The following is a 56341-nucleotide window of genomic DNA, read 5'->3' on the forward strand; positions in this document are numbered from 1 at the left end:
CGGACGGAACACCGGGTCGTAGCGGTCGCCCGAGACGAACGCCTTCTCCATGCCGACGCGGAACTCCTCCCGCGTGATGCGGGAGTAGCCGTCGCGGCCGAGAGTCTCCATCAGGGCCGACCAGATCGCGTCGAACCCGCCGACGAGGCTGCTGCCGATGACCGAGGTGGGCGACTCGCCGAACCCCACCAGGATGCGGGCGGCCAGCCCCAGTAGGTCCTCCCGCTCGATGACGCCCTTACCACCCGCGTCGATGTGGTCGAAGGCCCGATCGAGCTTGTGATTGAGCAGGTCCGTAGTCACCTTTGCCTCCCCCGAGACTGACTGCTTGATCACAGTAGGTCGGGCCGGACGGTTTGTCAGCGAGGCTCGCACCGGCACCCCCCGTAACCTGTGCGAAACACGGACACGGCATCCTGATAGAAGACCAGCACTGTATTCACAAGGGGATGCCTTGGATCGCCAGCAGGAGTTCGTGCTCCGCACGCTCGAGGAACGCGACATCCGGTTCATCCGGCTCTGGTTCACCGACGTGCTCGGCTTCCTCAAGTCGGTGGCGATCGCGCCGGCCGAGCTTGAGGGTGCCTTCGCCGAGGGCATCGGCTTCGACGGCTCGGCGATCGAGGGATTCGCCCGGGTCTACGAGGCCGACATGCTGGCCAAGCCCGATCCGGCGACCTTCCAGATCCTGCCGTGGCGCAGCGAGACGCCCGGCGCCGGGCGCATCTTCTGCGACATCCTGATGCCCGACGGCTCCCCGTCGCACGCCGACCCGCGCTGGGTGCTCAAGCGAGCCCTCGCCAAGTGCGCCGACATGGGCTTCACCTTCTACACCCACCCCGAGATCGAGTTCTTCCTGCTGAAGAACCGTCCCGAGCCGGGCCAGCGGCCGGAGCCCATCGACTCCGGCGGCTACTTCGACCACACCCCGCACAGCTCCGGTCACGACTTCCGGCGCCAGGCGATCATGATGCTGGAGTCGATGGGCATCTCGGTCGAGTACAGCCACCATGAGGGCGCGCCCGGCCAGCAGGAGATCGACCTGCGCTACGCCGACGCGCTGACCACGGCCGACAACATCATGACCTTCCGCCTGGTCATGAAGGAGGTCGCGCTGGAGCAGGGCATCTGGGCGTCGTTCATGCCCAAGCCGTTCACCGAGCATCCCGGCTCCGGCATGCACACGCACATGTCGCTCTTCGAGGGCGACCGCAACGCCTTCTACGAGGCCGGAGCCGACTACCAGCTGTCCAAGACCGGGCGCTCGTTCATCGCGGGGCTGCTCAGGCACGCCGCCGAGATCACGGCCATCACCAACCAGTGGGTCAACTCCTACAAGCGGCTGTGGGGCGGGGCCGAGGCCATCGCCGGCCAGGGTGGCGAGGCGCCGTCCTACGTGTGCTGGGGCCACAACAACCGCTCCGCGCTCGTACGCGTCCCCATGTACAAGCCACACAAGGGCGGCTCGACCCGGATCGAGTTCCGGTCGCTCGACTCGGCCTGTAACCCCTACCTGTCCTTCGCGCTGATCCTGGCGGCCGGGCTCAAGGGCATCGAGCAGGGCTACGAGCTCCCGCCGGCCGCCGAGGACAATGTGTGGACGCTGACCAGCGCCGAGCGGCGAGCCCTCGGCATTCAGCCGCTGCCGGGCTCACTGGACGAGGCCATCGCGGTGATGGAGCGCAGCGAGCTGGTGGCCGAGACGCTGGGCGAGCACGTCTTCGACTTCTTCCTGCGCAACAAGCGGGCGGAGTGGCGCGAATACCAGCGCCACGTCACCGAATACGAGCTGGGCCGCTACCTCCCGGTGCTGTAGACCCCCTCGGGCGCGGGGACGGTCACGCATCAGGTGGGCTGTTCATGAGAGACGTCTGGAGTCGCCTGCCTGATCGGTCGCGGCGGGTTTCCGCGACGCGGCACCACCTGCTGTGGCCCTGTCGCGCCGACGGCCGCCCGAGCCTCTGAGGATATTGACCCGCTTTGCGTGCTTATGTGTTTTTTGTCCGATTCGCTGGGAACGGCGAGATGGGACAGGGGGCATGAGCTTCCGCCGACGATCGGGTGGCTCTCGCGGGTCACCCTCCAAGGACGGTAACCATGAAATGCGGGGCAAAGGTGGCGCTGGCCGTCGCCGCCGGATACTTCTTCGGGCGCCGCCGCAAGCTGCGTGCGGCGGCCACTCTGGCCGTGGCCGGCGTGGCCGGCGGGCTGAAGGCACAAAAGGGCGAATTGCTGCAGAAGGGACTACAGGCACTCGGGTCGCCTGAGCTGAGCCAGGCCGCCGACCGCATTCGCGGTGACCTGACGGAGGCGGGTAAGGCCGCGGCCGTGGCTGTGACGAGCAAGCAGATCAACGCGCTCAGCGACATGATCCACCAACGGGCCGAGGGGCTGCGCCAGACCGCCGAGCCTGCCGGGAAGGCTGCCGAGACGGCGACTGAAACGGTTTCGAAGGCACCTGGGGCCGGCTCGGCGGTGTCCGAGTCCGGTGAGTCCGGTGAGTCCGGTGAGTCCGGTGAGTCCGGTGAGTCCGGTGAGTCCGGTGAGTCCGGCCAGAGCGGCGAGACTGGCGAGCCCAAGGCGGCCGAGGCCGCCGATCAGGGTGAACGTCAGGAAGGGGGCCAGGAGGGCGAAGCTCAGTCGAAGGAAGAGTCCGTACCCTCTCAGCGCGGCGCTCCGGTATCGAGGTGATCCCTGATGACACAGGAATCGAAGGAGCCGCAGGGCGTCGTCGGGGCGCTCCCTCTGGACCGCTTGTCGAAGGAGTGCCGCGCCCTCGCCGGGGCCATCGGAACCCGGATGCTGGGCAAGGTGACCGACAAGGTCACGGGGGCGACCGGCAGGCTGACCAACTACGCCCAACGCGGTGACGCCCCAGACGCGAGCACCGCCGCGAAGGGCGAGGAGGAGTCCGAGGAGAACTCAGAAACGCCGGAGAACGACTCCGAGGGACCGGGAAAGAACGCTGACGAGTCGAACTCACAAGGACCCGGGGAGAACTCGCCGGAAGGGGAGGAGAAGGAAGGGGAGGAGAAGGAATCCTCCTCCAAGCCCGGTGTGCTGGGCCGGGTCGGGAAGGCGGTCAAGAAGGTCGTCGGCCGCGACGGCAAATCGGCAGGCCGGGCGGAAGGCGACAAGACCAGGGTGACCAACGTGGTCGAGTTCCTCGACGTCGGCGCCCCGATCAGCGTGGTCTACAACCAGTGGACGAATTTCGCGGACTTCCCGAGCTTCATGAAGAAGGTCGAGAACGTGAAGCAGGAGTCCGACGAAGAGCTGACGTGGAAGGCGCAGATCTTCTGGTCACACCGGACCTGGAAGTCGAAGATCATCGAACAGGTGCCCGACCAGCGGATCATCTGGCGCTCAGAGGGCGCGAAGGGATACGTCGACGGCGCGGTGACCTTCCACGAACTCACGCCCACCCTCACCCGGATCGTCCTCGTCCTGGAGTACAACGCGCAGGGGTTCTTCGAGAAAGTCGGAAACCTGTGGCGCGCACAGGGCCGGCGCGCGCGCCTGGAGTTCAAGCACTTCGGACGCCATGTCATGACGCAGGACCTGCTGCATCCCGAGGAGATCAAGGGCTGGCGCGGCGAGATCCACGACGGTCAGCTCGTCGAGGATCAGGACACCGAAGCCGCGGAGACCGAGCAGCCCGAGTCTGAGCAGCCCGAGTCTGAGCAGCCCGAGGGCGAGTCCAAGGGCGAGGAGGCCGGGGGAGAGCGGCCCGAGGAGGAGACGTCCCAGGAGGATCGGCCGGAAGACGAGCGCTCCGGTGAGTCGCGGCAAGAGGCGGAGTCCGCGGAATCCCAGTCCCGTTAGAGGCCTCCCGAGCCCATCCGCGTTCGGGGAGAGGAGCACGCCATGTCTGACGATCTGCCAGAGGCCGCCACGGATCTCTCGGGCCCTCCGGAGCAGGTGCCCGCGCGGCCTGGCCGGCCGCAACCGAATGGGCTCGCGGACCCGGACGTCCTGCTGCGCGTGCCCACGGTCAAGGTCGAGAAGATCAACCTGGAGGTCGAGGACCTCCGCGCGCGCGTCTCGCTCGAAGCGGACGTCCTCGATCTGCTGAGGTTGCACGTGGGTGTGGACGTGACGTTGGGACGGGTCAATCTCGAGATCTCCGGCGTGGAGGCCAAGGCGCTGCTGAAGGTACGGCTCGACAATGTCGCCCTGATCATCCGGGATGTGCTGAAGACGATCGACAACAACCCGCAGATGCTGAACAACCTCACCTCGGCGGTGGGGGCGGCCACCCGTGACGTCGGCGCCGGAGCCGGCCGGGCCGTCGGCGAGGTGGGGACGAGCGCGGGTTCGGCGCTCCAGGGGACCGTCGAGTCCGTCGGTGACGCCGCCCGCGACGTCGTGGGGCAGGTGCCGGAGACCGCCCGCTCCGTCACACAGACCGCCGGCACCGCCGTCCACGACGCGTCGTCCACCCTCACGCCACCTCCGGCATCCGCGCCCCCGCAGCCGGGTACGGCCCAAGCGCCCGCCACGCCGCCGTCCACACCGGACGTTCAGGACGATGCTGGTCGAGACGATGTCGAGCCCAGGCCGTCCGGCCCTGAGGAGCGCGAAACCGAGGCTCCATCAGAGGAGGCGGAGGTCCGCACCGGGGATGGGGCGAAACCGCAGACGGACGTCGAGAGCGGTGCGGAGGAGAAGGGAGAGTCCGGTGAGAGGGAGCCCGCGGCCGAGGCGCCTCCCGCGGCCGAGGATCATCCCGAGGACCAGGCCGAACCTGACGAGGGTCGCGCCCCGGACGGGGTTGCGGGCGCCGCCGAGGAGAAGGCTGAGGACCGACCCGAAGGCCAGGCGGAGCGTGAAGAGGGGCGCGCTGAGGGTGAGGCCCAGGTTGAGGGCGGTGAAGAGGGTCGCGCTGAGGGTGAGGCCGGGGCAGAGGGCGGTGAAGAGGGTCGCGCCGAGGGTGAGGCTGAGGGGCGTGACGAGGATCGTGTCCAGGACGGTGGCGAGGGGCCTGAGGCCGGGGAGCGGCAGGCGCTGGGGCCGGCGTTGAAGGGGCTGGGGAAGGCGGCCTGCAAGGCGGGCGTGCGCCGGTTGCGGGACGTGACCAGCAGGAAGCGGTCGTGAGGACGGCGCGCGGATGAGCGACAGGCGTCCCGACGCGTGGTTGACGGCGACCGCCGACATCGTGTTCGCCGCCACGGTACGAGCCGACCGGCTGTGGTTCGAGGAGGCGCCCGAGACGGCGGTCACGTACCAGGGCGAGCAGGAGTCGGGTGACGGCAGCCGCCGCGACGGACTGCCGGATCGCGTGGCGGAAGGAGAGGTCTACCGTGCGATCCGGGTCGACTACGTCATCGCGTCCAGGGCCCGGCCGCGGCGGGGTCCGGGCGGCTAGAAATACTTCGAGGTCAGGTCGGTCGTCGGCCAGGTGGTCACCTTGACCTGGTTCATCTGGTCGTCGATCAGGTCGAAGTCGGCCGAGCGTCCAGTACGGCGGAGATCGTGTGGTCGAGCCGGCTCAGGCTGGGCGGCGCGTGAGCATCGTCACTTCTGCCCCCCAAGTCACATGCGTGTCATCAAGGTTCCGTATCTTACGGAGCACGGCGCGCGCTCAGGCGCGGGAAGCTGTGGGCGGGTTTGGGACGTTGTGCCCCTGCGTTGGCCGGTGTGAGGACACCCTGACGGACCTGGTCAAGAGGGGATCGGGTAAAATCGGTCTGTTTTATTCGAAAATTGTGGGTCTTCGCCACCCTGGGTGGCGAACAGAGGAGGGTGTGGCATGACGACGGCTGCCCTGCAGACCGTGTTGACCGTTCCCGAGCGTTTCCGGGGACCGGATGGAGCCGCCAACGGCGGCTGGATAGCCGGGTCCATGGCCGACGCGCTCAACGGCAGCCGATCAGCCGTCGAGGTCACGTTGCACGCCCCCACTCCGCTGGAGACCGAGCTGCGCCTGGAGCAGGTCGCCAACAGCGTCTCCCTGGCCGACGGCGACCGGCTGCTGGTCGAGGCCATCCCGGTGGCCGAGGACCTGAACGCCCCCGAGTTCGTCCCGTTCAATGACGCCGCCCGGGCCGAGGCGGGGTTCGCCGGCTGGCACGGGCACGCGTTCCCGGGCTGCTTCGCCTGCGGGCTGCGTGAGCCGGGCGACGGCCTGCGCGTCTTTCCCGGCCCGGTCGAGGGCACCGACCTGGTGGCCGCCGGCTGGCGGGTGCCGTTCACGGTGGCCGACGCGGACGGTGTGCCCGCCTCGATCCTGGGTGCCGCGCTCGACTGCGTCACCGGGTGGGCCCACTTCCGGCCCGGCGAGTCCGCGCTGCTCGGGCGGCTGGCCGTACAGATGCACCGGCGGGTGCACCCCGGCGGCGCCTACTCGATCGTGGCGCGCGCCACCGGCCGCGAGGGGCGCAAGCTGTTCGGCGAGAGCGCCGTCTACGAGGTCGACGGCACGCTCGTGGCCGCCGCGCGCGCGACCTGGATCGCGCCCCGCTGACCGCGACCGCCGTCCTCGCCGCGGGCGTCTTTGCCGCGAGCTGACAAACTCGCGGCCGCGAATCGTGCGCCGAGCCCACAGCGCCGCGCCGCGGAGCTGACTAGCGTCAGCGCACATGACCGTTTCCCGAGACCTCGCCGCCACGCCGGTGCCGTGGTTCGAGCGGGTCATGGTGGCGCTGTTCGTCGTCGTGCCGTTCCTGGCCGTGCTGGTGGCGGTGCCGTTCGCCTGGGGGTGGGGGGTGGGCTGGCGCGACCTGGTGATCGCGCTGGTCTTCTACCTGGTCACCGGGTTCGGCATCACGGTCGGCTACCACCGGCACTTCACCCACCGGTCGTTCGCCGCTCCTGCCTGGCTGCGGGTGGTGTTCGCGCTGGCCGGCGGGATGTCGCTGCAGGGGCCGGTGATCAGGTGGGTGGCCGACCACCGCAGGCACCACAAGTACGCCGACCGCGAGGGAGACCCGCACTCGCCGTGGCGCTACGGCACCGGCGTGGTCGCGCTGGCCAAGGGCCTGCTCCACGCGCACGTCGGCTGGCTGTTCCGGGCCGAGCGCACGTCGAGGCGGCGGTTCTGCCCCGACCTGCTGGAGGACCGGCCGATCAGGCTGCTCTCGCACGACCTCGCCTACGCGCCCGTCGTGCTGGCGAGCATGGCGCTGCCCGCCCTGGCCGGCTGGGCCACGGGCGGCTCGTGGCTGACCGCGCTGTTCTGGGGCGGACTGGTACGCGTCTTCGTGCAGCACCACGTGACCTGGTCGATCAACTCGATCTGCCACACGTTCGGCACGGCCGAGTTCGCGGTCAGGGACCGTTCGCGCAACGTCTCGTGGCTGGCCGTCCTGTCGCTCGGCGAGTCGTGGCACAACCTGCACCACGCCGACCCGACCTGCGCCCGGCACGGCGTGCTGCCCGGTCAGATCGACCCCAGCGCCAGGCTGATCCGGCTGCTGGAGCGGTGCGGCTGGGCGACCGAGGTCCGCTGGCCGCAGCCGGCCAGGCTGGACCGGCTCAGAGCGCTGACGTGAGCCGGTCGGCCACGGCCGAGACGCGGCGCGCCCCCCGGCCCCGGTACTCCTCCGGCGCCCCGGCACTCCTCCGGCGTCCTGGATGACGCATGCTCCGGAGCATGAGGTTGCGTATAAATTGTCCGTTATGCGGATCACGGTCATCGAGCACGAGGCGGATGCCGGGCTGGGCTTCCTGGCCGGCTGGCTGGGAACGGCCTGCGACGTCGTCCGGCCGTACCTCGGCGAGGAGCTGCCCGAGCGGGCGGCCGACGGGCTGATCGTGCTCGGCGGCGAGGCCGCCGCCTGGGAGGACGAGGACTTCCCCTGGCTGCCCGTCACCCGTGACCTGCTGCGACGCTCCGTCGCCGACAGCACTCCCACGCTGGCCGTCTGCCTGGGGGCGCAGCTGATGACGATGGCCTGCGGCGGGACCGTTGAGCGGGGCGGCGCCGGGCTGGAGGTCGGCCTGTGCGAGGTCTCCACGCTGCCGGCCGCCGCCACCGACCCGCTGCTGTCCGGGATCGGCGCCGCCGTGGCGATCCAGTACCACCGCGACGCGATGACGCGGCTGCCCGAGGGCGCCGTGCCGCTGATGACCGGGACCCGCTACCCCAACCAGGCCTACCGGCTCGGCGAGAGGGCCTGGGCGGTGCAGTTCCATCCCGAGGCCACGCCCGCGATCTTCGCCTCGTGGACCACGGCCTCGGGGCTCGACTCGGCCGAGCGGCTCAACGCCGAGGTCGAGGCGGCCGAGGACAAGCTGATCGCCACCTGGCGGCCGATGGCCGAGGCGTTCGCCGGCGTCGTCAAAACCGCCGCCCACGGCTGAGCCCGCCATCCACGGCTGCCCTACGGTTGAGCCCGCCACGCACGGCTGCCCCACGGCTGAGGCCGTCACCCATGGCTGCCCCACGGTTGAGCCTCGCGTTTCCACGGCTGAACCCGCCGGTCACGTGTACTCGGCCCGCCATGACACCCTCGACCTGAGCTCGCTCTTGACGGAGAACACGCCGCCGCTGACCACGCCCACGGCGCGGCCCGCACGGCCCGGGCCCTTGGCCGGGGTCCAGTGTCCGCTCGGCTTCCGGTACTCGATCCGTACGCTGCCGGAGCCGACCTTGGCGCCGGTGGACCTGTGGACCGTGCCGGTGTGCAGGAGGCACGCCGTGTTCCTGCCCCCCACCTGCGCGGTCGACCTGCTGGTGGAGGTGATGTCGGCGTCGATCCGGGGCCGGGAGAACGCGGCGACGGTGAACGGCACGCTCTGGCCGACCACGGTCTCGCCGTCGCGGCCCCCGATCAGCTCGGCGCGCACCTGCCCGGTGGTCGGCGGGCTGATCTCCGCGCTGAAGAGGCCGGACCGCCATTCGGTGACCGCTTCGCCGATCTCCTCCCAGACGATCGGCACGGCGGTGACCGTTTCGCCCGTCTCCAGCCCTTCGCCCGGGTCGAAGGCGCGGAAGGTGATCGAGACGAGCTGCCCGCCGTACGGGAGGGAGGCGGAGCCGTCGCGGATGAGCAGGCGGCCGGAGGCGACCGCGATCTCGCCCGCCGCGATGTGGCGCGGGTCGACGTCGAACTCGGAGAAGTACGCCTCTCCCAGGGGCGCGCCGCCGGAGACGAGGAAGGGCAGTTCCGTGAACACGCGGCCGGTCTCGACCGTGGCCCGCCAGGCGCCGGACCGGTCGTGCGGACCGAACTGGTGCGTGGCTCGCCAGACGCCCTCTCGCGAACCGGGGGCGAAGCGCAGCCGGGTGAGGGAACCGCCGGGCGCGGCGAGTGTCCCGGCCGGCTTGTCGCCTCCCGTGACGACCGCCTCGACGGTGGCCGTCGCCCCGTCCGGTCCGAGCCGGATCGGGTCCGGTGTGATGGTGATGTCCTCGGCGAACGTCTCATGGCGTGGCATCGGTGATCCTTAGCGAGCGGGGTCAGCAGACCTTGCGGGCGGGGACGTCACGGATGTGGCGGCTCCAGTCCTGAGCGGACAGGGTGGTCCCGGCGCGGGCGCAGACGGCCGCGGCCACGGCCGAAGGGGTGACCGGCAGGTTTCGCAGGGCTCCGTCGGCACCGAGGCTGTGGAGGGCGCCGCCGTCGGGCGCGAAGGCCAGGGCCAGGATCCCGCCCGCGTGGACGGGGACCGGCCGGCCGGCGGGGCCGCCGTCGGCGACGTTCCACAACCAGATCCGGCCGGTGGGCCCACCGGCGGCCAGGAGCCGCCCGTCCGGACTGAAGGCGACCACCTGGAACTGGTCGAACCCCTCCCCGGCGCTGGACAGCCGCCGCGCCCGGGTCAGCGTGGCCGCGTTCCACAGGTCCACCCCGACGTCGGACCAGCCGGTGGCCACGAGGGCGCCGTCGGGGCTGAAGGCCAGGCCCAGCACGCCGTCGGCGTCCGGGCCGAACGGCCGGTGCCGGACGCTCCTGGGCGACAAGGTGACGACCCCGCTGTTGCCGGCCCCGTTGACCGCGAGCCGCCGGCCGTCCGGGCTGAACGCCATCACCTCGCCACCCGGCTGGGCGAGCGTCTCCAGATGGACGCCGCGCCGCGCGTCCCAGAGCTGCACGTCGCCCCAGGTCCCGGTCACGGGCGCGACCGCGAGGACGTCGTTCGCCGGGCCGAAGGCCAGCCCCCTCACCTGGTCGGCGTCGATCGGCAGGGTCCGCTCACGGCTGCCGTCGCGGACGTTCCAGACGGCCACCCGGGCCTGGTCGGGCGTGCTGACGGCGAGCAGCCGGCCGTCGGCGCTGAACGACATGACGGTGCCGGGCAGCGCCGTGCCGCCCAGCCGCCGCGGTGGCGCGCCCACCTGCGGCCGCAGCAGCTCGGTGCCCTCCGGCCCCTGCAACGCGGCGTATCCGGCACGCGGCCCGAACGCCCCGGACACCGGGCGCGGGACCACCGCCGGCGGGTCGGTCAGCCCGGCCAGGTCCAGCACCACCACGGTGCCGTCGGACAGCAGGCAGGCCAGGGTACGGTCACCGGCCCCGAAACGCGGGTCGCCGCTCACGGCCTGGATGGGATGGTTCATGAGCCGGACGCCGTCGCGCGACCACACGCTCACGGCGCTCCCGTCATACGTGGCCAGGTAGCGGCCGTCCGCGTTGTAGCTCATCGCCACCGGATCGGCGCCGCGCAGGCGGGCGCCCGTCCATCGCGCCCCCGCGAGGTCCCAGAGGCGCACGTCGGGCCCGTCGGCCAGGGCCAGCGTCCCGCCGTCGGGGGTGACGGCCGCCGCCACCCCCTTCGCCGGGCCCGACCCGCCGGGCGTGGACACCGCCCCCCGCACGTCCCTGACCCGGTAGCCACGGTCCCGCAGCAGCTCGATCCGCGTACCGCCGCTCACCTTCAGGTCGGCGAGGTCGGTGGCGGTGCCCGCCAGGCGTGGCGGGCCGCCGCCCGCGAGCCCCCAGATCCGCCACTCGCCCGCCGGCGACAGCGTGACGAGCCCGCCGCCGGTCGCGTCGAAGGCCAGATACGACGCACCCATGCCGAAGGGCGGGCCGCTCCGCCGCCCGGTCGTCAGGTCCCAGAGCCGGACGGAACGGTGTCCGCCGATCGCGAGCGTCCGTCCGTCCGGGCTGAGCGCGATCACCCGGGCGTCCTCGCCGATGCCCGTCACCTCCCCGGCCAGGCGGTGCGTGGCCACGTCATAGAGGGTCGCCCGGCCGCCGCCCGCCGCGACGAGCGTGCTCCCGTCCGAGCTGAGGTCGTAGACGGCGGCGCCCTGCCGAGCCGGCGGCCGGAACACGTTGAGCTCCCGCTGGGCCAGCGACCCGCGCAGCTGCGCGAGCACCCGCGGGTCGCCGGGGGCCAGCCGCCAGGCGGCGACGCTCAGCAGCATCGCGGTGACCGGGTCGGTGGCCCGCAGCCGGTCCGCCGACTCGGCGGTCCGCCTGGCGGCGCTCTCCACCCGCTGGGCGGCGTCCGCCGTACCGCGCGCCACCAGGATCGAAACCGTGCCGATCACGACGGCGAGGAGCGCGGCGACGCCCGCCCTGACCTGCCGGCGGGACCGGCCCTGGGCCCGCTCCCGCGCCTTCGACGCGTCCAGGAACGCCCGTTCCAGGCGGTTGGCGGTGAGGTGACCGCCGCGCTGGGCCGCCCAGTCGAGCGCGGTCCGCAGGGCCGAGCCGTGGTAGAGGTCGGCGGGGTCGCGGCCGTTGGCCCGCCAGCGCGTGGCCGCCTCGTTCAGGCGGGCGTGCACCCGCAACCGCTCGCGCTCCTCCTCGACCCAGCCGCGCATCCGATCCCAGGCCCGGATCAGGGCGGGAGCGGCCAGCGTCATGCTGCCGCCGGCCTGCTGAAGCAGGTCCTCGCGGACGAACGCGCCCAGCACCCGCCGCACCCGGTCCGGCGGGACCGTGCCGTCCAGGAGATCGCCGACGCCCGCCCAGCGGAGCGTGTCGTCCGGGCCGTCGCCGGCCGTCGCCAGCCGGAGCAGCAGGCCGGGCACGAGAGCCTGCTCCTGCGGGCCGAGCCGGGTGTAGACGCCTTCGGCCACCTCGCCCAGCGGCCGCTCGGCCGGTCCGGCGCGCACCTCGGGCGGCCGGCGTACCGCCCGCGCCGCCTCGCTGCCCGCCGCCAGCAGCGAACCGGTTCCGTCGCCGCGGCCGAGCAACGCGGCCAGCAACTCCCTCGCCTCCGGGCGCCGCTTCGGATCGTCGGACATCGCCGCGTCCACCAGCCGCCGCAGCGTCCCGTCCAGGGCGGACAGGTCCGGTCGTCTGGTCACGATCTGGTGGTACGTCGCCGCCGGCGTGTCGGCGACGAACGGCGGCCGTCCCGTGGCCGCGAACAGCACCACCGCGCCCCACGCCCACACGTCGGCCGCGCGGCCGGCCCGCTCGCCGCGCACCCGCTCCGGCGACAGGTAGGCCGGCGTGCCGATGGGCACCACGCCGTCGTCCGTGACGGTCGCGCCGTCCAGCCGGGCGATGCCGAAGTCGATCACCTTCGGCCCGTCCGGTCCGAGGACCACGTTCTCCGGCTTGAGGTCCCGGTGGACGACCCCCGACCGATGGATCGCCGTCAGCGCCGTCGCCACGCCCGTGGCGAGCCGGTGCAGCTCCACCGAGCCGTACGGGCCGCGTTCCCGCACCGCCCGCGACAGGCTGGGACCGTCGACGTACTCGCTCACGATGTACGGCTGCGCCGCCTCCAGGTCGGCCGCGATCACCTGGGCGGTGCAGAACGGCGCCACCTGGCGGGCGGCGGCGACCTCCCTGACGAACCGGACCCGTGCCTCCTCGGTGCCGCCCCGGTCGAGCCGGAGCAGCTTGACCGCCACCCGCTCCCCGGCGGGCCCGTACGCCTCGTGCACGACGCCCTGCCCGCCCGCGCCGAGTCGCCTGCCCAGCCAGTAGCCCCCGAACTGCCGTGCCTCCTGCTGGACGAACGGTGCCTGAGCCATCGCCTCCTCCGCCGGCCGGCCGGTGCGCCGCGTCTCCCCGCGCGCGCCGGACTCCGCCGCGCGCGATGCCGGTCCACCCGCAGGTTACGGAGCACCCCGGCGCCGGCGCCCCAGGGAACGACCTAGGGATAACCCTGGATCATGCTCGGCTCGTCCTCGGCCGGGTCAGGACGTGCGCCAGCGCGTGGACGCCGCCCCGCCCACGCCGCCAGCAGCCCCCACGTCAGCCGTCGCCGGAACCATTGCGCCCTCGCTCAAAACACAACGCAACGTTGCGTTCTACTTTAGGTCTTCACCAAGGAGGGCTGTCAAGATGGAGGGGTGCCAAGGATCGAGTCCACAGCCGCGCGCCTGGCCAAGCTCGGGTTCGCCGACGGAGCCGCCGCCGCCCGGCTGGCCCACCAGGCCGGAGCCGAGTTCGACGAGCTGCTGGAAGAGCTGGTCGACGTGGCCGATCCCGACCTCGCTCTGGCCACGCTGACCCGGCTGGCCGAGCGTGCGCCCGAGCTCGCCGGCGCCCTGCGCGCCGACGAGCGGCTCAGGACCCGCCTGCTGGCCGTCCTCGGCGTGAGCGCCGCCCTGGGCGACCACCTGGTGCGCCACCCCGGGCAGGTGGCGCTGCTGGGCGTGCCCCGGCTCGACGACGCCCGCGCCGAGCTGCTGCGCGCGGTCGGCGCCGAGCCCGGCGACGACGAGCCGCGCGCGACCGGCGCCGACGCCCTCGTGGCGCTGCGCGTCGCCTACCGAGGCCGGCTCCTGCACCTGGCCGCGCGCGACCTCACCGGCCAGGCCACGCTGCCGGAGGTGACCGCCGAGCTGTCCGACCTCGCGGGCGCCGCCCTGGAGGCCGCCCTGGCCATCGCACGGGCCGAGGTCGACGCCGACGACGTACGGCTCGCGGTGATCGGCATGGGCAAGGCCGGAGCCAGGGAGCTCAACTACATCAGCGACGTCGACGTGATCTTCGTGGCCGAGCCGCGCGACGGCGCCGACGAGACCAAGGCGCTGCGGGCCGCCACCCGGCTGGCCCAGGCCATGATGCGGGCCTGCACCGTCGCCACGCCCGAGGGTTCGCTGTGGGAGGTCGACGCCGGGCTGCGGCCCGAGGGGCGGTCCGGGCCGCTGGTGCGCACGCTGGCCAGCCACCTGGCCTACTACCGGCGCTGGGCCAAGACCTGGGAGTTCCAGGCGCTGCTCAAGGCCCGGCCGGTGGCGGGCGACCTGGAGCTGGGCGGCGCCTACGTCGAGGCGGTCAACGACCTGGTCTGGTCGGCCGCCACCCGCGACAACTTCGTCGAGGACGTCCAGGCCATGCGCCGCCGCGTCGAGGCCCACGTGAAGGCCGAGGGGGAGCGGCAGATCAAGCTGGGCCCCGGCGGGCTGCGCGACATCGAGTTCGCGGTCCAGCTGCTCCAGCTCGTCCACGGGCGGCTCGACCCGTTGCTGCGCCGCAAGGCCACACTGTCCGCGCTGGCCGCCCTCTCCCGGGGCGGTTACGTGGGGCGCGACGACTCACGCGGCCTGGCCGAGGCCTACACCTTCCTGCGCCGGGTCGAGCACCTGCTCCAGCTGCACCGGCTGCGCCGCACCCAGGTCCTGCCAGCCGACCCCGCCGACCTGCGCCGGCTCGGCAGGGCGCTCGGCATGCAGGCCGACCCGGTCGGAGAGTTCACCGAACGCTGGCGGCGGCACGCCAGGGAGGCCCGGCGGCTGCACGAGAAGCTGTTCTACCGCCCGCTGCTCCAGGCGGTCGCCCGGCTGCCCGAGACCGAGACGCGGCTGTCCACGACGGCGGCGGCCGCCCGGCTGCGCGCCCTCGGCTACGTCGACCCCGAGGGTGCGCTGCGCCACCTCGCCGCGCTCACCTCCGGCGTCTCGCGGCGGGCCGCGATCCAGCGCACGCTGCTGCCGGTCATGCTCGGCTGGTTCGCCGACACGCCCGATCCAGACGCCGGGCTGCTCGGCTTCCGGCAGGTCAGCGACAAGCTCGGGGCCACCCCCTGGTACCTCCGGCTGCTGCGCGACGAGACCGCGGTGGCCGCGCGGACGGCGCGCGTGCTCGGCACCAGCCGCTACGCGACCACGCTGCTCATGCACGCCCCCGACGCCGTGGCGCTGCTGGGCTCCGAGGACGAGCTGGCGGTGCGCCCTCCTGACGCGCTGCTGGCCGAGGCGTCGGCGGCGGTGTCCCGCCACGCCGGCGCCCCCGAGACGGCCGTCGCCGCCGTGCGGGCGCTGCGGCGCAGGGAGCTGTTCCGCACCGCCGTCGCCGACCTGTTCGGGCTCATCGACATCGAGCAGGTCGGGGTCGCCCTGTCCACGCTGAACGACGTGACGATCCAGGCCGCCCTCGACGCGGCGATCAGCGGCCACGGCCCCGGCGGGGTGCCCACCCGGTTCGCGGTGATCGCCATGGGACGGCTCGGCGGCATGGAGTCCTCCTACGCCAGCGACGCCGATGTCATGTTCGTCCACTCGCCCGAGCCCGGCGCCCCGGAACGGGAGGCCACCGACGCCGCCCACGCCATCGCCAACGAGCTGCGCCGCCTGCTCAGCCTCCCCGCTCCCGACCCGCCCCTGCTCATCGACCCCGACCTGCGCCCCGAGGGCCGCCAGGGCCCGCTGGTGCGCACCCTGGCCTCCTACGAGGCCTACTACGCCCGCTGGTCGTCGTCGTGGGAGTCGCAGGCGCTGCTGCGCGCCCGCTTCTCGGCCGGCGACGCCGAACTGGGCGCCGCGTTCGTCTCGCTCGCCGACGGGCTGCGCTACCCGGCCGGTGGCCTGCCCGAGGAGTCCGTACGCGAGATCAGGCGCCTGAAGGCCAGGATGGAGGCCGAGCGGTTGCCGCGAGGCGCCGACCCCGCCCTGCACACCAAGCTGGGCCCCGGCGGGCTGTCCGACGTGGAGTGGGTGGCCCAGCTTCTGCAGCTCCGCCACGCCGGCACGGTCCCGTCGCTGCGCACCCCCCGCACCCTGCCCGCCCTGCGCGCGGCCGTGACCGAAGGTCTGCTGGACGCGTCCGACGAGGCGGTGCTGGCGGAGGCCTGGCGCTTCGCCTCCCGCGTCAGGGACGCCATCATGCTGGTCAAGGGGCGGCCCGGCGACAGCGTCCCGGGCGACGCCCGCGAACGCGCCCGCATCGCCCAGACCCTCGGCTACCCGCCCGACGGCTCGGAGGACCTCCTCGACGACTACCGCCGCGTCACCCGCCGCGCTCGTCGCGTCGTCGACCGCGTCTTCTACGGCTCCTGACGGCCGTGACCCATCAGGTGCGGTCCGTTGCGGCCGGTGCCCTCGCGGGTGTATCAAGGCGCGGGGTGATCGGTTTTGTTATCTGTTTACGTTGATCTCGGCCTCGGCCTCGTGCTGTCGTTCCTGCTCCTGTCGCTGCTGGTGAGCGGGCTCAACGAGGCGTTCGTGCGGCTCCTGGCCATCCGCAGCAAGTTCCTGTGGGCCTACCTGCGCGACACCATGGACGGCAGCGACGCCGAAGGCAGGTCGTGGCTGCCGGCCAAGGCGCGCGACGTGTTCGGCGCGCTGCCGTTCGCCCGAGATCCCCGGCCGGTCCACAGCGACCAGCCGGCGCCTGTCGAGACCTCCGAGTTGCCCGTGAGTGAGACCAAGGCCGAGGACGTCATGACGAAGCTGCTCTACGAGCGGGTTCGCGAGATCGACCATCCGAAGATCGGCCGCACCAGCATCGCCGACATCCCGCCGGGCCGGTTCGCCGGCGCCATGATGGAGATGGCCGCCGCCGACCCGGGCAGCGTCGACGGGTTGCTGGAGAAGCTCAGAACGATGGGCAGCCCGCTCCACGGTCACCTCAAGGGCGTGTGGGAGTCCGCCCAGCGGGACATGGACCGCTTCCGGCAGGGCGTGGAGACCTGGTTCGACGCCGAGATGCAGCGGCTGTCCATGCTCTACCGCCGCTACGTCAAGTGGGTCGTGGCCGTGCTGGGCCTTCTCGTGACGCTGCTGTTCACCATGGACGGTCTCGAGTACGCCAAGACGCTGCTGCGTGACAACGCCTTCCGGGCCTCCGTCACCGCCGTGGCCGAGGCCGGGCCCGACGCCTACACCGAGCTCAAGACACAGTGCGAGCAGTCCAACCCGGTGCCGTGCATCACCGACACGCTCAGCCAGCCGGCCCTGGTCAAGGTGTTCGACCACGCGATCGTCAGCCTGTCGATCCCCGAGGAGGGAGATCCGGCCATCCACTGGAACGGCGGCGCCTGGTGGGACCGGCTGACCACGCTCAGCCACTGGCCCGGCTACCTGCTGACGTACGTCGCGCTGCTGTTCGGCGCGCCCTTCTGGTGGGACCTGTTCCGGCGCATCACGGGCATCAGGTCGCGCCACTGAGTCGCATCCCTCGCCAGGGTGGGTCCTATTCTTGATCAAATGGAGACAGAGCGGCTCATCATGCGCAGATGGCGCGACGACGACCGGGCGCCGTTCGCGGCCATGAACGCCGACCCCGAGGTGATGGAGCACTTCCCCGCGACGATGACCCGGGCGCAGAGTGACGCCTTCGTCGACCGCATCGAGCAGCGCTTCGACGAGCTGGGGTACGGCCTGTGGGCGCTGGAGGTGCGCGCCACCGGGGAGTTCATCGGGTTCACCGGCCTGGCCCTGCAGACGTTCGAGGCGCCCTTCAACCCGTCGGTGGAGGTCGGCTGGCGGCTGACCCGGCACGCCTGGGGCCACGGCTACGCCATCGAGGCGGCCCGCCGGGCGGTGCGTCACGGGTTCGACGCCGGCCTCGACGAGATCGTCTCCATGACCGCCGTCGGCAACCTCCGCTCCCGCGCCGTGATGGAACGGCTCGGCATGACCCGCGACCCGGCCGACGACTTCGAGCACCCGCACGTCCCCCCGGACGGCCCCCTGCAGCCCCACGTCCTCTACCGCCTCACCCCTGATCAGGTGACGCGCGCCTGACACCGGCGGGCCCCTGCCCCGCCGCTGCCGGGGGATTGCAGGTCCGAAGTCCGCCGGAATGACCGGTCCGAACGCTGCCAGCCCGCGCCGGGGCCAACGCCTAGCGTGTTCAGCGATGGAATCCCCTCCGGGTCGCCCGGAGGGCCCTATGGCGAAGGAACACGTATGGATCTGCAGCTTTCCGGTCGCGTCGCGATCGTCACCGGCGCGTCCAAGGGCATCGGCCTGGCCGTGACCCGCACCCTGCTCGGCGAGGGGGCCCTTGTCGTGGCCGTCTCCCGGAAGACCAGCCCCGAGTTGGCGGAACTGGGCGGTGACCTGCTCCACGTACCGGTCGATCTGATGGACCCCGAAGCGCCCGGCCAGGTCGTGGAGCGGGCCGTGGCGGAGTTCGGGGGGCTCGACATCCTGGTCAACAACGCCGGCGGCAGGCCGCCCGGGGTGGCTCTGCCGCGCTTCTCCTTCCTGGCCCCGGCCGACGAGGACTGGCGGGTCATGTTCGAGTTCAATCTGTTCTCGGTCGTGCGCTTCGTCCGGGCCGCCATCCCGCCGATGCTGGCGCGCGGCGGCGGCTCGATCGTCAACGTCTCGTCGGGTTCCGCCCGGCTTCCGGCCCCAATGAACGTCGACTACAACGCGGCCAAGGCGGCCCTGAACAACGTGACCAAGGCGCTGTCGGAGGAGTTCGCCCCGCAAGGCATCCGGGTCAACACGGTCTCCCCGGGGCCGGTGCGCACCGCCTGGTGGACCGAGGAGGGCGGCGCGGCCGACATCATCGCCGGGCAGGCGGGCGCCGACCGCGACACCGTGATGGACCGGGTGGCGCCGGAGATGATGAATCTGTCGATCGGGCGGCTGGTCGACCCTCAGGAGGTCGCCGACGCGATCGCCCTGCTGGCCTCGCCGCGCTCGGCGGCCACGACCGGTGCGGACCTCGCCGTCGACGCGGGCTTCCTCAAGCAGGTCTGACACCGGTCCGGCCGCCGTGGCCGGGCGGCCGTCGCACTCAGGAGAACTTCATCTGTGACACAGGAGGCATCCATGCGCCCGACGTACGGTTAAGTCCGAAATATCCGGACACCGAAAAGGAATGCCGTGGGACACGATCACGAGGGTCAGCGGGTCAGCCGGCGGCGGCTGATCGCCGGGATCAGCTCGCTCGGGCTCGGCGGCCTGCTGGCCGCCTGTAGTGACTCGGGAACGGCGACGGTCACCACCTCCACGGGGGCGAGCGTGACACCGGAGGCGACCACGGCCAAGGACCTCACCTCCCTCTTCGCCGACGCCAACACCTGCACCCTGACCGCCACCACGACGCAGGGTCCTTACTACTTCGACGCGGAGAAGATCCGTAGCGACATCCGCGAGGACAAGCAGGGTGTGCGGCTCAGGGTCGCGATCAAGGTCCAGGACAGCGAGACGTGCGAGCCGCTGAGCAACGCGGTGGTGGAGATCTGGCACTGCGACGCGGCGGGGCTCTACTCGGGAGCGGAGGCGCAGTCGACCGGCGGAGGCGGTGGCACCCCACCGACCGGCGCTCCGCCGGGCGGTCCCCCCACCGGCGGCCCACCCGGCGGCGGCCCGGGTGGCCGTCCCGGTGACGGCGGCCGGGGCGACATGGGTGACCTGACGCCCACCGACGACGAGCGCTACCTGCGGGGCGCCCAGGTCACCAACGCCGACGGCATCGTGGAGTTCACCACCATCTGGCCGGGCTGGTACCGGGGACGCACGATCCACATCCACGCCATGGTCCACTTCAGCAACGAGCGCGTGCTGACCACCCAGGTCATGTTCGACGAGGCGGTCAACAAGGCCGTGCTGGCGAAGTCGCCGTACTCGGAGCGCGCCGGGCGCGACACGTTCAACGATGACGACAACATCTACCAGGACAACATGCTGATGAAGGTCACCGAGGAGGACGACGGCTACCTGGGCGTCATCGTCTTCTCCGCCGACTCCGACAAGGACGGCAGCTAGCCGTCCGGCCCGCCGCGGCCGGAGGCGGCCTTCCAACGGTGGCCAGCGCACGCGCGAGGCCATCGAGCGCGCCCCGTGCGGGCGAGCCGACGGCCTTCCAGAACGGTGGAGAGGACGATGATGCGTGCCCTACTCGAGCAAGGGGACTGGTGTCGACCTTCGCCTTGTCGCCCACAGCCCGTGCGGTGATCGACTCGGCGTCCTCCCTTCCCTCTTGCCGGTGGAGGCTGGTGGCATCAGCCCAAACGGCCTTGAGGGGCGCTTGGGCGGGCGCCCATCATGACCGTCGCAGACGGCCCGGCACCGATTACGGTGCCGGGCCGTGCTGTTCCGGCCGCCGTTGCTCAGCAACGACGAACAACGTCAACCAACGACAAGCTCCTCCAGCTCAGCGCCCGGTGCGGGGAAGATCGCCGAGGCTGGGAAACCGTGCGGTCACACGTCGTAGTAGAGCTCGAACTCGTGCGGGTGCGGGCGCAGGCGGATCGGGTCGACCTCGTTCTCGCGCTTGTAGGCGATCCACGTCTCGATCAGGTCGGGCGTGAACACGCCGCCTTCGAGCAGGTAGTCGTGGTCGGCCTCCAGGGCGTCGAGGACCTCGGAGAGCGAGCCCGGGACCTGCGGGACCTGACGGGCCTCCTCGGGCGGCAGCTCGTAGAGGTCCTTGTCGACCGGCTCCGGCGGCTCGATCTTGTTGCGGATGCCGTCGAGACCCGCCATCAGCATGGCCGCGAACGCGAAGTAGGGGTTGCACGACGGGTCGGGCACCCGGAACTCGATGCGCTTGGCCTTCGGGTTGGAACCCGTGATCGGGATGCGGACGCAGGCCGAGCGGTTGCGCTGGCTGTAGACCAGGTTGACCGGCGCCTCGTAGCCCGGGACCAGCCGGTGGTAGGAGTTGACCGTCGGGTTGGTGAACGCCAGCAGCGACGCCGCGTGCTTGAGCAGGCCGCCGATGTAGTAGCGGGCGGTGTCGGACAGGCCCGCGTAGCCCACCTCGTCGTAGAAGAGGGGCGCCCCGTCCTTCCACAGCGACTGGTGGCAGTGCATGCCGGAGCCGTTGTCGCCGAAGATCGGCTTGGGCATGAAGGTGACCGTGTGGCCGTACTCCATGGCGGTGCTCTTGATGATGTACTTGTAGAGCATCAGGTTGTCGGCCGTCTTGAGCAGCGTCCCGAACCTGAAGTCGATCTCGGCCTGGCCTGCGGTGCCCACCTCGTGGTGCTGCATCTCGACGTCGATGCCGCACTCGATGAGGTTGCGGACCATCTCGGAGCGCAGGTCGGTGAAGTGGTCCATCGGCGGCACCGGGAAGTAGCCGCCCTTGTAGCGCGGCTTGTAGCCGAGGTTGCCGCCCTCGGTGGCCTTGCCGGTGTTCCAGGCACCCTCGATGGAGTCGATGTAGTAGTAGCCGGCGTTCTGCCTCGTCTCGAAGCGGACGTCGTCGAAGATGTAGAACTCAGCCTCGGGGCCGAAGTAGACCGTGTCGGCGATGCCGGTGCCCTTGAGGTATTCCTCGGCCTTGCGCGCTACGTTGCGCGGGTCGCGGCTGTAGGCCTCGCCCGTCAGCGGGTCGTGCACGAAGAAGTTGATGTTGAGCGTCTTGTGATCGCGGAACGGGTCGAGCACGGCGCTCGTCGGGTCGGGCAGCAGCAGCATGTCCGACTCGTGGATCGCCTGAAAACCGCGGATCGACGACCCGTCGAACATGAGGCCGTCGGTGAAGACGCTGGCGCCGAAGTTCTCGACCGGGAAGGTGAAGTGGTGCGTCGTCCCCGGCAGGTCGGTGAACCTGACATCGACGAACTGCACTCCTTCGTCCCTGATGAACTTCAGGACGTCGTCGGCGGAGTTGAACACTCTCGAACCTCCCAGTGCGAACCGGCTATCAGGCCGACGCTAAGTCGTGGCCGTTTCCGAACGGTGTCCCGTTTGTTTCGCATGTGTTAAGCGGGTCACGTCGCCTCCGAGGTGGAGCAGCCCTCGTGTTCCGGCTGATCCAGCTCGTACGGGTCGGACGGCGGGCCGCTGGGCGCCACCGAGCCGTCCGCCGAGTCGGCGTAGACGGGATGGATGAAGGCGTCCTGCACGTCGCAGCGCGCGGGAGTGCTGGTGTGGCCGAGATGCTCCACCCACACGACGAGCTTGCCGTGCTCGCGATAGGCGAACAGCTCGCCTTTCAGGTGAACGACGACCCGGATCATCGTGGCGGGCTGCCCGGGGCGGTGGACGGCGTAGACGAGCAGGTAGTTGATCTTCATTCGGACGCCCGTGTGGCCGCCTTCCTTCGCCGCGGCCAGCATGGTCCTGCCCTCGACCTTGATGACGCCGGTCGCCAACTCTGCGGTCTTCGGGGCGAAACTGGCCACCCAGTTGCGGCTGTCGAAGTCGTCCTTCGTCCCGTGGTCCAGGTTCTCGCGGAACACGGTGCGCTGCACGGGGTCGAGCGCCTTGATGAAGGCCGCCGGTCTGCCTCCCATGAGCGTCGCACGGTCGAGATAGGCGGCCGCCAGCAACTCGCGCGTCCGCTTCAGCGCCTCGGCGACGTCCTTCGTCGACAGGCCGCCGAGCGCCTTCGCCGGCGGCATGACGAAACCGGCGATTCCGTCCGCGTACGTTTCGGCGGGTGATCCGGCGAACGGCCCCGCCGCCCAGGGCGCGGAGCTCACCGGCAGCGTCTCCTCGGGCACGGGGCCCGCCGCCTGCCGGATGGCCGAGAGCACGTCGGGGCGGAAGGCGACGACGAGGCCGCCGGCCAAGATCACCGCGAGCATCACGGCGACGGCGAGCAGGACGCGCGGCGTCCGCCGCGGAGGTCCGGCGGGTGTGGCACGCCTGGCGGCTCTGGGGGCGCGCGACGCGCGTGCCGCCTTGCCGGCCGCCGCGCGCATCCGGCGCCGCTCATCGTCGCCGATCTGCGAGACGAGCTCGTCGAAGCGCGCGTCAAGGTCATCCCCGTATGGCATGACGAACATGATGACCACCCCGTGACGCGAATGGGTCACAATCCGGACCGGCCCGGCGGCCGGATACCGTGGAGGGCATGAGCAGCAACGAACCCCGGTGGACGCAGACCTGGCTGGGGGGTCTCCGGTCGGCCGGAGTCGACCTCGGGTACCCGGGCCAGCGCCTGGGGCTGCCCGAGGAGGGCAGCGGCGCGATCGCCGGATGGGGGCGCCGGATCCTGGCGCTGATCATCGACTGGATGATCTGCACCTGGCTCGTCACCCAGCTCCTGCTGGGAGTCGATGCGGCCCGGTCGCCGTGGGTGCCGGCCCTGGTCTTCGCGGCGCAGTATCTCGTGCTGGTCGCGTGGATGGGCCAGACGTTCGGCCACCGCCTGGCCGGCATCAGGGTGGCCGCGATGGACGGCGGTGACCCGCGGCTGGTGCCGGTGCTGGCCCGCACCGTGCTGCTCATCCTGGCCGTGCCCGCGCTGATCTTCGACCGCGACCACCGCGGCGTGCACGACCGCGCCTCCAACACGATGGTCGTCCGCATGTGACCCTTCGCTAGCCGCTGGAAAAAGCGTACCGGGTTTGAAATTGAACCCGGTACGCTTTATGCTTGCCGCATGATGGCAGGGCTCAGGGAGCGCAAGAAGGAGCAGACGCGGCGGCGGATCGCCGAGGCGGCGCTGCGGCTGTTCGCCGAGCGGGGCTACGACGAGGTGACCGTCAACGAGGTCGCCGAGGCGGCCGGGGTGGCGAAGGTGACGCTGTTCGCCTACTTCGCGACCAAGGAGTGCCTGGTCCTCGACGAGGTCAAGGAGGACATGGCGCGGATCGTGACCGAGCGCCCTCCGGGTCTGTCGCCGCTCGGCGCGCTGCGCGCGCACTATCGCGCGTTCGCCCGGGAGGCGCCGGGAGTCGACGCCGAGAGCCTGCTGACGCGGGTCCGGGTGATCTCCGGCAGTCCGGCGCTGCTCGCCGGGGTCCACCAGGCGCACATCGGTCAGCGCTACGAGCTGGCCGCCGCGCTGGAACGCGAACCGGGCGACCTGATCGCCCGTCTTCTCGCGGCGCAGATCACCGCCGTGATCACCACGCTGCAGGAGCAGTTCTTCCATCGGCTCACCTGTGGGGCGCCGCTCGCGGAGGCCGGGCAGCGGCTGGCGGACGAGGTCGATATCGCCTTCGATCTGCTCGAACGAGGATTCGCCGCAAGTTATGGAGATAAATCGTGAAAAAGGGGATCAACTATGACACCGGGTTCCTGCCGGAACCCGGCCGGTCACGCCACGTGTTCGACGCCGAGACCGTCAGGCACGAGATGCGGGTCATCGCCGGCGACTTACACTGCCAGGTCGTCCGCGTCTCCGGAGACGACCCCGAGCGGCTGGGCACCGCCGCCGAGCTGGCCGCCGAGGCGGGCCTCGAGGTCTGGTTCGCGCCCTTCCCGGTGGACGTCCCCGCGCCCGGCATGCTCGCCCTGTACGCCGACTGCGCCGCCCGCGCCGAGGCGCTGAGACGCGGCGGCGCCGAGGTGGTGCTGGTCACCGGCTGCGAGACCACCGCCTTCGGCCCCGGCTTCATCCCCGGCGACGGCTACGGCGACCGGCTCGGCGCGATGATGACGGCCAACATGGACTGGTGGCGGTCGCTGGCCGCCATCATGCCCCGGTTCAACGACTTCCTGGCCGAGGCGGCCGAGACCGTGCGGCCGCTGTTCGGCGGCCGGGTGACCTACGCCGCGGCCCCGTGGGAGTTCGTCGACTGGAGCCCGTTCGACCTGGTCGGCGTCGACGCCTACCGCGCCGCCTACAACGCCGGCGGGTTCCGCGAGGAGCTGCGCGGCCACTTCAAGCACGGCAAGCCCGTGGCGGTGACGGAGTTCGGCACCTGCCCCTACCGCGGCGCGGCCGACCAGGGCGGCAGCGCCTGGGTGGTGCCCGACGGCGCGGTGCCCGACGAGCAGGAACAGGTCCGCTACCTCACCGAGCTGCTCGGCGTCTTCGAGGAGGAGGGCGTCGAAACCGCCCTGTGGTTCACCTTCGCCGGCTACACCCGCCTCGGCGCCGCCGACCTCGGCTCCTACGGCGTGGTGCGGATGATCGACGAGACCCGCTGGGAGCCGCGGGAGGTCTTCCACGCCATGGCGGCTATGTACGGGCGCAGCTGAAGATCGCGGTGCCCGGCAGGTGACGGCCGCGCAACGGGCTCCAGCCGCCCCACACCCGCTCGTGGCCCTCCGGCCACTCGGGCTCCAGCAGGCCGGTGAGACTCAGCCCGGAGGCGACGACGAGGTTGACCCAGTCGCCCATCGTGCGGTGGTGCTCGACGTAGGTGAGGGTGCCGTCGTCGTCGCGTTCGACATAGGGGGAGCGGTCGAAGTAGGAGCGGTCGGAGGTCAGCCCGCGCGGCCCCGGATCGTCCGGGAACGCCCAGCGGATCGGGTGGCTGACGGAGAAGACGAACCTGCCGCCGGGCCGCAGCACCCGGCGCACCTCGCGCAGCACGGCCAGCGGATCGGCCACGAACGGCAGCGCCCCGAACGCCGAGCAGGCCAGGTCGAAACAGGCGTCGGCGAACGGCAACGCCTCGGCGTCGGCCTGCACCACCGGCACCCGTACCCCGGTGTCGAGATCGATGCGCAGCGCGTGACGGAGCTGCCGGTGCGACAGGTCGAACGCGGCCACCTGGGCGCCCCGCGTCACCAGCCACCGCGCGCACTGCGCCGCGCCACAGCCGACCTCCAGCACCCGCCGCCCGCGTACGTCGCCCAGCAGGCTCGCCTCGGCCTCGTCGACGCCTTCGGGACACCAGATGAAACCGCTGTCACGCAGGAAGTCGCCATGCTCGACCTGGTAATCGTCGGCATTGCCGTCCCACCAGCCGCGGTTGGCCCGCGAGGAGACCGACGGCACTAGCGCATCTTGGGGCCGCGCGGCATGCGGGCGCCCTTGGGCATCGGACCCTTGGGCATCGGCAGGTTCTTCGGCAGCGACCGCAGGCGGTCCTTCACCTCGTTGACGGCGGGCTTCTTCAGGTTGCGCGGCAGCTTCATGATGTGGCGCTGCAGCTTGGCCAGCGGCACCTGGCCCTCGCCGTCGCCGCACTGGATGTCGTAGATCTCGACGCCCAGCACCACCCGCGCGACCCGCTTCTTCTCCGACGCGAGCATTCGGCCGACCCGGTTGCCCGGCCCCTCGGACACCAGGACCACGCCCGGGTGGCCGATGATCAGGTGGATCAGGTCCTGGTCACGGTTGACCGCGATCGCCGGCGTCACCTGCCAGTTGCCGCGCATGCCCTGCAGCACCGCGGCGGCGGCGCCGGTCTGGCCGTGCAGGATCGAGTATTGGGCCTTCTGCGCCAGCTGCCCGAAGACCACCAGGCCCACGGTGATGGCCGCCAGGATGCCGAGGAACACCGAATACCACAGGAAGTCCGTGACCAGGCCGATCACGATCACCACAGCGAGCGTGCCGACCGCCGAGAGGAAAACGATCGGCAACCCCTTGGGGTTGGCCTGCTTGATGACCTGCGCGATCATGCGGAGCTGCTTGATGCGCCCCGGCTTATCTGGGTCCACGGACTTCGCCATGTCTTGAAGGATACAAACCAACCGGTGATGAAAGGAAAACGTGACCTGTCCGTACGGCGCCCGCCGTCAGATTCGCAGCGTCGCCGACAGGCGACGGTCACCCAGATCGTGGGCCGCCTCCAGGGTGTGCTCGCCCGCGACCACGCGCCAGCCGCCCGGCGTCCAGCTCTGGAAGGCGCGCTCCGGCAGGTCGATGGTGGTGATCACGGTCTGCCCGGGATCGGCCTTCACCACGTCGAACCCGGCCAGCCGGCGGTCGCGGCCCTCGGCGGAGACGTAGATCTGGACGACCTCCCTGCCCGGCCGCTCGCCCGTGTTGGTCAGCGCCACCGTGACCGAGGACCCTTCGGCCGCGATCGAGTCGTAGGACCAGGTGGTGTAGCCCAAACCGTGACCGAACCGGAAGGCGGGAGCCCGGCCGGCCCGCTCCCAGGCCCGGTAGCCGATGTGCACGCCCTCGTCGTAGCTGACCGCGCCGTCGACCGGCGTGACGTCGGAGACCGGTACGTCGGCCAGGCGGGCCGGCCACGTCGTGGGCAGCCGGCCGCCCGGTTCGGCGTCGCCGAACAGCACGTCCGCCAGTGCCCCACCCGCCTCCTGGCCGGGGAACCAGGTGAGCAGCACCGCGGCCACCGAGTCACGCCACGGCATCTCGACCGGCGAACCGGCGTTGACCACGACCACCGTGCGCGGGTTGGCGGCGGCCACCGCGGCGATGAGCTCGTCCTGATGGCCGGGCAGGCGCAGGTCGGCGCGGTCGAAGCCCTCGCTCTCCACCTCCCGCGTGGTGGACGCCACCACCACCGCGACGTCGCAGCCGGCGGCCGTGCGGACCGCCTCGGCGAGCAGCTCCTCCGCGCCGGGCGACGGGGCGCGGTGACCGAGCGTGAACGCCACGAACGCCAGCTCGCCGAACACGTGCGCTCCGTGCGTGACGGTCAGTTCGTACGGCCGGCCCGCGGCCAGCTCGACCGTGAAGCGCTCCTCGGGCGGCGCCAGGAAGGCGGCCCCGGGGTCGCCGCCCGCCGCCTCGACGGCCGCGTCGAACACCGTCTCACCGTCCACCGTCACGGTGAACGCGCCCACCCCGGACACCGACAGCTCGTGCCTGCCCGCCCGGCCCGGCGTGTACGTGGCGCCGATCCGGACCGCCCTGACCCTGGCGGCGTCCACGCCCTGCGGGAGCCGCCCGATCCAGCGGGCCTCCGTGCCGGGCAGCGCGTGCTCGGCCAGCACCGTGCCGTCGCCGTCCAGGAACCAGGCCGTGGCCGGCACGGGCAGCGGTGACAGACGGGCGCGCGGATCGGTGCCGAGCGCGTAGCGGACCTCGGCCTCCGGCCGCTCGCGCAGCCCCTCCAGCGGCGAGACCACCCGGTCGGGGAACACCTGCGCGCTGCCGCCCCCCATCACCCGCGCCTCGTCGGCGGCCGACCCGATCAACGCCACGGTCCGGACGCCCCGCAGGGGGAGGAGGTCGCCCGCGTTCCTGAGCAGGGTGAAGCTCCGCGCGGCCACCTCCCGGGCCAGCGCCACCCCGTCGATCTCCGCACCCTCGTGCTCCGCCGCCCCGGCCGGACCGGGCGGGCGGAGGGCGCCGACGCGGTGCGCTAGCCGCAGGACGCGGCGGACCCGGTCGTCGACGGCCGCCTCGGGAACGCGCCCCGCGCGCACGGCCGCCTCCAGCTTGTCGCCCCACGGCCCGCCCGGACCCGGCATGGCCACGTCGGTGCCGCCCAGCGCCGCCGCCTCGGTGGAGCGCACCGCCGTCCAGTCGGACACCACGCACCCGTCGAACCCCCACTCGTTCTTCAGGACGCCGTTGACCAGCGGCGCGTGCTCGGTCATGGTGATGCCGTTGACCGAGTTGTAGGCGGTCATGACGCCCCAGGCACCCGCCCGCACCAGCCGCTCGAACGGCCGCAGATAGACCTCGCGCAGCGCCTGCTCGCTCACCTTGACGTTCGCGGTGAAGCGGTCGGTCTCGAAGTCGTTGGCCACGAAATGCTTGGGCGTGGTGCCGACCCCGCCCTCCTGCACTCCCTCGACGTAGCCGGCCGCGATCTCGCCGGTCAGGAAGGGGTCCTCGGAGAAGCACTCGAAGTGCCGCCCGCCCAGCGGGGAGCGGTGCAGGTTGACGGTCGGCGCCAGCAGCACGTGCACGCCCTTGCGCCGGGCCTCCTGGGCGAGCAGCCGGCCGACCCGCCTGACCAGCTCGACGTCCCAGGTAGCGGCCAGGGCGGTGGGGCTGGGCAGCGCGATCGAGGGATCGCCGGCGCTCCACTGCTCGCCGCGCACCCCGATCGGGCCGTCGCTCATCACCAGCCGGTCGAGCCCGATCTCGGGAACGGGCGGCAGCGACCACATGTCGGCCCCGGTGAGCATGCGGATCTTGGTGCTGAGGTCCAGCTTGCCGATCAGTTCGTCGAAGTCCACCCCCACAGTGTCGGACCGGACCCGCCCGCCGGGAAGATCCGGCCCGCCGGTTTCGTCCCCGTACACGCGGCAGACCGCCCCCCGGAGCCGGGGAACGGTCTGTGGGCGGCGGCGACGCTCAGGTGGTCTGGCGCGCCGCGATGGCCTGCTGGTAGAGCCGGCCCGCGCGGTAGGACGAGCGGACCAGCGGCCCGGACAGGACCCCGGCGAACCCGATGGCCTCGGCCTCGGCCTGGAGCTCCACGAACTCCTCCGGCTTGACCCAGCGCTCCACCGGGTGGTGCCGGGGCGTGGGCCGCAGGTATTGGGTGATCGTGAGCAGGTCGGTGCCCGCCGCGTGCAGGTCGCGCATGGCCTCGACGATCTCCTCACGGGTCTCGCCCATGCCCAGGATCAGGTTGGACTTGGTGACCAGACCCGCCTCGCGGGCCATCGTGATCACTCCGAGGGAGCGGTCGTAGCGGAAGGCGGGGCGGATCCGCTTGAAGATGCGCGGCACCGTCTCCACGTTGTGCGCGAACACCTCGGGCTCGGCCGAGAAGACCTCCCCGAGCTGGTCGCGGTCGCCGTTGAAGTCGGGCACCAGCAGCTCGACGCCGCAGCCGGGCAGCAGCGCGTGGATCTGCCGCGCGGTCTCCGCGTAGAGCCAGGCGCCGCCGTCGGGCAGGTCGTCACGGGCCACGCCGGTCACCGTGGCGTAGCGCAGGCCCATCTGCTGGACGGACTCGGCCACGCGGCGGGGCTCGTCGCGGTCGTACTCCTTGGGCTTGCCCGTGTCGATCTGGCAGAAGTCGCAGCGGCGCGTGCACTGGTCGCCGCCGATGAGGAAGGTCGCCTCGCGGTCTTCCCAGCATTCGTAGATATTGGGACAGCCCGCCTCTTCACAGACCGTGTGCAGGCCCTCCCGGCGCACGAGCGATTTGAGCTCGGTGTATTCGGGGCCCGTCTTCAGCTTGGTCTTGATCCACGGGGGCTTGCGCTCGATAGGGGTCTCGGCGTTGCGCACCTCCAGGCGGAGGAGCTTTCGGCCTTCAGGAGCAACGGTCACCACCACAGCTTACGTCCCGTGCCGAACCGGATCAGTCGCGGGTGGCGACATGCACGGACCACCCGCGTACCCACCGTGAACCACCCGCGACGTGCCGGCGCCCATCCGGCGAACGGTCAGCTGATCAGGCCGAAACCACGGATCGCCCGGGTGTAGTGGGCGAGCAGTTCGTCGTCGATCCGGTCGGACTCGGCCGAGCCGAGCAACTCCGCGCCGGGCATCGTCAGCACCACGTCGGAGAGCTGGGCGCGCTCCAGGGCGGCCGCCCTGATGGCCGGGACGCGCTCGCCGCGCAGTGCCGCCGCCTGCATCGGCGCCAGGTAGCGCCCGCTGGCCAGCAGCGCGCCGAGCTCGGCCGCCTCCCTCTCCGAGGCCACTCGCAGGACCAGCGCCGCACGCCTGCGCCGGACGCGGCCGGCGTCGGCCCGAGCCAGCCGGGTCAGCGCCTGCTCCACCAGCAGCACCGGCCCGCCGAGCACCCGCCCGAGGAGCCGGCCGAACATCCCCGCCACCTCGTACGTGGTGCCCGGATGGTCCAGCCCGCTCAGCGACGAGGCCGCGACCTTGGTCTGCGCCTCCTCGCGCGCGCGCAGCGGCGCCGCCCCGATCAGCGCCTGCCGCCACTCGCCCAGGGTCGACAGCGCGCCGTCCACGACGAGCTCCTCCACGGTGAGGGTCTCGGCGTAGGCCACTGCCAGCGCCACCACCCGCTGCCGCGGCGACAGGGCCAGCCACAGGGGCAAACCGACGACCAGCACCGGCTCCCTGAACGGCCCGCCGCGCAGGCAGCGCGTGACCGGCTCAAGGTCGCGGACCGCCACCCTGCCGGGCCGCCGCACGCCGATCCGGTCGGCCACCCGTTCCGCGGCGCCGTACAGCTCCTTGGCCGCCGAACGGGCGAGCACCTCGGCGTCGGCGGGCAGCGAGACACCGAGCCGGGGGCGCAGCATCCAGCCGAGCGCGATGAGCAGGGCGCCGACCAGCCACCCGGCGAGCAGCTCGGAGTTGACCACGATCGTCCACGTGCCCAGCACGACGCAGGCGAGCGTCAGCGCGTGCACCACGATGGCGAGAAGCAGAGCAAGGGGACGCTGCACAGGCCCGATCCTAGGTGCGGAGGGCCTGCCCGGACAGGCCCGATCGCAGGCGGAGGGCCTGCCCGGACCGGAGGCCCGGCCGTCAGCGGCGCATCAGATCCTCTTCGTGCAGGTCGAACGGCTCCATGCCGAGCGCCTCGGCCAGTCGCTTCTCGGCGATCGGCAGGACCTCCTCGACCACGATCCGCCTGCCGGTCTCGGCGGACAGGGAGGAGACGCCCACGTCGGGGATGCCGCACGGCACGATCCGGTTGAACCACCGGGGGTCGTTGGCGCAGTTGAGCGCGAAGCCGTGCATGGTGACGCCCCCGGTGACCCGGATGCCGACGGCGCCGAGCTGGCGATCCGGCAGGCCGAGGCTGGGGTCGCCGGCCGCCCACACGCCGGCGCGCCCGGTCGCGCGCCGCGCCGTGACGCCGAAGTCGGCGCAGATCTGGATCATCGCCTCTTCGAGCCGGCAGATGTAGGTGACCACATCGGTGATGGCGATGATCGGGTAGGCGACCAGCTGGCCGGGACCGTGCCAGGTGACGCGGCCGCCCCGGTCGACGTCGATCACCGGCGTGCCGTCGGCGGGCCGCTCGTGGGGCGCGGTGCGCCGGCCCGCGGTGTAGACCGGGGCGTGCTCCAGCAGGAGAACCGTGTCGGTCAGGTCGCCGGCGGCTCGTTTGGCGTGCACCCGGCGCTGCAGAGCCCAGGCCTGCTCGTAGGGGACATCGACACCGAGGCGGACGATGGCTAGTGCGTGGGGATCGACCCCGTGCTTGGGGCGCATGGGACCATTGTGCCGTTCCGTCACCCCTGAAGGGTAATTCAGGAGGTCAGCAGCCGCGGCTCGATCCGGAACTCCTTCACCCCGCCGGCCCCGTCGTGCTCGATCCGGTAGGCGAAGCCCTCGGGGTCGGTGGTGACCGCCTGGATGAAGTCGGTGCCGACGTAGTGCAGCCCCACCCCCTCGTCGGCCGCGTAGCCGCTGGGCAGCTCGCCGCTGGCCACCGACTGCTGCAGCAGCGGGCGGCGCTGCGGCTCGCCGTTGTAGTGCACCCCGCACGAGTAGGGCAGGAACGCCAGCCCGTCGGCCCACACGCGCAACTCGGGGCCGAAGGAGTCGGTGTTGCCGCCGACGTGCCAGCACAGCGCCCCCGCGCTCTGACCGGACAGCACCACGCCCGACCGCCACGCCTCCTCGAAGGCCTCGTCGAGCCCGTGCAGCCGCCAGAGCGCCATCAGGTTGGCCACGCTGCCGCCGCTGACGTAGATCATGTCCTGCTCCAGCATCCACGCCAGCGGGTCGTCGACGTTGGGCATCGGGAAGACGGTCAGGTGGCTCAGCTCGACGTCCCAGCCGGCGAACGCGCCGTACATCTTCAGCAGCCAGTCGCTGTCGTCGCCGACGGCGGTCGCGAGCAGGCCCAGCTTGGGGCGGTCCTGGCCGGTCAGGTCGAGGGCGTATCGGAGCAGCGGGCTGGCCTGGATGAATCCGTGGCGCCGGCTCTGGCGGAACGATCCGCCGCCGATGGCAAGGATGTGCGACTGCCCTGACCTGGTCATGTCGGAGTCTCCTCGATGGTGAAGGACGGACGGCACACTAGAGTACGGCGCGCAGTGCCTCGTCGAGACTGGTATGGGCGAAGCCGTACCCCGTGTCCTGCAGTTTCCGGGGAAGGATCTTGTGCCCGGACAGCAGGCCCTCCCTGGCGAACTCGCCGAGTCCCAGGCTCAGCGCGAAGGCCGGGACGGGCATCGGCACGGTGCCCTTACGCAGGGCTTTTCCGAGGGTCCTGGTGAACTCCGCGTTGGTGACGGGGGTGGGGGAGGTGAGATTGACCGGCCCCGACAAATCTCGATTTTTCAGGATGTGCAGGGTGGCTCCCACCCAGTCGTCCTCCGCGATCCACGACCAGTACTGCTTCCCCGACCCCAGCGGCGCGCCCAGCCCCATCCTGAAGATCGGCAGCATCCGCCCGAGCGCCCCGCCCTGCCCGCTCAGCACCAGGCCGGTGCGCAGCTGGGCGGTCCGTACGCCGAACGACCCGGCCTCCCGAGCCTCGGTCTCCCACCGGTCGCACAGCTCGGCCAGGAACCCCTCGCCCCTGCCGGTGTCCTCGTCGACCACCCGGTCACCGGTGTCTCCGTAGAAGTCGACTCCGGACGCCGACACCAGCACCTCGGGCGGCTGTGACAGCTCCCGCAGGGCGCCGACCAGCGTCCGCGTGCTGTCGACCCGGCTGCGCACCAGCTCCCGCTTGTAGGCCGGGGTCCACCGCCGGTCCGCGATCGGCGCCCCGGCCAGATGCACCACCGCCTCGGCCCCCTCGATCGCGGCCGGATCGAGCACTCCCTCGGCGGGCTGCCAGAACACCTCGTCGTCCCCGCGCGGCTCCCGCCGTACCAACGCGACGACCCGCTCGCCATCACCCCGGAGCGCCTTGACCAGCGCACTGCCCAGCAGCCCCGACGCTCCGCTCACCACAACAGCCATCTCCGCTATATCTCCCTCCCGGTCCGGAATATCCATCCTGTCCGGCCGGGCGCTCGTCCGCGGCCAAAGGGCGGCCAAAGGGCGGCCAAAGGGCGGCCAAAGGGCGGCCACAGTGCCGGGAACACAGCGAAACGGCCGGCCGGGAAAGACCCGGTCGGCCGTGGGAGGTGGGCCGCCCCGGCGGAACGCCGGGCCGGCCCAGGGATCAGGCGAGGCCGAGCTGGGCCTCGAAGCGGCCCTCTTCGAGGCGGCGCTTGATGGTGGTGAGGAAGCGGGCCGCGTCGGCGCCGTCGACCAGGCGGTGGTCGTAGGTCAGCGCCAGGTAGACCATCGAGCGGATCGCGATGACCTCGCCCTCGGGCGTGTCGATCACCACGGGACGCTTGACGACCGCGCCGGTGCCGAGCATGCCGACCTGCGGCTGGTTGAGGATCGGCGTGTCGAACAGCGCGCCCCGGCTGCCGGTGTTGGTGAGCGTGAACGTGCCGCCGGTGATCTCGTCGGGGGTCACCTTGTTGGCGCGGGTGCGCTCGGCCAGGTCGGACGTCTTGCGAGCGAGCCCGGCGAGGTTGAGGTCGCCGGCGTTCTTGATGACGGCCGCGATGAGGCCACGCTCGGTGTCGACGGCGACGGCGAGGTGCTCGACGTCGAAGTAGGTGACCTCCATCGTTTCGTTGTTGATCGTCGCGTTGAGCTTGGGGTGCTGCTTGAGCGCCTCGATCGCGGCCATCTCGAAGAACGGCATGAACGACAGCTTGACGCCCTCGCGGCGCTGGAAGTCGGCCTTGGCCTGATCGCGCAGCCGCGCGATCTTGGTGACGTCGACTTCGACGACCGTGGTGAGCTGCGCCGCGGTCTGCAGCGACTCGACCAGGCGCTTGGACATGGTCTGCCGCAGGCGCGACATCTTCTCGGTACGGCCGCGCAGCGTGGTGTCGACCTCGACCGGCTCGGGAGTCGCGGCCTGGGCGGGCGCGGCGGCGGGCTGGGCGGCGGCCGCCGGAGCCTGGGCGGCGGGGGCCGCCTGCGCGCGCTGCGTCTTGGCCGCCTCCAGCACGTCCTGCTTGCGGATGCGGCCGCCCACGCCGGTGCCGTTGACGGCGTCGAGGTCGACGCCGTGCTCGTTGGCGAGCTTGCGCACCAGCGGCGTCACGTAGGGGCTCTCACCGGAGGGCTGCGACGGGGCCTGCTCGGCGGGCGCCTGCGGAGCCGGTGCCTGCTGGGCCGGAGCCGGGGCGGGCGGAGCCTGCGGGGCCGGTGCCTGAGCGGGAGCCGGAGCGGGCGGGGCCTGCTGGGCCGGCGCCTGCTGGGCGGGCTCGGGCTGCGCCGGGGCGGGCTGGGGGATCGAGGAGGCGGGCGCGGGCTCCGGCTCCGCGGCCGGGGCCTCCTGCTGAGCCGGGGCGGCACCGCCGGCCTGGCCGTTCTCGTCGATGATGGCCAGCTCGGCGCCGACCTCGACGGTCTCGTCCTCAGCCACAACGATCTTGGTGACGACACCCGCGGACGGCGACGGGATCTCGGTGTCGACCTTGTCGGTCGACACTTCGAGGAGCGGCTCGTCGGCCTCGACGCGCTCGCCTTCCTTCTTCAGCCAACGGGTTACCGTGCCCTCGGTAACGCTCTCGCCGAGCTGGGGCATCTGTACGGAGACCGGCATCGTTATCTTCTCTCGCGTTCTGATCTCGAGGGCTTTGACTAGTTGTGGACGTGCAGCGGCTTGCCGGCCAGGGCCAGCATCGCCTCACCAACGGCCTCGGACTGGGTCGGGTGTGCGTGGATGAGCTGGGCGACCTCTGCGGGCAGCGCCTCCCAGTTGTAGATCAGCTGCCCCTCGGTGACGAGCTCACCGATGCGACGACCCACCATGTGGACGCCGACGACCGGCCCGTCCTTCTGGGCGATGACCTTGACGGCACCGGCCGTGCCGAGGATCTGGCTCTTGGGATTGCCGGCGAGGTCGTAGACCTGCTCCACGATCTCCAGCCCGCGCTCGGCGGCCTGGGCGGAGGTGATGCCGACCGAGGCGACCTCGGGGTCGGAATAGGTGATGCGCGGCACGCCCGCGTAGTCGATGGGCGGCGGGTTGAGACCGGCGATGTGCTCGGCCACCATGATGCCCTCGGCGAACCCGGCGTGCGCCAGCTGCAACGTGGGGATCAGGTCGCCGATCGCGTAGACGCCGGGCACGGAGGTCTGGCAGTGCTCGTCGACCACGACCGCGCCGCGCTCGACGGTGATGCCGGCCTCCTCGAAGCCCATGCCCGAGGACACGGCGCCGCGGCCGACCGCGACCAGCAGGATCTCGGCGTCGAGGGTCTTGCCGTTGGCCAGGGTGACCACCACGCCCGTGTCGGTGGTCTTGGCGCTCTCGAAGAAGACGCCCAGTTCGTACTTGATGCCGCGGCGGCGGAAGGCGCGCTCCAGCAGCTTGGAGCTCGACTCCTCCTCGGTCGGCAGCAGGTGGGGCAGGGCCTCGACGATCGTGACCTCGGCCCCGAACGAGCGGTAGACGCTGGCCAGCTCGACGCCGATCACACCGCCGCCCAGCACCACCACGGAGCTGGGCACGTGGTCCATGGTCAGGGTGTGCTCGCTGGTGATGACGCGCTCGCCGTCGATCTCCAGGCCGGGCAGCGACTTGGGCGCCGAGCCGGTGGCCAGCACGACGGCGTGGCCCTCGTAGACCTCGGAGCCGACCTGGATCGCGCGCTCTCCGACGAGGCGGCCCTCGCCCTCGACGATCGTCACGCCCGCGCCCTTGAGCAGGCCCTGCACGCCCTTCCAGGCGCGAGTGACGATCTTGTCCTTGAAGGCGTGCACGCCGGGGACGTCGATGCCCTCGAAACGCGCCTTGACGCCGAACGTCTCGCTCTCGCGGGTCTCGTCGGCGACCTCGGCGGAGTGCAGCAGAGCCTTCGTGGGGATGCATCCCCTGTGGAGGCAGGTGCCGCCGATCTTGTCCTTTTCGATCAGGGCGACGGTCTTGCCCAGCTCGGCCGCCCGCAGCGCGCAGGCGTAACCGCCGCTGCCGCCACCTAGGACGACGATGTCGTAGGCCACAGGAAGGCTCCTTGTCGGGGTGTTCGTGATGCCGTCATCTTTTCATTTGTTTCAGATGCTCGCGTGCCGCTCGGCGAGTCCGATGAGGGTGCGGGTGATCGCGCCCGTGCCGCCCTTGGGGGTGTAGCCGTGCGGCTCGCCCTTGTTGAACGCGGGTCCGGCCATGTCGATGTGCGCCCAGCGCACCCCGTCGGGCACGAACTCCTTCAGGAAGATGCCCGCAGTCAGCATGCCGCCCCAGCGCTCGGGGTGGAGGTTGGCCAGATCGGCGATCGGGGAGTCGAGGCCCTTGCGCAGTTCCTCGGGCAACGGCATGCCCCAGGCGCCCTCGCCCGCGTCACCGGCGACCTCGACGACGAGCTCCCTGATCGCGTCGTCGTTGGCCATGACGCCGGCCGTCCGCCAGCCGAGCGCGACGATCTGCGCGCCGGTGAGGGTGGCGACGTCGACGATCAGGTCGGGGGAGTCCTCGGCGGCCCGCGCGATGCCGTCCATGAGCACCAGGCGGCCCTCGGCGTCGGTGTCGAGCACCTCGACGGTCTTGCCGCTGTAGCTGGTGAGGACGTCGGACGGGCGCTGCGCGGTGCCGCTGGGAAGGTTCTCGGCCAGGCAGAGGTAGCCGACGGCGTTGACCGGCAGGCCCAGGCGGGCGATGCCGACCAGTGCCCCGAAGACGGCGCCCGCGCCGCCCATGTCGGACTTCATCCAGTCCATGGACGCGGACGGCTTGAGCGACAGGCCACCCGAGTCGAACGTGATGCCCTTGCCCACGAACGCCAGCGTCTTGCCGGCCTCCGGATGGGTGTAGGAGAGGCGGACCAGGCGCGGCGGGTTGACCGAGCCCTGGCCGACGCCGATGAGGCCGCCGTAGCCGCCGTCCTTGAGCTGCTTCTCGTCGAGCACCTCGACGGTCAGCCCGGCCTCGGCGCCCGTCCGCTCGGCGATCTCGGCGAACTTCGCCGGCCACAGGTCGGACGGCGGTGTGTTGACCAGGTCGCGGACCAGGGCGACGGACTCGGCCAGCACGGTGGCGCGCTCGGCGGACCTCTCGCCGTGACCGTGCTCGCCGGCCGCGGCGGAGAGCACGGTCAGCTCGGCCACCGGCTCCTTGCGCTCGCCGTTGGTGCGGTAGCGGGAGTAGCCGTAGGCGCCCAGCAGCGCGCCGAGCGCGACGGCCTCGACCTCCTGGGCCGAACCGGCGGGCAGGGCCAGGGCGGCGCGGGCCGTGCCGGCCAGCGAGCGTACGGCGGCGCCGGCGGCGCGGCGCAGCCCCTCGGCGTCGGGCGACTCACCCAGGCCGACCGCGACCAGCAGTGGCGCGGTGATGGCGCCGAACACCGGCACCTTGGCGATCTCGCCGGGCTTGCCGGTGAACCCGACGGCGGCGAGGGAGGTGGCGAGCTTGCCGTCGAAGGCGGCGTCGAGACTTTCCGCTCCGGTCGCGGGGCGGGGGCCTTCCGGGCCGGAACGGAACCCGACGATCAGTGCGTCGGTGTCGAAAGAGACTGGGTCTGCTGAGTTCAGCCGCACAGTGGTCACGTAAACCGATGCTATCCAGGGTTTCCAGGTACTAACAAACAGGGGTTCATCCCATGAATCCTTGACGCGCATTGGTGCTATAGTCATTAGCACCATGTTGCTCACGCTCGATCTCAACGACGCGCGGCCCCTGCACCAGCAGGTGGCCAGCGCCATCCGCCACGCCATCGGCGAGGGGGCTTACACGCCGGGAGACCGGTTGCCGCCGGCCCGCGACCTGGCCGACGCTCTCGGCATCAACGCCAACACGGTGCTGCGCGCGCTGCGCGACCTGCGGGACGAGGGGCTGCTGGAGTTCAGGCGCGGACGCGGCGTCAGCGTCGCCGGCCGCGCCGACGGGCGCGCGCTGCTCGTGGAGCGGGCGCGTGAGCTGCTGGACGAGGCCAGAAGATACGGCTACCGCCGCGAAGACCTCATCACCATCCTTGAGGAGTTGACATGACCCCCCGATCCGCCGCCGCCCTCTGGGGGACGGCCGTCACCGCCGCGCTGGTCGCGGTTCCGTTGATCCTGCGCGACCGGCTGCCCGATCCGCTGGCCGTGCACTGGGGCCCGGCGGGAGCGCCCGATCGCGAGCAGTCGTTCGCGACCGGTTTGGCGGTGCAGGTGGCGATGTGGATCGTGATCTGGGGGTTCCTGCTCGCCGCCGCGGCGCGTGAGCGGACGCTGGCCCGCAGGATGGGCCGCGGCTACTGGTGGGGCACCCTCGTCGGAGGCGGGTTGTTCGTGCTCGGCATGGGCGGCGTGACCCTGCTGGCCAACCTCGACGTGGCCGACTGGACCGCCGCCGTCCTGGAGCCGTGGCAGGTCGTCGCGGTGATCCTCGTGGGCGTGGCCGCCGGACTGCTCGCCGGCTACCTCGGCAGGGGAGGTCCCGACCCGGAGGTGCCCGCCGACGCCGAGCCGCCCCGGCTCGACCTCAGGCCAGGGCAGCGCGTGGTGTGGGTCAGCCGCCTCACCAACCCCTGGCTGCTCGCCGTGACCGCCGTCGCGGCGGCCGGGCTGGTCGTCGTCGCGGTGCTCGACGTCGCGGGCGCCTCCGTGGGCGCCGCCCTCCCGCCGCTCGTCATCGTGCTGCTCGTCGGGCTGCTGACCACCTCCCTCACCTGCCGCGTCACCGCCGACGGCCTCCGGATCGGGTTCGGGCCGCTGGGCTGGCCGGCGCGCCGCATCCAGCTGTCCAAGATCGACAAAGCCTGGTCGGACACGCGTTACCCGAGCCAGGTCGGCGGCTGGGGGATCCGGGGCCTGCCGGGTGCCGCGACCATCATGCTGCGCGGCGGCGAGTGCTTGATCATCCGCTACCACTCCGGCGGCGAGCTGGCCGTCAGCGTCGACGACGCCGCTCGTGGCGCCGCCCTGCTCAACGCCCTTGTCGCCGAGAAGGTGAGCCGGTGACCGGACACCCGGCCCGGCGCGCCCCGGCGAACGAGGAGCTCAACCGGCCGGCTGACCGGCCACACAGGTCAGCCGAAGACGGCGCACACGACGAGGGCGGCGGTGGCGGCGGTCTCGGCGAGCGCGCCCAGCACGTCGCCCGTGACGCCGCCCAGCCGCCTCCGGGCGTGGGCGAGCAGCAGCAGCGCCGCCACCAGCCCGGCGAGCGCCGCCAGCGGCGGGACGACCGCCGCCGGCAGGCCGGCCCCCGTCGCCTCCGAGGCGACCGGGACCGGGACCGGGACGGCCAGGCCGAGCGCGGTGATGGCGACCAGGGCCGCGAGGGTGACGAGCCAGGCGGCGGCGGGGCGTACCGTGCCCGCGACCAGGGCGCCCAGCCCGTCGGGGCGGGCGGCCGGGACGCCGGACCGGCAGGCCCAGGTGAGCGCCAGGCGGCCGGTCACGCAGGCGGTCACCAGCGCCCAGGGACCGGCCGAGGACAGCGCGGCGACCTGGACGAGCAGCGTGAGCACCAGCGTCACCACGCCGAACGGCCCGATGTCGGATTTCCGCATGACGGCGAGCGCCTGGTCGGCGGGCCTGCCGCTGCCCAGGCCGTCGGCGAGGTCGGCCAGCCCGTCCAGGTGCAGCCCGCGCGTGAGTACGGCCAGCGTCCCGGCCGCCAGGGCGGCCCCCAGCAGCGGCGGCCCCGGCAGCAGCAGCGGCAGGCTCGCCATCAGGCCGAGGATCAGCCCGACGACCGGGGCGAGCAGCATGGCCGGGCCGGCCACCCCGCGGTCCACCCGCGTCACCCGGATCGGGAACACGGTGAGCGTGCCGACCGCGAAGCGCAGCCCGTGCATCAGAACAGCTCGTCCAGCATCCGGTAGTACTCCAGCCGCCGCGGGTCGGGCTCGGCGAGCCCGTACGCCGCCAGGAAGTCGGCCCCGGCGCGCTCGTCCAGCTCGCGCAGCGCGACGGCCAGGTCGACGTGCCGGTCGGCCACGCCGAGCGCGCCCAGGTCGATCAGCACCGGCTCGCCCGAAGGCGGCGCGAGCACGTTGGCCGGGGTGAAGTCGCCGTGCGTGACGACCAGGTCCTCCTCGGCGGGCCGCTCGGCCACCAGCCGCTCGTACACCTGCTCCGGTGTGAGCCCCGCCCGGGCCTCGCCGAAGCCGCGCGCGTCGACCAGCCCGGCCGCCACCCGCGCGCGGGCCCTGCCCAGCTTGACGTCGAGCCGCTCGTCGAAGGGGCATTCGCCGACCGGGACACCGTGCAGAGCCCGCAGCGCACGTCCCATGATCGTGCCCGCCTGGGGCGGCGGCGCCTTGCGCTCCAGGCTGCGCCAGCCCACGTCCGACAGCACCAGCGCGTCACCCTCGAACGCCACGACCTCCGGCACCGCCACCCACCGCCTGAGCCACATGAGCCGGTCGCGCTCGCCGCGCGCGGCCGGGCCCTGCTTCACGTAGTAGACGCCCGTGGGGAACGTCACACGCAGCGTCTCGCCGCTCATGCCCTCGTGGTCGCCGGACCAGACGGCGTCGTCACCGAAGAGGTCCAAGATCCGCCCAGGAAGCCGCATAACGGTCGATCCTAAGGGCCACTAGGGTGGCCGAATGCACGTGGTTGAACTCGAAGGCGTAGGTGTCCGGGTCGTCGGCAAGGCGCTGCTGAGCGACGTCGACTGGCGGGTGGAGTACGGCGAGCACTGGGTGATCCTCGGCCCCAACGGCGCCGGCAAGACGACGCTGCTCTCGCTGGCCGCCGCCGTGCGGCACCCGACGGAGGGCACGGTGAGCGTCCTGGGCCACCGGCTCGGCCGGGTCGACGTGCGGTCGCTGCGCCGCCACATCGGCCTGGTCGCCTCCAGCCAGCGGCTGATCGACGAGGAGTTGCTGGAGGAGGAGGGCGCGACCGCGCACACCGTGGTGCTCACCGGGCACACCGGGACGAGCGCCCCGCTCTGGGACAGGTACGGCGACGCCGAGCACGAGCGCGCGCTGCGGCTGCTGGCCGACCTCGGCTGCAAGGACCTGGCCGACCGCCCCTTCCGGGTGTGCTCCCAGGGCGAGCGCGCCCGGATCCGGGTGGCTCGCTCGCTCATGCCGGATCCGGCGGTGCTGCTGCTGGACGAGCCGTTCGCCGGGCTCGACCTGCCCGCCCGCGAGGACCTCATCGCGGCGATCGAGGACCTGGCGGAGACCAGGCCGGTGCTCACCACGATCACGGTGACCCACCACCTGGAGGAGGTGCCCTCGACCACGACCCACGCCATGCTCATGTGCGACGCCCGCATCCTGGCGGCCGGGCCCGTGGCGGACGTCCTCACCCCGTCCAACCTCTCCGACTGCTTCGGCCGCCCCCTGCACGTGGACCGGCTCGACGGCCGCTGGTACGCCCGGGCCATCCGTCCCTGACCCGGGCGGGCCGCCCTGAGGGGTCCTCAGAGCGGCAGCAGGCGGCCGGCCACGACGAGGGCCACGTCCTCCGACTCGGCGGCCAGCCGCTCGTTGAGGCGGCCGAGCGCGTCCCTGAAGGTCCGCCCGCCGGCCGTGGCGGGCACCACGCCCATGCCCACCTCGTCGGACACCGCCACGATCGGCCGCGCCGTGTCCCGCCACGCCCGCACCAGCTCGTCGCACCGCCGCCGGACCGGCGCCCGGTCGCCCTCCCAGGCGCCGTGCTCGTCGAACACCGCCGTCAACCACGTGCCGAGCCCGTCCACGAGCAGCGGCGTGGTGGCCTCGCGGACGGCCCGCGCCAGGTCGGTGGTCTCCAGCGTCGCCCAGTGCGCGGGCCTGCGCTCCCGGTGGGCGCGCACGCGCGCGGCCCACTCGGCGTCGCCCTCGCCGCGCGGCCCGGTGGCCACATAGGTCACGTACGGCTCCGCCGCCAGACGCAGCTCGGCCTCGGCCGACTTGCCCGACCGCGAACCACCCAGCAGCAACGTCCTGCGGGGAGGCGTCACAGGAGGCGGCGGCCGGCCGGTGTCGATCGTGGTCCCGTCGGGCACGGCCCGCGCCCCCCAATGCGTCAGCCGCCGGGCCAGCTCCTCCTCCGACCTGACGCGGTGGTCGACGCCCACGGCCACCACCTGGGTGCGCTCGCCCACCACCCCCGCCCGCCGCAGCAGCCCGAGCCGCTCCGGCCCGTCGAGCAGGTCGGCGAGCACGAGGTCGCACACCGGCACGTCCAGCGGCGTCCGTCCCGCCGGCACGTACAGCAGCCGGGCGCCGTCGGGCCCGGTCAGGCCGTGCCCGCCGGCGAACGACCGGTGGCCGCCCGGCAGGTCGCGGAACGGGAACCCGGCCACGCCGTCCACGACCGGCTCGAACGGCCGCCGGTGCGCGGACTGAGGGCGGGCGCACGAGGCGCACCGGCACCCGGGCACCGGCCAGCCCGCGGGGCCTGCCGTACCGGCGAGAAGTACCTTCATCGCGCCGATCGTACAAACAGTCCCGGAACGGCGGCCGGCGGGACAGCCGTCAGGGAACGGCGGATCAGCGGGACAGGTGGGCGGGAGGCCGGGAACGGCGGCGGGTGGCGACGAAGGCGCCGCCGCCGAGCAGGACGAGCGCCCCGGCGCCGCCGAGGATCAGCGTGAGCGGCGGCCCGCCGGCGCGCGTCCGGGTCGGGCCCACCGGGTACGGGTCCGGCGGGCATGATCGTGGTCGAGGCGAGGGCGGGGAGGGGCGAGAAGAGGAAGACGGCCGCCACGAGGGTGGCACCCGCAGCGACACGAAACGCGCGCGGCATCGATTGACCTCCAAGCTCGGGAGTAGGGTGCCAGTGCCGTCGGAGGGTGCGCCGGCGAACCCGCGGAAAAGGAGCGTATGGCATGACATGGCGGTGGCGTTATGAAAATGCGCATGGTGGTGAGGTGACAGATCTGCCGTTGCCCCGAGAGGTTTTTCCGAGCCAGGCCGACGCGGAGTCCTGGATCGGCGAAAACTGGCGTGAGCTGCTCGAATTCGGTGTTGAGCAGGTCGCTCTTCTGGAAGAGGAGCGCGTCGAGTACACGGGATTGTCATTGCGTCCGGAGTGAAAAGAAAACATAGAAAAACCCCTTGAGTCGATTCGTGACTCAAGGGGTTTTCGTTGGCGCGGAGTTTATGGGCGCGCTTCGGGGCTGACGGTCTTGGAGGGGTCCCGCTCCACGATCGGGCCGAGCACGTCGTCGATCCGCGCGAGCACCTCGGCGCCGAGCTTGACGCCCGCGGCCTTCACGTTGTCGCGCACCTGCTCGGGCCGGGTGGCGCCGACGATGGCGCTGGACACGTTGGGGTTCTGCAACACCCAGGCGACCGCCAGCTGGGCCATGCTCAGCCCGAGGTCCGCGGCGATCGGCTTGAGCTCCTGCACCCTGGTGAGCACGTCGTCCTTCATGTACCGGGAGATCATGGCGCTGCCGCCCGGATCGGTCGCCCGCGAGCCCTCCGGCGGCTGCCGGCCGGGCAGGTACTTCCCGGTGAGCACGCCCTGGGCGATCGGCGACCAGACGATCTGGCCGACGCCCTCACGCTCGCTCAGCGGCACGACCTCCGTCTCGATGACCCGCCACAGCATCGAGTACTGCGGCTGGTTGGACACGATCCGGTCGAAGCCCATCTCGTCGGCGATCTTCAGCGCCTCGGCGATCTGGCCGGCGGTCCACTCGCTGACCCCGACGTACAGCACCTTGCCCTGCCGTACGAGATCGTCGAAGGTCTTGAGGGTCTCTTCGAGCGGCGTCTCGACGTCGAAACGGTGCGCCTGGTAGAGGTCGACGTAGTCGGTCTGCAGGCGGCGCAGCGAGGCGTTGATCGACTCGGTGATGTGCTTGCGGGACAGGCCGCGGTCGTTGGGCCCGGCCCCGGTCGGCCAGTAGACCTTGGTGAATATCTCCAGCGACTCCCGGCGGACGCCCTTCAACGCCCGGCCGAGCACCGCCTCGGCCTTGGTGCCGGCGTAGACGTCGGCGGTGTCGAACGTGGTGATGCCCTCGTCGAGGGCGGCCTGGACGCACTGCTTGGCGGCGTCCTCCTCCACCTGGGAACCATGGGTGAGCCAGTTGCCGTAGCTGATCTCACTGACCATGAGACCGCTACGACCGAGGTGACGGAATTCCATGTATCCGACCTTAGGCGGTCAGCTGATCCGTTTCGGGATAAGGTGCCCGACGTGGTGAAGCTCGTACGGCTGGCGCTGACCGGTGCCGTCCTGGCCGCGATAGCGGTACGGCTGAGCCGCCGCGCCCGCCTGCCGGAGCGCGAGCGGCCCGAGCAGGCGCCGGATCGTGCCACGCGGGCCGACCTGCCCCGCCGCCCGGTAGGGCGGACGAGGCGGACCTGGCCCGCGTTGTTCGGGATGGGCGCGCTCGCCGCGGCGGTTCTCATGTTCTCGACCCAGGTGGCGACGCCGGGCGAGCAGGCGAAGCGAGCGCCATGGAGCACCCTCGAATCCGCTCCCGAACCAACCTCCGGATCCGCCCCCGAATCGGCCGCGGACCCCGGCGCTCCGCAGGCGGTTCTCTCGACACCGGCGGCCACCACACCGGCGGCCACGCCAAGCACCTCCGGGCCCGATCCGGAGTGCGCTCCCGGACGCCGCCCGGTGGTGGTGCGCCCGATCGATCCGAAGGTGAAGAGGGCCGTCGACCGGCAGTGGCGGCGTATCGAGCGCTGGCTGGAGACCCGGGCGCCGAGAACCCATGCCACGCTCGGCGGGCCGGGCCGGGCGCGGACGATCGCGATCGCCGAAGCGCAGATGGGCCTGGACCTTCCCGACGACCTGCGTGCCTCGCTGCTGCGCCACAACGGCACCGGAGCCTTCGGCCTGGGCGCCACCGCGCCCTCGTCCAGCATCCGCGACATCCGCGACCTCTGGCGCGACCTGTGCCGTCCCGGCTCCGCGAACCTGGGCCACGAGCCGCGCGAGGAATGGTGGAACGGCAGGATGATCCCGTTCGCGTACCGCGCCGACAGGGGGTACGGCCTGATCGACTCGCGGGTGGGCGACGTCGGCTGGGACGACCTGGTCGCGGGCAGGACGTTTCCCGCGATGCCGTCCTACTACGCGCTCCTGCGTGCCACCGCCGACGCCCTGGAACGGGGTGGCGAGGTCGCCGGATGGACGCCGCGGGTGACCCGCGGCGTCCTGCGCTGGACGCCGCCGAGGTGAGGCTCGGCTACTTCTTCGGCGGGACGGGCTTGCCGCCCGGCAGCACCGTGGGAGGCGGGAAGCGCAGCTTGCGGATCTGCAGGGCGCGCATCGCGGCGTAGAAGCCGACGCCCCGCAGGCTCTCGTCCGGGTACTTCTCGGACACCAGCCGCTTCATCCGCCAGGCCACGTAGATCGAGGTGAACAGGACGCCGACCATCATGATCGGCCAGCCGATCGTGATCACACTGCTGAGGATCAGCGGCCTGATGTTCTCGGGCCATGGGACCCACGTCGCCAGCAGGATGAGCAGCGAGAACGGCAGGAAGTACTGGCTCGGCAGCCGGCGCGAGTCGACCCAGTCACGGGCGAACTTGCGCGCCGGGCCCTTGTCGCGCGCGGGATAGTAGCGCTCGTCACCGGCGAGCATAGCCTTGCGGGTCCGCTCGCGCTCGGCGGCCTGCTTGGCGCGGGACTGCCGGTAGGCCTCCTTGCGGTCCTTGGGGGCCGTGACCGGCTGGCGCCTTCTGCTCTCGGCATCTCGGCGCTTGGGTGTGGGACGACCCTTACCCTGGGGCTTAGGATCGTCAATGGGGACGGGGGAGTCGTCCACGGAGGTTTGGGAACGGCGTCGCAACACGATGCCAACCCTACCTGGACTGCAACTTAGTGACGCCCTCGTGCGTTATGCGTAGGGTAATCCCAAGGCGGCTGCGCTGCACTGGGTGAACACCAGCACGACCTAAGAAGGGGACGGCCGACGCGCATGAGCGTGATGAAGAGACTTTCGATGATCTTCAAGTCCAAGGCCAACAAGGCTTTGGACAAGATGGAGGATCCACGCGAGACCCTCGACTATTCCTATCAGCGGCAGCTCGAGTTGCTGCAGAAGGTGCGCCGGGGCGTGGCGGACGTCGCCACCTCGCGTAAGCGGGTCGAGCTGCAGATCAACGGTCTTGAGCAGCAGGCCAAGCGCTACGAGGAGCAGGGCCGCAAGGCGCTGTCCGTGGGGCGCGAGGACCTGGCTCGTGAGGCGCTGCAGCGCCGGTCCAATCTGCAGACGCAGATGAGTGACCTGAAGATCCAGCATGACAATCTGCAGGCCGAGGAGGAGAAGCTGACCACGGCCTCCCAGCGGTTGCAGGCCAAGGTCGACTCCTTCCGCACCAAGAAGGAGACCATCAAGGCGACCTACACCGCGGCCGAGGCGCAGACGCGCATCAACGAGGCATTCTCCGGCATCTCCGAGGAGATGGGCGACGTCGGCCTGGCCATTCAGCGTGCCGAGGACAAGACCGCGTCGATGCAGGCGCGGGCCGGCGCGATCGACGAGTTGCTCGCCAGCGGCGCGCTCGACGACTACAGCGGCAGCCGTAAGGACGACATCCAGGCCGAGCTCGACCGCATGGGCGGCGGCATGGACGTCGAGCTGGAGCTGGCCAGGATGAAGTCCGAGCTCGGCCAGGGCCCCGCTCCGCAGGGCGCCATCGAGCCGGGCCAGCAGCAGCCTCAGCAGCAGCCTCAGCAGCAGCCGACGCAGCAGCTGCGCCAGCCGGGGGAGGGCGCATGATCGTCAGAATCATGGGCGAGGGGCAGGTGGAGATCTCGGCCGACGACATCGGCGTCCTCAACGAGCTCGACAGCGAGCTGGAGACGGCGATCGAGACCGACGACGAGGCCGTCTTCCGCGAGAAGCTGCACGCGTTGCTCGACAAGGTGCGCCATGTCGGCAAGGCGCTCCCCGACGACAGTCTTGAGCCGTCTGAGCTGATCCTTCCCCCCGCGGACGCCTCGATCGAGGAGGTCCGGGAGATGCTGGGCGATCAGGGCCTCATTCCGGGCTAGACATGAGTTCTCGCTTCGCGTCCGACAGCGGCCTGACCCGCCGCATGCTCGTGACGATGTTCTTGCTCGGCCTGCTCTACGTGGTGTTCGTCGGTGTCCTGATCGCCTTGGGCGCTCAGGCGGTGACCGTGCTGCTGATCGCGGTGGTCGTGCTGCTGGTGCAGTACTTCCTGTCCGATCGCATCGCGTTGTTCGCGATGGGCGGGCGAGAGGTCTCGCCGGAGCAGGCTCCCGAGTTGCACGGCATGATCGACCGGCTGTGCGCCATGGCCGACATGCCCAAGCCGCGGGTGGCGATCGCGGACTCCGACGTCCCCAACGCGTTCGCCACCGGCCGCAACCAGAAGAAGTCCGTCGTCTGCGTGACGACCGGCATCCTGCGCCGTCTGGAGCCCCAGGAGCTCGAAGGGGTGCTGGCCCACGAGCTCTCGCATGTCGCCCACCGCGACGTGGCGGTCATGACGATCGCCTCGTTCCTCGGCATCCTCGCCGGCCTCATGACGAGGGTCGCCCTCTACTCGGGCCTCGGCTCCCGGCGCGGCAACGGCCAGGGCGGCCTGCCCATCGGCCTGATCATCATGCTGGTGTCGATCGTGGTCTACGCCGTCAGCTTCCTGCTCACCCGCGCCCTGTCGCGCTACCGGGAGCTGGCCGCCGACCGGGCGGGCGCGTTGCTCACCCAGCGGCCGTCGGCCATGGCCAGCGCCCTGGTCAAGATCAGTGGCGACATGGCCCGGATCCCGACGCGTGACCTGCGTGAGGCCGAGCCGTTCAACGCCTTCTACTTCGCTCCCGCCCTCGCGCCGGGCGCGACCCTGGCCGGTCTCTTCTCCACCCACCCGCCGCTCGACCGCCGCCTGGAGCAGCTCTCGAAGATCTCCGCCCAGCTCGGAAGGGGCTGACATGGGCTGGCTGGACGCCCTCTTCGGCCGGTCCAAGCCGGTCAAGCCCAACCTCGACGCGCTGTTCGCGCTCCCGTCCGCCGCCGTGACCCTGCAGGCCGCCACCGGCCTGGAGCCCACCGGGCTCGGCTCGGTCGCCTTCCGGGCCGCCGAGGGAGGGGCCTTCGCCGCCGTCGAACGCGATGTCAAGGCGCTGCTCGGTGACCGCGTCGAGGATTCCGACGACGACTACGGCTACACCTGGCTGCAGGTGCGCCGCCCGCCGGACGATCTCTCCGACCTGGTGACCGAGCTGCACGCGGTCAACTCCTCGCTGGAGGGCGCCGGGTTCGGCCCGTCGCTGCTCTGCTCGCTGGCGTCGTTCGCCGACCCCGAGGGGCGGCGGCTCGCGATCGTCTACCTCTACAAGCGGGGCACCTTCTACCCGTTCGCCCCGCTCCCCGGGCAGCGCCGCGACAACGCGCTCGAACTCCAGGTCAGGGGCGTGCTTTCCACCGAGCTTCCGCTTGAGGAGGATCTGGGGCGATGGTTCCCGGTATGGGGTGCCCCGGGGCTCTGAATACGGATAGTGATCTAATGACCGCGTGGAGCGAAGGTTGGTGGGATTTGCGGCTTCCGCGTTCATTGTCGCCGCGGTGCTGTCCAGTGCGTGGGTGACCGGCCAGTTCACCAGCCATGAGGTGGACCGGATCGCGGGCCACATCAGCGAGCTGGCGGCGCGTGACCAGCCGTGGACCCGTCTGTTCCGGGCCGCCGAGGCGTTGACGGGGGTGGCGTGCCTGGCCGGCGTCGCGCTGCTGCCCCGCGTGCGGCGTGAGTGGCCCGGCTGGCTGGCGTTCGCCGTCCTCGGCGGCCTCCTGATCACGAGCGGGCTGTTCCCCCTCGACTGCGCGGTGCTGAGCGCCCCGGCCTGCGAGCACAGCGCGCTGTCGTGGTCGCACCACATCCACACCGTCGTCGGCGTGCTCTCCCGCGTCGCCGTCCTGGCCGTCATGACGCTGCTCGCCGTGACCTGGCAGACGTGGCCGTCCTGGCTCCTCGCGGGTCTGTCCCTGGGCGTCACCGGGCTCGCGCTCACCGCCGCCGCGACCGGCTACCTGGCCGGCCTCGCCGAGCGCGCCCAGGTCACGCTGCTCGCCGCCTGGCTCGTGTACGTCGCTCTCCGCCTCCTCACCACCGGCCCGCCCTCGTCCGCCGGCCCGCTCACCGGCGCGGGCGCGTCCGGTGGGCCGGACATCCACGACGGGCTCGCCGGTCCGGGTGGGAGTGGGAGGCCGCACGTGATCGAGCAGGGGAACGGGCCGGCCGTGCTGGTCTCCGCGGGCCTCGCGGGCGCCTGGTTCCACTGGGACCGGGTGGCCGCCGAGCTGGCACGGAACCACCGGGTGATCCGCTTCGACCGTCCCGGCCTCGGACTCAGCCCGCCCTCACCCACCCCGCTCACCCTGTACGGCGAAGCCGCCCGGCTGGCCGCGCTGGCCCCGGCCCATCCCGAACAGGTCATCGTGATCGCCCACTCGGTGGCCGCCTGGCACGCGGAGGCGTTCGCCCGGCTGCACCCGATGCGCCTGTCCAAGCTCGTGCTCGTCGCCCCCCGCCCCGCCGGGGACGGGCGGCGCGGTACGGCCCTGGGCCGGCCGATCGGCCGCTGGCTGCCCGCCCTGGGCGGCACGTGGGGGGCCGCCGCCGTCGCGCGGCTGGTGGGGCCGGCCGTCCACCGGCTGCGCACCGGCCTCGACGACCGTGACCGCGTCCACGGCGGTGGCCGGGTGCTGGCCGCGGCGGTGGGGGAGTGGCTGGCCTGCCGCGGCATGGCCGCCGACCTGCACGCCGTCCGCGCCGATCATCCGATGCCCGGCGTGCCGGTGACGGTGATCAGCGCGGGCCCGAAGGATCCGTACGCGGAATGGCTGGCCGGCGAGCTGGACGCCAAGCTCGTCCGCCTGCCCGCCTCCGGGCGCCACGTGGAGCTCGACGATCCCGGCGCGATCGTCGACGCGGTCTGAGGCGCCCGTGAGGCGCGGGCCGGGTCGGACGGTCCGGACGAAGGGAGCGGTCGCGAAGGGCTGACGTAGGACCGCGCGACCCACCACAATGGCGGAAAAGACGCCATATTGGGGGTTGAAATGCCGGACCTCGCCGCCCTGCGGCCAGGGGATCCCGCCTCGGTGGGGATTTACACCCTGGACGCGCGCCTGGGCGAGGGCGGGCAGGGCATCGTCTACCTCGCCAGGGCCGCCGACGGTTCCAAGGTCGCGGTCAAACTGCTCCGCGCCGACCTCGCGGGTGATGCCGAGGCGTCCGAGCGGTTCGTCCGCGAGGTGGAGCTGGCCCGCAGGGTGGCCCCCTTCTGCACGGCCCAGGTCGTCGAGACGGGGCTGACCGGCGGCCGGCCGTACATCGTGAGCGAGTACATCGACGGGCCCACCCTGGCCGACGTGGTGCGCGCCGAGGGGCCGCGCTCCGGGACGTCGCTGCACCGGCTGGCCATCGGCACGGTCACCGCGCTGGTCGCCATCCACCAGGCGGGCATCGTGCACCGCGACTTCAAACCCTCGAACGTGGTGCTGGCCTCCGACGGACCCCGCGTGATCGACTTCGGCATCGCCCGGGCGCTCGACCTCACCTCCACGCTGACCGCCAGCGTGATCGGCACCCCGTCGTTCATGGCGCCCGAGCAGCTCACCGAGTCGAGCCCGGGCCCGCAGTCGGACATGTTCGCCTGGGCCTGCACGCTGGTCTTCGCGGCCTCGGGGCAGGCGCCCTTCGGCCAGGACAGCCTGCCCGCCGTGATCAACCGGATCCTGAGCATCGAGCCCGACGTCGGCTCGATCGCCGACCCGGCCCTGCGCTCCCTGGTGGCCGACTGCCTGGCCAAGGACCCCGCCCGGCGGCCCAGCGCCGGCGACGCCCTGATGCGGCTGCTCGGCCAGGTGCCGGGCGGCGCCTCACCCGGCCTGCTACGCCAGGGCAGCGCCGTAGCCGCCTCGGGACCCGTGCCGGCCGCGGGCCAGGGATTCCATGCGGCGCGACCGCAGCCCACCCACTCCATGCCCCAGCCTCAGCAACCTCCGGCTCGGCAACAGCCGGCCCAGCAGCCTCCGCACCCGCGCCCATCGGGGCCGCAGCCGTTCACGCGGGCGCCGTCGGGTCCGCTGACGCCTCCTCACGGGCCGCCTCCTCACGGGCCGCCGCCGCGCGGACGGGCCACGGGGTGGATCATCGCCGTGTCGGTCGCGGCCGCGGTCGCGCTGGTGGTCACGGCCACGCTCGTCACGGTGCGACTCGTGGCCCTCGCCTCAGCGCCGCCGACCTCCTCGCCCTCCCCGGCACCGGTCTCGTCGCCGAACGAGAGCACCTCCGCGTCCTCGCCGACGCCCTCGCGGAGCAGCGCCCCGCTCGCGGACGGGCGGACGATCGTGCTGCCCGGCAGCTCGGTGAAGGTCCGGGAGAACATCACCGACCCGATCAAGCTCGTCTCGTACAGCGTGAACAGCGGCAAGCAGGTCTACGTCCGGCGGGCCGGATCGGCCGACTTCGTGCGGAACACCCGCTACTTCGAGTACGCCCTCGACCTCGGCGGCACCAGTGCGCTCGCCACCGATGTCGACTACACCGCCGACCACTACGCCCAGGTGTCGATCGTCGACCACCGCACCGGTGGCAGGCGGTCCGTCAAGCTCAGCAAGGCGCCCGTCTTCCCGACCACGCCCCGCTGGTCGCCCGACGGCAGACTCGGCCTCGTCACGCTCTACCGGGCGACGAACGGCACCAGCGTCGAGTACGGCTACGCCGTCATCGACGTCGAGAACGGCACCGGCAAGATCTTCAAGGTCGCCCGGAAGGGCGCGGGGAAGTGGCGCTTCTTCTGGAACGGCGACAGCCGCACGGTCGGCACCTGGGTGGGCGGCAGGATGACGTTCTACGACCTGGCGGGCAAGCAGGTGCGCGCGCTGGGCGGGACGGGCTCGCCCGTGTGGGTGGAGGGCGACGACGTGTCGCCGTCGGGCACCCGTTTCCTCGCCCACTGCGCCGCGGCGGGCGACACGGTCTGCGCCTACTCCACGTCCGGCGACGTCCCGGCGCCGATCGTCGTCCCGTTCGTCACCACGCGGCTCATCGGCTGGTGGGACGACGAGCACCTGGCCGTCTGGAGGGTCAAGGGCGGCGGCTACGAGGCCGTCGTGATCGACCTGAAGGGGCGGGTCCAGCGCGTGCTGGCGACCGCGGCCAAGCGCGCGGAGTTCGATGACATGGGCTTTCGTTACGCCCGGGGCACGTCCTAGCCGTCCTATGATCCCGTGGGGGTGCACGTGAACACCGAACACGAGCAGATCGCCGTCGACGGCGAAGGCTCCGTCTCCGCCGCGCCCGACGTCATGCGGCTGAGCGCGGGGGTCGAGGTGCGCCGGGCTTCGGCGGGAGAGGCGTTCGCCGCCGTCCGGGTCGCCGCGGCCCGCCTGGCCGAGGCCCTGCGCGAGGCCGGGATCGCCGCCGACGACCTGCGCACGAGCGAGCTGTCGCTGGGGCCCGAGTACGACGCCTACCCGAAGGTCTCGGCCTACCGGGCGGCGCAGGGCGTCGAGGCGGTGGTGCGCGACCTGTCGCGGGCGGACACGGTGATCGACACCGTCGCGGGCGTGGGCGAGGCGGCCAGGCTGGGCGGAGTGGCGTTCGAGCTGTCCGATCCGGCCGAGGCGCTCGGCCGGGCCAGGGTCCGCGCGTTCCGCGACGCCGCCGCCAAGGCGGCCCAGTACGCCGAGCTGGCGGGACGGCCCCTCGGCCGGGTGGTCTCGGTGACCGAGGAGACGCGCGGCGGGCCGCAGCCGATGGCCTACTCGACGCTGGCCGCCGAGGCCCAGCCGTCGGTCAGCCCCGGACGCCGGACTCTGACGGTCGGCGTCCGGGTGGTCTACGCCTTCGGCGAATAGGTGGCGCCTAAGGCAGGGCCAGCATGCGGTCCAGCGCGACCTTCGCCCAGTGCGTGGTGTCCTCGTCGACGGTGATCTGGTTGACCACCTCGCCGAGGGCCAGCGACTCCAGGGCCCACACCAGGTGCGGCAGGTCGATGCGGTTCATCGTGGAGCAGTAGCAGACCGTCCGGTCGAGGAACGAAACGTTCTTGTCGGGGAACATCCGGGCGAGCCGCTTGACCAGGTTGAGCTCGGTGCCGATGGCCCAGCTCGACCCCGAGGGCGCGGCCTGGAGCGTGGCGATGATGTGCTCGGTGGAGCCGATGTGGTCGGCCTTCAGCACCACCTCGTGCCGGCACTCCGGGTGAACGAGCACGTTGACGCCCGGGATGCGCCGGCGTACGTCGTCGACCGACTCGGCCGTGAAGCGGCCGTGCACCGAGCAGTGGCCCTTCCACAGGATCATCCGCGCGCGCTGGAGCTGCTCGCGCGTGAGGCCGCCGCCGGGACGGTGCGGGTTCCACACCACGCAGTCGTCGAGGGACATGCCCATCTCCAGCACGGCCGTGTTGCGCCCGAGGTGCTGATCGGGCAGGAACAGCACCTTGCCGCCCTGCTCGAAGGCCCACTCCAGGGCCCGGCGGGCGTTGGAGGAGGTGCACACCGCGCCGCCGTTGCGGCCGCAGAAGGCCTTGATGTCGGCGCTGGAGTTCATGTACGTGACGGGAATCACCTGATCGGCCAGGCCCGCGTCCTCCAGCGCCTCCCAGCACTCCTCGACCTGGTCGAACGTTGCCATGTCGGCCATCGAACAGCCGGCGGCCAGGTCGGGCAGGATCACCTTCTGGGAGTCGCCGGTGAGGATGTCGGCCGACTCGGCCATGAAGTGCACGCCGCAGAAGACGATGAACTCCGCGTCCGGTCTGGCGGCGGCCTGCCGGGCCAGCTTGAAGGAGTCACCCGTCACATCGGCGAACTGGATGACCTCGTCACGCTGGTAGTGGTGGCCCAGCACGAACAGCCGGTCGCCGAGTGCCTCCTTGGCCTTGCGCACCCGTTCCACCAGGCCGGGGTCGGAGGCGGGCGGCAGCTCGCCCGGGCAGTCCACGCCTTTCTCGGAGTGCGGATCGGCGTCCTGGCCGAGAACGAAGAGCGGCAGTCCAGTCTGGGTGGCCATGGCCGTACCCCCTTATCGTCGAAGTGACGATTCCATCATGGCACATGGTCACAGGCGGTTTATTTCGGGTCGGCAGGGCGGGGAATGTTAGACGACCCGCTGGTGTTGGTAGCGTCTTAGTAGGACGTCAGAAACAGACAGCCGGGTTAGGGAGTCAGCAGATGACGGTTGAGAGCAGCGAGACCACGACGCAGGGCCTGGTCCTGACCGACGCGGCCGCCGCGAAGGTCAAGAGCCTGCTCGAGCAGCAGGGCGAGGAGAGCCTGCAGCTGCGCGTGGCCGTGCAGCCCGGCGGCTGCTCCGGCCTGCGCTACGAGCTCTTCTTCGACGACCGTTCGATGGACGGTGACGTGGTGTCCGACTTCGGCGGCGTGAGCGTGGTCACCGACAGGATGAGCGCCCCCTATCTGATGGGCGCGTCCATCGACTTCGTCGACACGATCGAGAAGCAGGGGTTCACCATCGACAACCCCAACGCCACCGGCTCCTGCGCCTGTGGCGACTCCTTCAACTAGGCGACGTCGTGGCGGGTCCCGTTCGCCTTTGTGCGGGCGGGACCTTCCCGTATCCTCGTGAGGCTCAACTGGCCTGCTGACAACGAGGAAGAAGAATCCCGTGCGCATCGCCGTCACCGGCTCCATCGCCACCGACCAACTGATGACCTTCCCGGGGAGTTTCGGCGATCAGCTCATCGCCGAGCAACTCGACCGGGTGTCCCTGTCGTTCCTGGTCGATGACCTGCAGATCCGTCGCGGTGGTTGCGCGGCGAACATCTCCTTCGGCATGGGATGCCTGGGCCTGACCCCGATCCTGGTGGGGGCGGTCGGCGACGACTTCGCCGACTACCGCTCGTGGCTGGAGCGCCATGGGGTCGACTGCGCCTCGGTGCACGTCTCCGACACCCACCACACGGCGCGATTCCTGTGCACCACCGACGATCACCACAACCAGATCGCCTCGTTCTACACCGGGGCGATGGCCGAGGCGCGGCTCATCGAGCTGGGGCCGGTCGCCGACCGCGTAGGCGGGCTCGACCTGGTGCTGGTCAGCCCCAACGACCCCGACGCGATGGTGCGGCACACCGACGAGTGCCGCCAGCGCGGCATCCCGTTCGCCGCCGACCCCTCGCAGCAGCTGGCCCGCATGGCGGACGAGCAGATCCGCGACCTCGTCGACGGCGCCGCCTACCTGTTCTCCAACGACTACGAGAAGGGCCTCATCGAGCAGAAGACCGGCTGGTCCGACGGAGAGATCCTGTCCCGCGTCGGCGTCCGCGTCACCACGCTCGGCCCCAAGGGCGCGGTCATCGAACGCCGGGATGAGCCGGTCCTGCACGTGGCCCCCGCCCCCGAGCGGGGCAAGGCCGACCCGACCGGCGTCGGCGACGCGTTCCGCGCCGGATTCCTGGCCGGCCTGGCCTGGGGCCTGCCTCTCGAACGTTGCGGCCAGGTCGGCAACCTGACGGCCACCCACGTGCTGGAGCGCGTCGGCGGCCAGGAGTACGAACTCGGGCAGAAGGTCTTCCTGGAGCGGTTCGGCGCGGCCTACGGGTCCGACGCCGCCGCCGAGGTGGCCGCATTCGTTCGCTGCCACCACGCCTGAACGCGCGTCTCCCCGCCGCGCCGGGCGCGGCGGGGAGATCGATCGCTCAGGCGCTCGCGTAGACGCGGTGCACGAACTCCGCGAGCTTGTCGTCCGGCAGGTGCCTGGCCAGGTCGGCCTCGCTGATCATGCCGATGAGGCGGTCGTTCTCCATCACCGGCAGCCGCTTGATCTGGTGCTCCTCCATGAGGGTGAGCGCCTCCTCGGCCGTGGCGTCGGGCGACACCGAGACCAGCCCGGCGGCCAGCTCGCCGGCGCGCACGTTGGCCGGGTCGTGTCCCTCGGCCACGCATCTGATCACGATGTCGCGGTCGGTGATGATCCCCGTCACGCGGCCGTCGGAGTCGCAGACGGGCAGCGCGCCGACGTCGC

General features: G+C 71.8%; 54 protein-coding genes (2 of these 54 cut by a window edge). 30 read left to right on the top strand and 24 right to left on the bottom strand.

Annotation, left to right across the window (positions count from 1 at the left end; genetic code table 11):
• Positions 1 to 303: the 5' portion of an EF-hand domain-containing protein gene (locus AB0I38_RS14155; RefSeq protein ID WP_358466795.1), read on the bottom strand. Its footprint begins 243 nt before the window's first position; 303 of the gene's 546 nt are visible here — the first part of the coding sequence; its start codon is at positions 301 to 303; the stop codon falls past the left edge of the window.
• Between the two features lie 151 nt (positions 304 to 454).
• Between AB0I38_RS14155 and AB0I38_RS14160 the strand changes: the two genes are divergently transcribed.
• The 8 genes from AB0I38_RS14160 to AB0I38_RS14195 all read left to right on the top strand — a co-directional run bounded on the left by AB0I38_RS14160 (position 455) and on the right by AB0I38_RS14195 (position 8304).
• Positions 455 to 1816 (top strand): glutamine synthetase family protein, encoded by a 1362-nt coding sequence (locus AB0I38_RS14160; protein ID WP_358466797.1) that lies wholly within the window; start codon positions 455 to 457, stop codon positions 1814 to 1816.
• 299 nt (positions 1817 to 2115) lie between these two features.
• Positions 2116 to 2691: a hypothetical protein gene (locus tag AB0I38_RS14165; RefSeq protein WP_358466799.1), complete on the top strand. Its 576-nt coding sequence runs from the start codon at positions 2116 to 2118 to the stop codon at positions 2689 to 2691.
• A gap of 6 nt (positions 2692 to 2697) precedes the next feature.
• Positions 2698 to 3825 carry an SRPBCC family protein gene (locus tag AB0I38_RS14170; protein WP_358466801.1) on the top strand — a complete coding sequence of 376 codons (1128 nt, stop codon included), beginning with the start codon at positions 2698 to 2700 and terminating at the stop codon, positions 3823 to 3825.
• Positions 3826 to 3867: 42 nt separating this feature from the next.
• A complete protein-coding gene (locus tag AB0I38_RS14175) occupies positions 3868 to 5097 on the top strand; it encodes a hypothetical protein (RefSeq protein WP_358466803.1) in 1230 nt (409 codons plus the stop codon).
• 13 nt (positions 5098 to 5110) lie between these two features.
• Positions 5111 to 5368, top strand: coding sequence for a hypothetical protein (locus AB0I38_RS14180; RefSeq protein ID WP_358466805.1), 258 nt, complete (start codon positions 5111 to 5113; stop codon positions 5366 to 5368).
• Between the two features lie 384 nt (positions 5369 to 5752).
• Entirely contained in the window at positions 5753 to 6466 is a 714-nt protein-coding gene (locus tag AB0I38_RS14185) for a PaaI family thioesterase (RefSeq protein WP_358466807.1), read from the top strand.
• Positions 6467 to 6581: 115 nt separating this feature from the next.
• Positions 6582 to 7493, top strand: a complete 912-nt coding sequence (locus AB0I38_RS14190) for an acyl-CoA desaturase (RefSeq protein WP_358466809.1) — start codon at positions 6582 to 6584, stop codon at positions 7491 to 7493.
• A 127-nt stretch (positions 7494 to 7620) separates the two neighbouring features.
• Positions 7621 to 8304 (top strand): type 1 glutamine amidotransferase, encoded by a 684-nt coding sequence (locus AB0I38_RS14195; RefSeq protein ID WP_358466811.1) that lies wholly within the window; start codon positions 7621 to 7623, stop codon positions 8302 to 8304.
• A gap of 120 nt (positions 8305 to 8424) precedes the next feature.
• On the opposite strand, the gene AB0I38_RS14200 is transcribed toward AB0I38_RS14195, so the two are convergent.
• Both AB0I38_RS14200 and AB0I38_RS14205 read right to left on the bottom strand, forming a co-directional pair.
• Positions 8425 to 9381, bottom strand: a complete 957-nt coding sequence (locus AB0I38_RS14200) for a hypothetical protein (RefSeq protein ID WP_358466813.1) — start codon at positions 9379 to 9381, stop codon at positions 8425 to 8427.
• 22 nt (positions 9382 to 9403) lie between these two features.
• Complete coding sequence (locus AB0I38_RS14205) at positions 9404 to 12886, bottom strand: WD40 repeat domain-containing serine/threonine-protein kinase (RefSeq protein ID WP_358466815.1); 3483 nt, start codon at positions 12884 to 12886, stop codon at positions 9404 to 9406.
• A 321-nt stretch (positions 12887 to 13207) separates the two neighbouring features.
• On the opposite strand from AB0I38_RS14205, the gene AB0I38_RS14210 reads away from it, so the two are divergent.
• The 5 genes from AB0I38_RS14210 (at position 13208) to AB0I38_RS14230 (ending at position 19807) form a co-directional block, all read left to right on the top strand.
• Positions 13208 to 16138: a bifunctional [glutamine synthetase] adenylyltransferase/[glutamine synthetase]-adenylyl-L-tyrosine phosphorylase gene (locus tag AB0I38_RS14210; protein WP_358466817.1), complete on the top strand. Its 2931-nt coding sequence runs from the start codon at positions 13208 to 13210 to the stop codon at positions 16136 to 16138.
• A gap of 75 nt (positions 16139 to 16213) precedes the next feature.
• Complete coding sequence (locus AB0I38_RS14215; protein WP_358466819.1) at positions 16214 to 17248, top strand: hypothetical protein; 1035 nt, start codon at positions 16214 to 16216, stop codon at positions 17246 to 17248.
• Positions 17249 to 17287: 39 nt separating this feature from the next.
• Complete coding sequence (locus tag AB0I38_RS14220; protein ID WP_358466821.1) at positions 17288 to 17827, top strand: GNAT family N-acetyltransferase; 540 nt, start codon at positions 17288 to 17290, stop codon at positions 17825 to 17827.
• A gap of 165 nt (positions 17828 to 17992) precedes the next feature.
• Positions 17993 to 18796 carry an SDR family NAD(P)-dependent oxidoreductase gene (locus AB0I38_RS14225; RefSeq protein ID WP_358466823.1) on the top strand — a complete coding sequence of 268 codons (804 nt, stop codon included), beginning with the start codon at positions 17993 to 17995 and terminating at the stop codon, positions 18794 to 18796.
• A gap of 126 nt (positions 18797 to 18922) precedes the next feature.
• Complete coding sequence (locus tag AB0I38_RS14230) at positions 18923 to 19807, top strand: intradiol ring-cleavage dioxygenase (RefSeq protein ID WP_358466825.1); 885 nt, start codon at positions 18923 to 18925, stop codon at positions 19805 to 19807.
• Positions 19808 to 20242: 435 nt separating this feature from the next.
• Here AB0I38_RS14230 and glnA read toward each other — a convergent pair whose 3' ends face one another.
• Positions 20243 to 21667, bottom strand: a complete 1425-nt coding sequence (gene glnA / locus AB0I38_RS14235) for a type I glutamate--ammonia ligase (protein ID WP_358466827.1) — start codon at positions 21665 to 21667, stop codon at positions 20243 to 20245.
• 95 nt (positions 21668 to 21762) lie between these two features.
• Positions 21763 to 22773: a hypothetical protein gene (locus AB0I38_RS14240; RefSeq protein ID WP_358466829.1), complete on the bottom strand. Its 1011-nt coding sequence runs from the start codon at positions 22771 to 22773 to the stop codon at positions 21763 to 21765.
• Between the two features lie 77 nt (positions 22774 to 22850).
• On the opposite strand from AB0I38_RS14240, the gene AB0I38_RS14245 reads away from it, so the two are divergent.
• From AB0I38_RS14245 to AB0I38_RS14255, 3 genes are all read left to right on the top strand, one after another.
• A complete protein-coding gene (locus AB0I38_RS14245; protein ID WP_358466831.1) occupies positions 22851 to 23312 on the top strand; it encodes an RDD family protein in 462 nt (153 codons plus the stop codon).
• A gap of 69 nt (positions 23313 to 23381) precedes the next feature.
• Positions 23382 to 23993 (top strand): TetR/AcrR family transcriptional regulator, encoded by a 612-nt coding sequence (locus AB0I38_RS14250; RefSeq protein WP_358466833.1) that lies wholly within the window; start codon positions 23382 to 23384, stop codon positions 23991 to 23993.
• Entirely contained in the window at positions 23990 to 24928 is a 939-nt protein-coding gene (locus tag AB0I38_RS14255) for a hypothetical protein (RefSeq protein WP_358466835.1), read from the top strand. Before AB0I38_RS14250 ends, AB0I38_RS14255 begins: the two co-directional genes overlap by 4 nt.
• On the opposite strand, the gene AB0I38_RS14260 is transcribed toward AB0I38_RS14255, so the two are convergent.
• The 11 genes from AB0I38_RS14260 to AB0I38_RS14310 form a co-directional block, all read right to left on the bottom strand.
• Entirely contained in the window at positions 24909 to 25673 is a 765-nt protein-coding gene (locus tag AB0I38_RS14260; protein ID WP_358466837.1) for a class I SAM-dependent methyltransferase, read from the bottom strand. The two genes, AB0I38_RS14255 and AB0I38_RS14260, sit on opposite strands and share 20 nt — an antisense overlap.
• Complete coding sequence (locus AB0I38_RS14265) at positions 25673 to 26353, bottom strand: DUF4191 domain-containing protein (RefSeq protein ID WP_358466839.1); 681 nt, start codon at positions 26351 to 26353, stop codon at positions 25673 to 25675. Before AB0I38_RS14265 ends, AB0I38_RS14260 begins: the two co-directional genes overlap by 1 nt.
• 66 nt (positions 26354 to 26419) lie before the next feature.
• Complete coding sequence (locus AB0I38_RS14270; RefSeq protein ID WP_358466841.1) at positions 26420 to 28786, bottom strand: beta-glucosidase H; 2367 nt, start codon at positions 28784 to 28786, stop codon at positions 26420 to 26422.
• Positions 28787 to 28904: 118 nt separating this feature from the next.
• Positions 28905 to 29834 (bottom strand): lipoyl synthase, encoded by a 930-nt coding sequence (gene lipA, locus AB0I38_RS14275; protein WP_358466843.1) that lies wholly within the window; start codon positions 29832 to 29834, stop codon positions 28905 to 28907.
• Positions 29835 to 29950: 116 nt separating this feature from the next.
• Complete coding sequence (locus AB0I38_RS14280; RefSeq protein WP_358466845.1) at positions 29951 to 30931, bottom strand: hypothetical protein; 981 nt, start codon at positions 30929 to 30931, stop codon at positions 29951 to 29953.
• 82 nt (positions 30932 to 31013) lie between these two features.
• Entirely contained in the window at positions 31014 to 31706 is a 693-nt protein-coding gene (lipB, locus tag AB0I38_RS14285) for a lipoyl(octanoyl) transferase LipB (RefSeq protein ID WP_358466847.1), read from the bottom strand.
• A gap of 38 nt (positions 31707 to 31744) precedes the next feature.
• A complete protein-coding gene (locus AB0I38_RS14290; RefSeq protein WP_358466849.1) occupies positions 31745 to 32482 on the bottom strand; it encodes a peptidase E in 738 nt (245 codons plus the stop codon).
• Positions 32483 to 32519: 37 nt separating this feature from the next.
• Positions 32520 to 33413, bottom strand: a complete 894-nt coding sequence (locus AB0I38_RS14295; RefSeq protein ID WP_358466851.1) for a TIGR01777 family oxidoreductase — start codon at positions 33411 to 33413, stop codon at positions 32520 to 32522.
• Between the two features lie 205 nt (positions 33414 to 33618).
• Positions 33619 to 35070 (bottom strand): 2-oxoglutarate dehydrogenase, E2 component, dihydrolipoamide succinyltransferase, encoded by a 1452-nt coding sequence (gene sucB, locus AB0I38_RS14300; RefSeq protein WP_358466853.1) that lies wholly within the window; start codon positions 35068 to 35070, stop codon positions 33619 to 33621.
• A 38-nt stretch (positions 35071 to 35108) separates the two neighbouring features.
• Positions 35109 to 36473, bottom strand: a complete 1365-nt coding sequence (gene lpdA / locus AB0I38_RS14305) for a dihydrolipoyl dehydrogenase (protein WP_358466855.1) — start codon at positions 36471 to 36473, stop codon at positions 35109 to 35111.
• Positions 36474 to 36524: 51 nt separating this feature from the next.
• The gene (locus tag AB0I38_RS14310; protein ID WP_358466857.1) at positions 36525 to 38012 is read right to left on the bottom strand and encodes a leucyl aminopeptidase; all 1488 of its coding nucleotides are present in this window, start codon (positions 38010 to 38012) and stop codon (positions 36525 to 36527) included.
• Between the two features lie 94 nt (positions 38013 to 38106).
• Here AB0I38_RS14310 and AB0I38_RS14315 point away from each other — a divergent pair, with 94 nt between their 5' ends.
• Both AB0I38_RS14315 and AB0I38_RS14320 read left to right on the top strand, forming a co-directional pair.
• Positions 38107 to 38454, top strand: coding sequence for a GntR family transcriptional regulator (locus AB0I38_RS14315; protein WP_358466859.1), 348 nt, complete (start codon positions 38107 to 38109; stop codon positions 38452 to 38454).
• Positions 38451 to 39410, top strand: a complete 960-nt coding sequence (locus tag AB0I38_RS14320) for a DUF1648 domain-containing protein (RefSeq protein WP_358466861.1) — start codon at positions 38451 to 38453, stop codon at positions 39408 to 39410. Before AB0I38_RS14315 ends, AB0I38_RS14320 begins: the two co-directional genes overlap by 4 nt.
• A 68-nt stretch (positions 39411 to 39478) precedes the next feature.
• Here AB0I38_RS14320 and AB0I38_RS14325 read toward each other — a convergent pair whose 3' ends face one another.
• Together AB0I38_RS14325 and AB0I38_RS14330 are read right to left on the bottom strand one after the other, a co-directional pair.
• The gene (locus tag AB0I38_RS14325) at positions 39479 to 40252 is read right to left on the bottom strand and encodes an adenosylcobinamide-GDP ribazoletransferase (protein ID WP_358466863.1); all 774 of its coding nucleotides are present in this window, start codon (positions 40250 to 40252) and stop codon (positions 39479 to 39481) included.
• The gene (locus tag AB0I38_RS14330) at positions 40252 to 40974 is read right to left on the bottom strand and encodes an aminoglycoside 3'-phosphotransferase (protein ID WP_358466865.1); all 723 of its coding nucleotides are present in this window, start codon (positions 40972 to 40974) and stop codon (positions 40252 to 40254) included. Before AB0I38_RS14330 ends, AB0I38_RS14325 begins: the two co-directional genes overlap by 1 nt.
• Positions 40975 to 41008: 34 nt before the next feature.
• On the opposite strand from AB0I38_RS14330, the gene AB0I38_RS14335 reads away from it, so the two are divergent.
• Complete coding sequence (locus AB0I38_RS14335) at positions 41009 to 41809, top strand: ABC transporter ATP-binding protein (protein WP_358466867.1); 801 nt, start codon at positions 41009 to 41011, stop codon at positions 41807 to 41809.
• 26 nt (positions 41810 to 41835) lie between these two features.
• On the opposite strand, the gene AB0I38_RS14340 is transcribed toward AB0I38_RS14335, so the two are convergent.
• Positions 41836 to 42828, bottom strand: coding sequence for a bifunctional adenosylcobinamide kinase/adenosylcobinamide-phosphate guanylyltransferase (locus AB0I38_RS14340; protein ID WP_358466869.1), 993 nt, complete (start codon positions 42826 to 42828; stop codon positions 41836 to 41838).
• A 64-nt stretch (positions 42829 to 42892) separates the two neighbouring features.
• Positions 42893 to 43033 (bottom strand): LPXTG cell wall anchor domain-containing protein, encoded by a 141-nt coding sequence (locus AB0I38_RS14345; protein ID WP_358466871.1) that lies wholly within the window; start codon positions 43031 to 43033, stop codon positions 42893 to 42895.
• 197 nt (positions 43034 to 43230) lie between these two features.
• Between AB0I38_RS14345 and AB0I38_RS14350 the strand changes: the two genes are divergently transcribed.
• The gene (locus AB0I38_RS14350) at positions 43231 to 43437 is read left to right on the top strand and encodes a hypothetical protein (protein WP_358466873.1); all 207 of its coding nucleotides are present in this window, start codon (positions 43231 to 43233) and stop codon (positions 43435 to 43437) included.
• A gap of 65 nt (positions 43438 to 43502) precedes the next feature.
• Here the strand turns inward: AB0I38_RS14350 and AB0I38_RS14355 are convergent, their stop codons facing one another.
• Positions 43503 to 44501, bottom strand: a complete 999-nt coding sequence (locus AB0I38_RS14355; protein WP_358466875.1) for an aldo/keto reductase family protein — start codon at positions 44499 to 44501, stop codon at positions 43503 to 43505.
• A gap of 51 nt (positions 44502 to 44552) precedes the next feature.
• Between AB0I38_RS14355 and AB0I38_RS14360 the strand changes: the two genes are divergently transcribed.
• The gene (locus AB0I38_RS14360) at positions 44553 to 45551 is read left to right on the top strand and encodes an SMI1/KNR4 family protein (protein WP_358466877.1); all 999 of its coding nucleotides are present in this window, start codon (positions 44553 to 44555) and stop codon (positions 45549 to 45551) included.
• A gap of 7 nt (positions 45552 to 45558) precedes the next feature.
• Here the strand turns inward: AB0I38_RS14360 and AB0I38_RS14365 are convergent, their stop codons facing one another.
• Positions 45559 to 46170 carry a DUF3043 domain-containing protein gene (locus AB0I38_RS14365; protein ID WP_358466879.1) on the bottom strand — a complete coding sequence of 204 codons (612 nt, stop codon included), beginning with the start codon at positions 46168 to 46170 and terminating at the stop codon, positions 45559 to 45561.
• A 126-nt stretch (positions 46171 to 46296) separates the two neighbouring features.
• Between AB0I38_RS14365 and AB0I38_RS14370 the strand changes: the two genes are divergently transcribed.
• The 7 genes from AB0I38_RS14370 (at position 46297) to AB0I38_RS14400 (ending at position 53208) form a co-directional block, all read left to right on the top strand.
• Complete coding sequence (locus AB0I38_RS14370; RefSeq protein WP_358466881.1) at positions 46297 to 47100, top strand: PspA/IM30 family protein; 804 nt, start codon at positions 46297 to 46299, stop codon at positions 47098 to 47100.
• Positions 47097 to 47375, top strand: coding sequence for a PspA-associated protein PspAA (pspAA, locus tag AB0I38_RS14375; RefSeq protein WP_358466883.1), 279 nt, complete (start codon positions 47097 to 47099; stop codon positions 47373 to 47375). The genes AB0I38_RS14370 and pspAA overlap by 4 nt, the downstream gene beginning before the upstream one ends.
• A 2-nt stretch (positions 47376 to 47377) precedes the next feature.
• The gene (htpX, locus tag AB0I38_RS14380; RefSeq protein WP_358466885.1) at positions 47378 to 48277 is read left to right on the top strand and encodes a zinc metalloprotease HtpX; all 900 of its coding nucleotides are present in this window, start codon (positions 47378 to 47380) and stop codon (positions 48275 to 48277) included.
• Between the two features lies 1 nt (position 48278).
• Complete coding sequence (pspAB, locus tag AB0I38_RS14385) at positions 48279 to 48836, top strand: PspA-associated protein PspAB (RefSeq protein ID WP_358466887.1); 558 nt, start codon at positions 48279 to 48281, stop codon at positions 48834 to 48836.
• 25 nt (positions 48837 to 48861) lie between these two features.
• Positions 48862 to 50283, top strand: coding sequence for an alpha/beta fold hydrolase (locus AB0I38_RS14390; RefSeq protein ID WP_358466889.1), 1422 nt, complete (start codon positions 48862 to 48864; stop codon positions 50281 to 50283).
• A gap of 162 nt (positions 50284 to 50445) precedes the next feature.
• A complete protein-coding gene (locus tag AB0I38_RS14395) occupies positions 50446 to 52563 on the top strand; it encodes a serine/threonine-protein kinase (protein ID WP_358466891.1) in 2118 nt (705 codons plus the stop codon).
• Positions 52564 to 52590: 27 nt separating this feature from the next.
• Positions 52591 to 53208 carry an SIMPL domain-containing protein gene (locus AB0I38_RS14400; RefSeq protein ID WP_358466893.1) on the top strand — a complete coding sequence of 206 codons (618 nt, stop codon included), beginning with the start codon at positions 52591 to 52593 and terminating at the stop codon, positions 53206 to 53208.
• A 7-nt stretch (positions 53209 to 53215) separates the two neighbouring features.
• Here the strand turns inward: AB0I38_RS14400 and nadA are convergent, their stop codons facing one another.
• Positions 53216 to 54367 (bottom strand): quinolinate synthase NadA, encoded by a 1152-nt coding sequence (gene nadA / locus AB0I38_RS14405; protein ID WP_358466895.1) that lies wholly within the window; start codon positions 54365 to 54367, stop codon positions 53216 to 53218.
• A gap of 161 nt (positions 54368 to 54528) precedes the next feature.
• Between nadA and erpA the strand changes: the two genes are divergently transcribed.
• A complete protein-coding gene (gene erpA / locus AB0I38_RS14410) occupies positions 54529 to 54882 on the top strand; it encodes an iron-sulfur cluster insertion protein ErpA (RefSeq protein WP_358466897.1) in 354 nt (117 codons plus the stop codon).
• A gap of 100 nt (positions 54883 to 54982) precedes the next feature.
• Positions 54983 to 55969 carry a carbohydrate kinase family protein gene (locus AB0I38_RS14415; protein ID WP_358466899.1) on the top strand — a complete coding sequence of 329 codons (987 nt, stop codon included), beginning with the start codon at positions 54983 to 54985 and terminating at the stop codon, positions 55967 to 55969.
• 46 nt (positions 55970 to 56015) lie between these two features.
• Here the strand turns inward: AB0I38_RS14415 and AB0I38_RS14420 are convergent, their stop codons facing one another.
• Positions 56016 to 56341 carry the 3' portion of a CBS domain-containing protein gene (locus AB0I38_RS14420; RefSeq protein WP_358466901.1) on the bottom strand. 109 nt of this gene lie beyond the right edge of the window, so the window shows 326 of its 435 coding nt (coding positions 110-435); its start codon lies beyond the right edge, outside the window; its stop codon occupies positions 56016 to 56018.

Source organism: Nonomuraea cavernae, from assembly GCF_040655715.1.
Classification (GTDB): domain Bacteria; phylum Actinomycetota; class Actinomycetes; order Streptosporangiales; family Streptosporangiaceae; genus Nonomuraea; species Nonomuraea cavernae_A.

Bases quoted from the DNA above. Each gene is read 5' to 3' on its own strand.
- nadA (WP_358466895.1), bottom strand. From the start codon at position 54,367: ATGGCCACCCAGACTGGACTGCCGCTCTTCGTTCTCGGCCAGGACGCC.
- AB0I38_RS14295 (WP_358466851.1), bottom strand. From the start codon at position 33,413: ATGGCTGTTGTGGTGAGCGGAGCGTCGGGGCTGCTGGGCAGTGCGCTG.
- AB0I38_RS14200 (WP_358466813.1), bottom strand. From the start codon at position 9,381: ATGCCACGCCATGAGACGTTCGCCGAGGACATCACCATCACACCGGAC.
- AB0I38_RS14325 (WP_358466863.1), bottom strand. From the start codon at position 40,252: ATGCACGGGCTGCGCTTCGCGGTCGGCACGCTCACCGTGTTCCCGATC.
- AB0I38_RS14370 (WP_358466881.1), top strand. From the start codon at position 46,297: ATGAGCGTGATGAAGAGACTTTCGATGATCTTCAAGTCCAAGGCCAAC.
- AB0I38_RS14185 (WP_358466807.1), top strand. From the start codon at position 5,753: ATGACGACGGCTGCCCTGCAGACCGTGTTGACCGTTCCCGAGCGTTTC.
- sucB (WP_358466853.1), bottom strand. From the start codon at position 35,070: ATGCCGGTCTCCGTACAGATGCCCCAGCTCGGCGAGAGCGTTACCGAG.
- AB0I38_RS14330 (WP_358466865.1), bottom strand. From the start codon at position 40,974: ATGCGGCTTCCTGGGCGGATCTTGGACCTCTTCGGTGACGACGCCGTC.
- AB0I38_RS14245 (WP_358466831.1), top strand. From the start codon at position 22,851: ATGAGCAGCAACGAACCCCGGTGGACGCAGACCTGGCTGGGGGGTCTC.
- AB0I38_RS14225 (WP_358466823.1), top strand. From the start codon at position 17,993: ATGGATCTGCAGCTTTCCGGTCGCGTCGCGATCGTCACCGGCGCGTCC.
- AB0I38_RS14240 (WP_358466829.1), bottom strand. From the start codon at position 22,773: ATGCCATACGGGGATGACCTTGACGCGCGCTTCGACGAGCTCGTCTCG.
- AB0I38_RS14190 (WP_358466809.1), top strand. From the start codon at position 6,582: ATGACCGTTTCCCGAGACCTCGCCGCCACGCCGGTGCCGTGGTTCGAG.
- htpX (WP_358466885.1), top strand. From the start codon at position 47,378: ATGAGTTCTCGCTTCGCGTCCGACAGCGGCCTGACCCGCCGCATGCTC.
- AB0I38_RS14195 (WP_358466811.1), top strand. From the start codon at position 7,621: ATGCGGATCACGGTCATCGAGCACGAGGCGGATGCCGGGCTGGGCTTC.
- AB0I38_RS14170 (WP_358466801.1), top strand. From the start codon at position 2,698: ATGACACAGGAATCGAAGGAGCCGCAGGGCGTCGTCGGGGCGCTCCCT.
- AB0I38_RS14265 (WP_358466839.1), bottom strand. From the start codon at position 26,353: ATGGCGAAGTCCGTGGACCCAGATAAGCCGGGGCGCATCAAGCAGCTC.
- lipB (WP_358466847.1), bottom strand. From the start codon at position 31,706: ATGCGCCCCAAGCACGGGGTCGATCCCCACGCACTAGCCATCGTCCGC.
- erpA (WP_358466897.1), top strand. From the start codon at position 54,529: ATGACGGTTGAGAGCAGCGAGACCACGACGCAGGGCCTGGTCCTGACC.
- AB0I38_RS14340 (WP_358466869.1), bottom strand. From the start codon at position 42,828: ATGAAGGTACTTCTCGCCGGTACGGCAGGCCCCGCGGGCTGGCCGGTG.
- AB0I38_RS14320 (WP_358466861.1), top strand. From the start codon at position 38,451: ATGACCCCCCGATCCGCCGCCGCCCTCTGGGGGACGGCCGTCACCGCC.
- AB0I38_RS14355 (WP_358466875.1), bottom strand. From the start codon at position 44,501: ATGGAATTCCGTCACCTCGGTCGTAGCGGTCTCATGGTCAGTGAGATC.
- AB0I38_RS14350 (WP_358466873.1), top strand. From the start codon at position 43,231: ATGACATGGCGGTGGCGTTATGAAAATGCGCATGGTGGTGAGGTGACA.
- AB0I38_RS14175 (WP_358466803.1), top strand. From the start codon at position 3,868: ATGTCTGACGATCTGCCAGAGGCCGCCACGGATCTCTCGGGCCCTCCG.
- AB0I38_RS14205 (WP_358466815.1), bottom strand. From the start codon at position 12,886: ATGGCTCAGGCACCGTTCGTCCAGCAGGAGGCACGGCAGTTCGGGGGC.
- AB0I38_RS14315 (WP_358466859.1), top strand. From the start codon at position 38,107: ATGTTGCTCACGCTCGATCTCAACGACGCGCGGCCCCTGCACCAGCAG.
- AB0I38_RS14335 (WP_358466867.1), top strand. From the start codon at position 41,009: ATGCACGTGGTTGAACTCGAAGGCGTAGGTGTCCGGGTCGTCGGCAAG.
- AB0I38_RS14180 (WP_358466805.1), top strand. From the start codon at position 5,111: ATGAGCGACAGGCGTCCCGACGCGTGGTTGACGGCGACCGCCGACATC.
- AB0I38_RS14220 (WP_358466821.1), top strand. From the start codon at position 17,288: ATGGAGACAGAGCGGCTCATCATGCGCAGATGGCGCGACGACGACCGG.
- AB0I38_RS14250 (WP_358466833.1), top strand. From the start codon at position 23,382: ATGATGGCAGGGCTCAGGGAGCGCAAGAAGGAGCAGACGCGGCGGCGG.
- pspAB (WP_358466887.1), top strand. From the start codon at position 48,279: ATGGGCTGGCTGGACGCCCTCTTCGGCCGGTCCAAGCCGGTCAAGCCC.
- AB0I38_RS14290 (WP_358466849.1), bottom strand. From the start codon at position 32,482: ATGACCAGGTCAGGGCAGTCGCACATCCTTGCCATCGGCGGCGGATCG.
- pspAA (WP_358466883.1), top strand. From the start codon at position 47,097: ATGATCGTCAGAATCATGGGCGAGGGGCAGGTGGAGATCTCGGCCGAC.